At 69.4% G+C, this 56,052-nt stretch carries 57 protein-coding genes (2 of these 57 only partly in view); 20 read left to right on the forward strand and 37 right to left on the reverse strand.

The genetic code is table 11. The features are described 5' to 3' along the window. Positions 1 to 280 carry the final stretch of an O-methyltransferase gene (locus AB0H56_RS04330; protein ID WP_110036597.1) on the forward strand. 353 nt of this gene lie to the left of the window's left edge, so 280 of the gene's 633 nt are visible here — the last part of the coding sequence; its start codon lies off the left edge, out of view; the stop codon is at positions 278 to 280. Here AB0H56_RS04330 and glgC read toward each other — a convergent pair. Next, positions 277 to 1,494, reverse strand: a complete 1,218-nt coding sequence (glgC, locus tag AB0H56_RS04335) for a glucose-1-phosphate adenylyltransferase (RefSeq protein WP_110036596.1) — start codon at positions 1,492 to 1,494, stop codon at positions 277 to 279. The two genes, AB0H56_RS04330 and glgC, sit on opposite strands and share 4 nt — an antisense overlap. A gap of 110 nt (positions 1,495 to 1,604) precedes the next feature. Here glgC and glgA point away from each other — a divergent pair, with 110 nt between their 5' ends. Beyond that, positions 1,605 to 2,771, forward strand: coding sequence for a glycogen synthase (gene glgA / locus AB0H56_RS04340; RefSeq protein ID WP_357157863.1), 1,167 nt, complete (start codon positions 1,605 to 1,607; stop codon positions 2,769 to 2,771). A gap of 75 nt (positions 2,772 to 2,846) precedes the next feature. Here glgA and AB0H56_RS04345 read toward each other — a convergent pair whose 3' ends face one another. From AB0H56_RS04345 to AB0H56_RS04385, 9 genes are all read right to left on the reverse strand, one after another. Further along, entirely contained in the window at positions 2,847 to 3,686 is an 840-nt protein-coding gene (locus tag AB0H56_RS04345) for a putative RNA methyltransferase (RefSeq protein ID WP_357157866.1), read from the reverse strand. 14 nt (positions 3,687 to 3,700) lie between these two features. Continuing rightward, a complete protein-coding gene (locus tag AB0H56_RS04350) occupies positions 3,701 to 3,868 on the reverse strand; it encodes a DUF3117 domain-containing protein (protein WP_011211259.1) in 168 nt (55 codons plus the stop codon). Between the two features lie 80 nt (positions 3,869 to 3,948). Continuing rightward, positions 3,949 to 4,581 (reverse strand): DNA-3-methyladenine glycosylase I, encoded by a 633-nt coding sequence (locus tag AB0H56_RS04355; protein ID WP_357156925.1) that lies wholly within the window; start codon positions 4,579 to 4,581, stop codon positions 3,949 to 3,951. After that, positions 4,578 to 4,898, reverse strand: a complete 321-nt coding sequence (locus AB0H56_RS04360; protein ID WP_357156928.1) for a DivIVA domain-containing protein — start codon at positions 4,896 to 4,898, stop codon at positions 4,578 to 4,580. Before AB0H56_RS04360 ends, AB0H56_RS04355 begins: the two co-directional genes overlap by 4 nt. Before the next feature lie 38 nt (positions 4,899 to 4,936). Beyond that, positions 4,937 to 6,073, reverse strand: a complete 1,137-nt coding sequence (locus AB0H56_RS04365) for an Mrp/NBP35 family ATP-binding protein (protein ID WP_357156931.1) — start codon at positions 6,071 to 6,073, stop codon at positions 4,937 to 4,939. Positions 6,074 to 6,093: 20 nt separating this feature from the next. Further along, a complete protein-coding gene (locus AB0H56_RS04370; protein ID WP_357156933.1) occupies positions 6,094 to 6,951 on the reverse strand; it encodes a lytic murein transglycosylase in 858 nt (285 codons plus the stop codon). 65 nt (positions 6,952 to 7,016) lie between these two features. Next, positions 7,017 to 8,378, reverse strand: a complete 1,362-nt coding sequence (locus AB0H56_RS04375; RefSeq protein ID WP_357156936.1) for a lytic murein transglycosylase — start codon at positions 8,376 to 8,378, stop codon at positions 7,017 to 7,019. Positions 8,379 to 8,517: 139 nt separating this feature from the next. Then, positions 8,518 to 9,108 (reverse strand): DUF1003 domain-containing protein, encoded by a 591-nt coding sequence (locus tag AB0H56_RS04380; RefSeq protein ID WP_357156939.1) that lies wholly within the window; start codon positions 9,106 to 9,108, stop codon positions 8,518 to 8,520. Beyond that, positions 9,105 to 10,397 (reverse strand): CBS domain-containing protein, encoded by a 1,293-nt coding sequence (locus AB0H56_RS04385; protein ID WP_357156942.1) that lies wholly within the window; start codon positions 10,395 to 10,397, stop codon positions 9,105 to 9,107. Before AB0H56_RS04385 ends, AB0H56_RS04380 begins: the two co-directional genes overlap by 4 nt. Before the next feature lie 33 nt (positions 10,398 to 10,430). Here AB0H56_RS04385 and AB0H56_RS04390 point away from each other — a divergent pair, with 33 nt between their 5' ends. The 3 genes from AB0H56_RS04390 to AB0H56_RS04400 are packed head-to-tail and all read left to right on the forward strand — an operon-like array spanning position 10,431 to position 12,480. Continuing rightward, entirely contained in the window at positions 10,431 to 11,387 is a 957-nt protein-coding gene (locus tag AB0H56_RS04390) for a CoA ester lyase (protein WP_357156945.1), read from the forward strand. A 12-nt stretch (positions 11,388 to 11,399) separates the two neighbouring features. Further along, entirely contained in the window at positions 11,400 to 11,894 is a 495-nt protein-coding gene (locus AB0H56_RS04395; protein WP_110036587.1) for a general stress protein, read from the forward strand. Between the two features lie 4 nt (positions 11,895 to 11,898). After that, on the forward strand, positions 11,899 to 12,480 hold the full coding sequence (locus AB0H56_RS04400; protein WP_357156948.1) for a suppressor of fused domain protein: 582 nt from the start codon (positions 11,899 to 11,901) through the stop codon (positions 12,478 to 12,480). Here the strand turns inward: AB0H56_RS04400 and AB0H56_RS04405 are convergent. After that, positions 12,477 to 13,553, reverse strand: a complete 1,077-nt coding sequence (locus tag AB0H56_RS04405) for a magnesium and cobalt transport protein CorA (protein ID WP_357156951.1) — start codon at positions 13,551 to 13,553, stop codon at positions 12,477 to 12,479. The two genes, AB0H56_RS04400 and AB0H56_RS04405, sit on opposite strands and share 4 nt — an antisense overlap. A gap of 77 nt (positions 13,554 to 13,630) precedes the next feature. Here AB0H56_RS04405 and AB0H56_RS04410 point away from each other — a divergent pair, with 77 nt between their 5' ends. The 5 genes from AB0H56_RS04410 (at position 13,631) to AB0H56_RS04430 (ending at position 18,274) form a co-directional block, all read left to right on the forward strand. Next, entirely contained in the window at positions 13,631 to 14,485 is an 855-nt protein-coding gene (locus AB0H56_RS04410; protein WP_357156954.1) for a PHP domain-containing protein, read from the forward strand. Further along, on the forward strand, positions 14,482 to 14,748 hold the full coding sequence (locus tag AB0H56_RS04415) for a hypothetical protein (protein ID WP_357156957.1): 267 nt from the start codon (positions 14,482 to 14,484) through the stop codon (positions 14,746 to 14,748). The genes AB0H56_RS04410 and AB0H56_RS04415 overlap by 4 nt, the downstream gene beginning before the upstream one ends. Before the next feature lie 51 nt (positions 14,749 to 14,799). Next, positions 14,800 to 16,359: an FAD-binding protein gene (locus AB0H56_RS04420; protein WP_357156960.1), complete on the forward strand. Its 1,560-nt coding sequence runs from the start codon at positions 14,800 to 14,802 to the stop codon at positions 16,357 to 16,359. Between the two features lie 483 nt (positions 16,360 to 16,842). After that, complete coding sequence (locus AB0H56_RS04425) at positions 16,843 to 17,991, forward strand: NADP-dependent malic enzyme (RefSeq protein ID WP_357157869.1); 1,149 nt, start codon at positions 16,843 to 16,845, stop codon at positions 17,989 to 17,991. Between the two features lie 73 nt (positions 17,992 to 18,064). Continuing rightward, a complete protein-coding gene (locus AB0H56_RS04430; protein WP_357156963.1) occupies positions 18,065 to 18,274 on the forward strand; it encodes an Arc family DNA-binding protein in 210 nt (69 codons plus the stop codon). 130 nt (positions 18,275 to 18,404) lie between these two features. Here AB0H56_RS04430 and AB0H56_RS04435 read toward each other — a convergent pair whose 3' ends face one another. The 4 genes from AB0H56_RS04435 to AB0H56_RS04450 all read right to left on the reverse strand — a co-directional run bounded on the left by AB0H56_RS04435 (position 18,405) and on the right by AB0H56_RS04450 (position 21,922). Continuing rightward, positions 18,405 to 19,112 (reverse strand): ABC transporter permease, encoded by a 708-nt coding sequence (locus AB0H56_RS04435; protein ID WP_357156966.1) that lies wholly within the window; start codon positions 19,110 to 19,112, stop codon positions 18,405 to 18,407. Positions 19,113 to 19,215: 103 nt separating this feature from the next. Then, positions 19,216 to 19,884 (reverse strand): ABC transporter permease, encoded by a 669-nt coding sequence (locus AB0H56_RS04440; protein WP_357156969.1) that lies wholly within the window; start codon positions 19,882 to 19,884, stop codon positions 19,216 to 19,218. Then, positions 19,881 to 21,029, reverse strand: coding sequence for an ATP-binding cassette domain-containing protein (locus tag AB0H56_RS04445; protein ID WP_357156972.1), 1,149 nt, complete (start codon positions 21,027 to 21,029; stop codon positions 19,881 to 19,883). Before AB0H56_RS04445 ends, AB0H56_RS04440 begins: the two co-directional genes overlap by 4 nt. Before the next feature lie 8 nt (positions 21,030 to 21,037). Then, positions 21,038 to 21,922 (reverse strand): ABC transporter substrate-binding protein, encoded by an 885-nt coding sequence (locus tag AB0H56_RS04450; RefSeq protein WP_357157872.1) that lies wholly within the window; start codon positions 21,920 to 21,922, stop codon positions 21,038 to 21,040. Positions 21,923 to 22,169: 247 nt separating this feature from the next. On the opposite strand from AB0H56_RS04450, the gene AB0H56_RS04455 reads away from it, so the two are divergent. Continuing rightward, positions 22,170 to 23,027: a glycine betaine ABC transporter substrate-binding protein gene (locus AB0H56_RS04455; protein WP_357156975.1), complete on the forward strand. Its 858-nt coding sequence runs from the start codon at positions 22,170 to 22,172 to the stop codon at positions 23,025 to 23,027. 217 nt (positions 23,028 to 23,244) lie between these two features. Next, on the forward strand, positions 23,245 to 24,720 hold the full coding sequence (locus AB0H56_RS04460) for a DHA2 family efflux MFS transporter permease subunit (protein WP_357156978.1): 1,476 nt from the start codon (positions 23,245 to 23,247) through the stop codon (positions 24,718 to 24,720). Between the two features lie 10 nt (positions 24,721 to 24,730). Here AB0H56_RS04460 and AB0H56_RS04465 read toward each other — a convergent pair whose 3' ends face one another. Together AB0H56_RS04465 and AB0H56_RS04470 are read right to left on the reverse strand one after the other, a co-directional pair. Next, on the reverse strand, positions 24,731 to 25,354 hold the full coding sequence (locus AB0H56_RS04465; protein ID WP_357156981.1) for a Uma2 family endonuclease: 624 nt from the start codon (positions 25,352 to 25,354) through the stop codon (positions 24,731 to 24,733). 75 nt (positions 25,355 to 25,429) lie between these two features. Beyond that, positions 25,430 to 27,175 (reverse strand): molybdopterin-dependent oxidoreductase, encoded by a 1,746-nt coding sequence (locus tag AB0H56_RS04470; RefSeq protein ID WP_357156984.1) that lies wholly within the window; start codon positions 27,173 to 27,175, stop codon positions 25,430 to 25,432. Positions 27,176 to 27,293: 118 nt separating this feature from the next. Between AB0H56_RS04470 and AB0H56_RS04475 the strand changes: the two genes are divergently transcribed. Next, the gene (locus AB0H56_RS04475) at positions 27,294 to 27,746 is read left to right on the forward strand and encodes a hypothetical protein (protein WP_357156987.1); all 453 of its coding nucleotides are present in this window, start codon (positions 27,294 to 27,296) and stop codon (positions 27,744 to 27,746) included. Between the two features lie 245 nt (positions 27,747 to 27,991). Here the strand turns inward: AB0H56_RS04475 and AB0H56_RS04480 are convergent, their stop codons facing one another. The 8 genes from AB0H56_RS04480 to AB0H56_RS04515 form a co-directional block, all read right to left on the reverse strand. Then, positions 27,992 to 28,774 (reverse strand): ESX secretion-associated protein EspG, encoded by a 783-nt coding sequence (locus tag AB0H56_RS04480; protein WP_357156990.1) that lies wholly within the window; start codon positions 28,772 to 28,774, stop codon positions 27,992 to 27,994. Then, the gene (locus tag AB0H56_RS04485) at positions 28,771 to 30,174 is read right to left on the reverse strand and encodes a hypothetical protein (RefSeq protein ID WP_357156993.1); all 1,404 of its coding nucleotides are present in this window, start codon (positions 30,172 to 30,174) and stop codon (positions 28,771 to 28,773) included. Before AB0H56_RS04485 ends, AB0H56_RS04480 begins: the two co-directional genes overlap by 4 nt. After that, complete coding sequence (locus tag AB0H56_RS04490) at positions 30,174 to 30,566, reverse strand: hypothetical protein (protein WP_357156996.1); 393 nt, start codon at positions 30,564 to 30,566, stop codon at positions 30,174 to 30,176. Before AB0H56_RS04490 ends, AB0H56_RS04485 begins: the two co-directional genes overlap by 1 nt. Positions 30,567 to 30,583: 17 nt before the next feature. Further along, on the reverse strand, positions 30,584 to 31,129 hold the full coding sequence (locus tag AB0H56_RS04495; protein ID WP_357157875.1) for a DUF3558 domain-containing protein: 546 nt from the start codon (positions 31,127 to 31,129) through the stop codon (positions 30,584 to 30,586). 207 nt (positions 31,130 to 31,336) lie between these two features. Further along, positions 31,337 to 33,130 carry a long-chain fatty acid--CoA ligase gene (locus AB0H56_RS04500; RefSeq protein ID WP_357156999.1) on the reverse strand — a complete coding sequence of 598 codons (1,794 nt, stop codon included), beginning with the start codon at positions 33,128 to 33,130 and terminating at the stop codon, positions 31,337 to 31,339. A gap of 92 nt (positions 33,131 to 33,222) precedes the next feature. Continuing rightward, positions 33,223 to 34,176: an alpha/beta hydrolase gene (locus AB0H56_RS04505; RefSeq protein ID WP_357157002.1), complete on the reverse strand. Its 954-nt coding sequence runs from the start codon at positions 34,174 to 34,176 to the stop codon at positions 33,223 to 33,225. 15 nt (positions 34,177 to 34,191) lie between these two features. Next, a complete protein-coding gene (locus tag AB0H56_RS04510) occupies positions 34,192 to 35,025 on the reverse strand; it encodes an SDR family oxidoreductase (RefSeq protein WP_357157005.1) in 834 nt (277 codons plus the stop codon). Next, a complete protein-coding gene (locus tag AB0H56_RS04515; protein ID WP_357157008.1) occupies positions 35,022 to 36,563 on the reverse strand; it encodes an NAD(P)/FAD-dependent oxidoreductase in 1,542 nt (513 codons plus the stop codon). The genes AB0H56_RS04510 and AB0H56_RS04515 overlap by 4 nt, the downstream gene beginning before the upstream one ends. 68 nt (positions 36,564 to 36,631) lie before the next feature. On the opposite strand from AB0H56_RS04515, the gene AB0H56_RS04520 reads away from it, so the two are divergent. Then, entirely contained in the window at positions 36,632 to 37,267 is a 636-nt protein-coding gene (locus AB0H56_RS04520) for a TetR/AcrR family transcriptional regulator (protein WP_357157011.1), read from the forward strand. A 9-nt stretch (positions 37,268 to 37,276) separates the two neighbouring features. Here the strand turns inward: AB0H56_RS04520 and AB0H56_RS04525 are convergent, their stop codons facing one another. The 4 genes from AB0H56_RS04525 to AB0H56_RS04540 all read right to left on the reverse strand — a co-directional run bounded on the left by AB0H56_RS04525 (position 37,277) and on the right by AB0H56_RS04540 (position 40,388). Next, complete coding sequence (locus tag AB0H56_RS04525) at positions 37,277 to 37,765, reverse strand: hypothetical protein (RefSeq protein WP_357157013.1); 489 nt, start codon at positions 37,763 to 37,765, stop codon at positions 37,277 to 37,279. 37 nt (positions 37,766 to 37,802) lie between these two features. Further along, the gene (locus AB0H56_RS04530; RefSeq protein ID WP_357157016.1) at positions 37,803 to 38,426 is read right to left on the reverse strand and encodes a hypothetical protein; all 624 of its coding nucleotides are present in this window, start codon (positions 38,424 to 38,426) and stop codon (positions 37,803 to 37,805) included. A gap of 123 nt (positions 38,427 to 38,549) precedes the next feature. Beyond that, positions 38,550 to 39,659: a hypothetical protein gene (locus tag AB0H56_RS04535; RefSeq protein ID WP_357157019.1), complete on the reverse strand. Its 1,110-nt coding sequence runs from the start codon at positions 39,657 to 39,659 to the stop codon at positions 38,550 to 38,552. Between the two features lie 147 nt (positions 39,660 to 39,806). After that, entirely contained in the window at positions 39,807 to 40,388 is a 582-nt protein-coding gene (locus tag AB0H56_RS04540; protein ID WP_357157022.1) for an XRE family transcriptional regulator, read from the reverse strand. Positions 40,389 to 40,469: 81 nt separating this feature from the next. On the opposite strand from AB0H56_RS04540, the gene AB0H56_RS04545 reads away from it, so the two are divergent. Continuing rightward, on the forward strand, positions 40,470 to 41,549 hold the full coding sequence (locus AB0H56_RS04545) for an NAD(P)/FAD-dependent oxidoreductase (RefSeq protein ID WP_357157025.1): 1,080 nt from the start codon (positions 40,470 to 40,472) through the stop codon (positions 41,547 to 41,549). Positions 41,550 to 41,555: 6 nt separating this feature from the next. Here the strand turns inward: AB0H56_RS04545 and AB0H56_RS04550 are convergent, their stop codons facing one another. Next, positions 41,556 to 41,876, reverse strand: a complete 321-nt coding sequence (locus AB0H56_RS04550; protein ID WP_357157028.1) for an ADP-ribosylation/crystallin J1 — start codon at positions 41,874 to 41,876, stop codon at positions 41,556 to 41,558. A 183-nt stretch (positions 41,877 to 42,059) separates the two neighbouring features. Between AB0H56_RS04550 and AB0H56_RS04555 the strand changes: the two genes are divergently transcribed. Beyond that, positions 42,060 to 42,236 (forward strand): type II toxin-antitoxin system VapB family antitoxin, encoded by a 177-nt coding sequence (locus tag AB0H56_RS04555; RefSeq protein WP_357157031.1) that lies wholly within the window; start codon positions 42,060 to 42,062, stop codon positions 42,234 to 42,236. Positions 42,237 to 42,271: 35 nt separating this feature from the next. Here the strand turns inward: AB0H56_RS04555 and AB0H56_RS04560 are convergent, their stop codons facing one another. Next, entirely contained in the window at positions 42,272 to 43,126 is an 855-nt protein-coding gene (locus AB0H56_RS04560; protein WP_357157034.1) for a helix-turn-helix transcriptional regulator, read from the reverse strand. Positions 43,127 to 43,270: 144 nt separating this feature from the next. Here AB0H56_RS04560 and AB0H56_RS04565 point away from each other — a divergent pair, with 144 nt between their 5' ends. The 3 genes from AB0H56_RS04565 (at position 43,271) to AB0H56_RS04575 (ending at position 44,944) form a co-directional block, all read left to right on the forward strand. Next, entirely contained in the window at positions 43,271 to 43,690 is a 420-nt protein-coding gene (locus AB0H56_RS04565; protein WP_357157037.1) for a DUF6463 family protein, read from the forward strand. A 70-nt stretch (positions 43,691 to 43,760) separates the two neighbouring features. Then, positions 43,761 to 44,477, forward strand: a complete 717-nt coding sequence (locus tag AB0H56_RS04570; protein ID WP_357157040.1) for an SDR family NAD(P)-dependent oxidoreductase — start codon at positions 43,761 to 43,763, stop codon at positions 44,475 to 44,477. A gap of 74 nt (positions 44,478 to 44,551) precedes the next feature. After that, complete coding sequence (locus AB0H56_RS04575) at positions 44,552 to 44,944, forward strand: hypothetical protein (protein ID WP_357157043.1); 393 nt, start codon at positions 44,552 to 44,554, stop codon at positions 44,942 to 44,944. A gap of 35 nt (positions 44,945 to 44,979) precedes the next feature. Here AB0H56_RS04575 and AB0H56_RS04580 read toward each other — a convergent pair whose 3' ends face one another. Continuing rightward, positions 44,980 to 46,137, reverse strand: coding sequence for a hypothetical protein (locus AB0H56_RS04580; protein WP_357157046.1), 1,158 nt, complete (start codon positions 46,135 to 46,137; stop codon positions 44,980 to 44,982). A gap of 214 nt (positions 46,138 to 46,351) precedes the next feature. Between AB0H56_RS04580 and AB0H56_RS04585 the strand changes: the two genes are divergently transcribed. Then, complete coding sequence (locus tag AB0H56_RS04585; RefSeq protein ID WP_357157049.1) at positions 46,352 to 46,804, forward strand: hypothetical protein; 453 nt, start codon at positions 46,352 to 46,354, stop codon at positions 46,802 to 46,804. Between the two features lie 62 nt (positions 46,805 to 46,866). Here the strand turns inward: AB0H56_RS04585 and AB0H56_RS04590 are convergent, their stop codons facing one another. The 5 genes from AB0H56_RS04590 to AB0H56_RS04610 form a co-directional block, all read right to left on the reverse strand. After that, positions 46,867 to 47,304 carry a hypothetical protein gene (locus AB0H56_RS04590; protein WP_357157052.1) on the reverse strand — a complete coding sequence of 146 codons (438 nt, stop codon included), beginning with the start codon at positions 47,302 to 47,304 and terminating at the stop codon, positions 46,867 to 46,869. Then, positions 47,301 to 47,858, reverse strand: coding sequence for a hypothetical protein (locus tag AB0H56_RS04595; RefSeq protein ID WP_357157055.1), 558 nt, complete (start codon positions 47,856 to 47,858; stop codon positions 47,301 to 47,303). The genes AB0H56_RS04590 and AB0H56_RS04595 overlap by 4 nt, the downstream gene beginning before the upstream one ends. Before the next feature lie 583 nt (positions 47,859 to 48,441). Continuing rightward, positions 48,442 to 52,209, reverse strand: a complete 3,768-nt coding sequence (locus tag AB0H56_RS04600) for a multifunctional oxoglutarate decarboxylase/oxoglutarate dehydrogenase thiamine pyrophosphate-binding subunit/dihydrolipoyllysine-residue succinyltransferase subunit (RefSeq protein WP_357157058.1) — start codon at positions 52,207 to 52,209, stop codon at positions 48,442 to 48,444. A gap of 105 nt (positions 52,210 to 52,314) precedes the next feature. Then, positions 52,315 to 55,938 carry an ABC transporter ATP-binding protein gene (locus AB0H56_RS04605; RefSeq protein WP_357157061.1) on the reverse strand — a complete coding sequence of 1,208 codons (3,624 nt, stop codon included), beginning with the start codon at positions 55,936 to 55,938 and terminating at the stop codon, positions 52,315 to 52,317. 5 nt (positions 55,939 to 55,943) lie between these two features. Beyond that, positions 55,944 to 56,052 carry the end of an ABC transporter permease gene (locus AB0H56_RS04610; protein WP_357157064.1) on the reverse strand. 677 nt of this gene lie beyond the right edge of the window, so the window shows 109 of its 786 coding nt (coding positions 678-786); the start codon falls outside the window, past its right edge; it ends in the stop codon at positions 55,944 to 55,946.

Genomic DNA, 56,052 nt, shown 5'->3' on the forward strand with positions numbered 1-56,052 from the left:
GCTGCCCCGCCTCGCCGACGGCGCCTACGATCTCGTCTTCGTCGACGCCTCGCCCATGGAACACCCGCACTACGTGGAGCAGGGTGTGCGCCTGCTCCGCGAGGGCGGCGCGTTCATCCTGCACAACGCGCTGCTCGGCGGTCGCGTGCCCGATCAGGCCCAGCGCGACCCGGCCACCCAGGCCGTGCGCGCGGCGACCAGGGCGATCGCCGAGAACCCCGAACTCACCAGCGTGCTGATCCCGATCGGCGACGGCCTGCTCTGCGCCTCGCGGGGCTAACCGACCCAGATCCCCTTGCCGACGGTGACCACGCCGCCGTGGCTCACCGCGAAACGCTCCCGATCGCGTTCCAGGTCGACGCCGATGATCTCGCCCTCGCCGACCACCACGTTCTTGTCCAGGATCGCGTGGCGCACCACCGCGCCCTTGCCGATCCGCACACCGGGCATGAGCACGCTGCCTTCGACGGTGGCGCCGTCGTCGATCATCACGTTCGAGCTGAGCACCGAGTTGCGGACGGTGGCCGCCGACAGGATCGACCCGGCGCCGACGATCGACTCCTGGGCCAGCCCGCCGCGCGCGAACTTCGCCGGCGGCAGGTTCTCCGCGGCGCCACGAATCGGCCAGTGCTTGTTGTAGAGGTTGAACACCGGGTGCACCGACACCAGGTCCATGTGGGCGTCGTAGAAGGCGTCGATGGTGCCGACGTCGCGCCAGTAGCCCCGATCGCGTTCGGTGGCTCCGGGCACGTCGTTGTCGGCGAAGTCGTAGACGGCCGCCTTGCCCTCGGCGACCAGCGACGGGATGATGTCGCCGCCCATGTCGTGATCGGAATCGGAGTTCTCGGCGTCGGCCCGGATGGCGTCGACGAGCACGCGGGTGGTGAACACATAGTTGCCCATCGACGCGAACGTCATGTTCGGGTCGTCGGGGGTGCCGGGCGGGTGCGCGGGCTTCTCCAGGAACTGGGTGATCCGGCCGGACTCGTCGGAGTCGATGCAGCCGAACGCGCTCGCCTCACTGCGCGGCACCCGGATGCCGGCGACGGTGACCCCGGCGCCCGAGGCGATGTGGCTGGCCACCATCTGCTCGGGGTCCATCCGGTACACGTGGTCGGCGCCGAAGACCACGATGTAGTCGGGGTCCTCGTCGTAGATCAGGTTGAGCGACTGCATGATCGCGTCGGCGCTGCCGGTGTACCAGCGCGGGCCGAGGCGCTGCTGCGCTGGCACCGGGGTGATGTACTCGCCGGTGAATCCCGACAGCCGCCAGGTCTGGGAGATGTGGCGGTCCAGCGAATGCGACTTGTACTGGGTGAGCACGCACAGACGCAGATATCCGGCGTTGACGAGATTGCTGAGGACGAAATCGATCAGCCGGTACGCGCCGCCGAAGGGCACGGCGGGCTTGGCACGGTCTGCGGTGAGCGGAAACAGTCGTTTGCCCTCGCCACCGGCGAGCACGATCCCGAGTACGTGCGGCTGGCTCCTCACCCTGCTCAAAGTACAGGCTGGGCGGCACAACGGTGGCTCATGTCGACCCGAGGGTCTAATTTGGACCAGTGAGTTCTGGCACCGACAGCCCCCAGGCGGAGGCGGACCCGCTGCGAGTCGCGATGCTGACCCGGGAGTATCCGCCGGAGGTCTACGGCGGGGCGGGCGTCCATGTCACCGAACTCACTTCCCGGCTGCGGGATCTGGCCGAGGTGACGGTCCACTGCATGGGCGCGCCGCGCCACGGCGCCGTCGTGCACCGCCCCGATCCGGAGCTCTACGCCGCCAACGCCGCACTGCAGATGATGTCGGCGCAACTGCGGATGGCCGATGCGGTGGGCGCCGTCGACGTGGTGCACTCGCACACCTGGTATTCGGGGCTGGCCGGGCACCTCGCCGGCGCGCTCTACGGCATCCCGCACATCCTCACCGCGCACTCGCTGGAACCGCGCAGGCCGTGGAAGGCCGAGCAACTCGGCGGCGGGTACCGGCTCTCGTCCTGGTCGGAACGCAATGCCATGGAGTACGCCGACGCCGTCATCGCGGTGAGCGAGGGCATGCGCCGCGACGTGCTCGACGCCTACCCGGCCATCGATCCGGGCCGGGTCCACGTGGTGCACAACGGGATCGACGCGAGCGTGTGGCATCCCGGCCCGCCCGCCGGGGACGACCAGCCCGTGCTCGAACGACTCGGTGTGCGCGCCGACGCGCCGATCGTGTCGTTCGTCGGCCGGATCACCCGGCAGAAGGGCGTCGGCCATCTGCTCGCCGCCGCCGCGGATTTCGACCCGGACATCCAGCTCGTGCTGTGCGCGGGCGCCGCCGACACCAGGGAACTCGAGCTCGAGGTCGCCGCCGCCGTCGACGGATTGCAGGCCCGGCGGGGCAACGTGTTCTGGGTGCGGGAGATGCTCCCGACCGAGCAGGTGCGCCAGATCCTGACCGCGTCCACGGTGTTCGTGTGTCCCTCGGTGTACGAGCCGCTCGGCATCGTCAACCTCGAGGCGATGGCCTGTGAGACCGCGGTCGTCGCCTCGGATGTGGGCGGGATTCCCGAGGTCGTCGCCGACGGTGGGACCGGGCGGCTGGTGCACTACGACGCCGCCGACACCGCCGAATACGAGCGAGGGCTGGCCGCCGCGGTGAACGCGGTCGCCGGCGATCCGGCCCTGTCCGCGCGCTACGGCGAGGCGGGGCGTGCACGTGCCATCGCGGAGTTCGACTGGGCGCGGATCGCCGAGCAGACCGTCGAGGTGTACCGGAGTGTGCTGCGGTAGACCGGCGTCGCTGTCGGAGGCGTTGCGGTCTGTGCGGGGGCGGTGGTTGGTTGCCTCACGGCGGCCGCGGGGTCGTCAGGGGGCGGGGGTGTAGACCGAGACGTCGACCGAGGCGGTGACCTCCGTGGTGTCCGGGAGAGCGGCGATGCGTGGGTCGTCGGTGGGGGTGCCGTGGAAGGCCGACGGGCCCATCGCGATGACGTTGGTGACGTCGTGCCGGGACAGCTTCATCGGGAACTCGACCAGGGTGTGGTCGGTGCGGGTGAAGGCGCCTGCCAGGGAGCCGGCCAGGCGCCGTTCCTTGTCCGGGTCGACGCGGACCATGTCGAGCGGGCCCACCAGCTCGTTCAGGTGCCGCGCGGTGGGGGTGACCACGACGAAACGGCCGCTGGGGGCGAGCACGCGGGCCACCTCGGCGGGATTGCGCGGAGCGAAGACCGACAGCACGCCGGCCAGGGAGTTGTCCCGGATCGGCAGCCCGCGCCAGGCGTCCGCGAGCACGGAGGCCATGCGGGGGTGGGCACGGGCGGCCCGGCGCGCGGCGGGCTTCGACACGTCGAGCGCGATCCCACGTGCCTGCGGTACGGCGGACAGCACCTCGCCGAGGTAGTACCCGGTGCCCGCGCCGACCTCGAGGATCGCGCAGGCAGGCGATGCCTGGACGCCCGTGGACGTGGCGCCGAACGCGCGCGCGACGGCCGCGGCCACGGGGGCGAAGTGGCCCGCGCTCAGGAACGCCGCGCGGGCATCGAGCATGTCGGCGGTGTCGCCGGTCATCTTCGTCGACGCGCCGGTCAGCAGCCCGACATAGCCCTGGCGGGCGATGTCGAAGCTGTGCCGGGTGTCGCAGCGCAGCGCACGGTCGTGCGCGCGCAGTTCCGCTCCGCACTCCGGGCAGGCCAGGAGCGCGGCCAGCTCGGTGAGTGCCGTCAGCTGGTGACGCTCTTCAGTTCGTCACCGAGCGCCGCAGCCTCGTCCGGTGTGAGTTCGACGACCAGACGCCCGCCACCCTCGAGTGGAACCCGCATGACGATTCCACGACCTTCCTTGGTTGCCTCGAGGGGACCGTCCCCGGTACGGGGCTTCATGGCCGCCATCCTCTGCTCCCTCCAGATCTGCGCGGTCGAGTGCGCACCTGTTCTCTGACTCGCCGGGTGTTCGGCGGGCCACACCGGTCCTATTCTTCCCTATTGCCGACTCGGGCGGACACCTGAGTACGAAATGTGACCGCCGGGTCGGTTCCGTTCGCGGCGGAGCGCACCCAGCAAACCGCCAGGTGATCGTCCACCATTCCGGTCGCCTGCATCAGGGCGTACGCGGTGGTCGGACCGACGAAAGCGAAGCCGCGGCGCTTCAATTCCTTTGCCAGAGCTATGGATTCGGGGGTCGTCGCCGGGACGTCGGCATTCGTCGCCGGGCGCGGGCGCGGCGCGGGCGCGAACGACCACAGCAGCTCGTCCAGGCTCACCGGCAGGTCCCGAGCAACCTTCGCGTTGGCGATGGCCGCGTCGATCTTGGCCCGGTTGCGCACGATCCCCGCGTCGGCCATGAGCCGGGCGCGATCCTCGTCACCGAACTCGGCGACCTTCGCGATCTCGAAGCCGGCGAAGGCGGCGCGGAAGGCGGGCCGTTTGCGCAGGATGGTGATCCAGGCCAGGCCGGACTGGAACGCCTCGAGGCACAGCCGTTCGAACAGCGCGTCGTCGCCGTGCAGGGGCGTGCCCCACTCGGTGTCGTGATAGTCGCGGTAGAGCTGGGATCCGCTCGCCCAGGTGCAGCGGACGAGCCCGTCGTCGGCGAGCTCGGTCACGGTCGTTCCTGGCCGGGCGCCACCTGGGCCTGCCACTGCCGTACCTGCGCCAGCTCGAACTCGAGCTCGTCGATCCGCTCGGCCAGCCTGCCCAGCGCCCAGTCGACCTCACCGGCCTTGTAGCCGCGCACCACCTGCTGGAACCGCAGCGCGCGCACGTCGGCACCGGTGACGCCCTGGGCGGGCAGCACCGTGGCCGTCGTGCCCTCGGGTAACGGGCCCAGCTCCTCGGACCGCCCGAACACGGCACTGGCCACCAGGAACAGCATCGCCGCGACAAGTCCGACGATGAGCACGTAGAGCAGCAGCGTCAGCATGTGCACAGCCTAGGCAACCCCACCGACAACTCCCGGCTCTACAGATGGCGGGTGGTATCGATGCCGAGCGACATGCCCGCCAGGCCGCGCTTGCGGACCGCGAGCTTGTCGGCCACCCCGCGCAGAGCCTTGGCGGCCGGGTTGTCCGGCTCGCCGAGCACGATCGGGGTGCCCGCGTCGCCGCCCTCGCGCAGCGCCTGCTCGATCGGGATCTGGCCGAGCAGCGGCACCGTGGCGCCGACCGCGCGGGTCAGCCGATCGGCGACGACCTGGCCGCCGCCGGAGCCGTAGAGCTCCATCCGCGAGCCGTCGGGCAGGTCCAGCCAGGACATGTTCTCCACCACGCCCGCGATCCGCTGACGCGTCTGCAGGGCGATGGCGCCAGCGCGCTCGGCGACCTCGGCCGCCGCGATCTGCGGGGTGGTGACCACCAGGATCTCGGCGCCGGGGATCAGCTGCGCGATGGAGATCGCGACGTCGCCGGTGCCGGGCGGCAGGTCGAGCAGCAGCACGTCCAGATCGCCCCAGAACACGTCGGCCAGGAACTGCTGCAGCGCGCGGTGCAGCATCGGACCGCGCCACACCACGGGCGTGTTGCCCTGGGTGAACTGCGCGATCGAGATCATCTTCACGTCGTGGGCGATGGGCGGCATGATCATCCGCTCCACCTGGGTGGGCTTGGCGTCGGAGCCGAGCATGCGGGGGATGGAGTGGCCGTAGATGTCGGCGTCGAGCACACCGACCGACAGGCCGCGCTGGGCCAGCGCGACGGCCAGGTTCGCGGTGACGCTGGACTTGCCGACACCGCCCTTGCCGGAGGCGACCGCGTACACCCGGGTGAGCGAGCGGGGCTGGGCGAACGGGATCACCGGCTCGGCCGAGTCACCGCGCAGCGACTTGCGCAGCTCGGTGCGCTGCTCGTCGCTCATCACGTCGAGGTCGACGGTCACCGCGCCCGCGCCGGGCACGTCGGCGACGGCCTTGGTGACCCGCTGGACGATCTCGGTCCGCAGCGGGCATCCCGAGGTGGTCAGATACACCTCGACGTGCACGTCACCGCTCTCGGCGATGGCGATGGACTTGACCATGCCCAACTCGGTGATCGGCTTGCGGATCTCCGGGTCGTCGACCTTCGCGAGCGCCGCCCGCACATCCGCTTCCGTAATCACTGGCATATGCCCGATTTTATGCTGCCTCAGATTCGGGGCAGGTCTTGGGGCTTGGGGGCGAGGCCGCTCGAGTAGGAGCCGGACCAGGCCATGACGTTGGCCACGTAGGCCATCGAGTTGTTGTAGCGCAGGATCGCCTTGGACTGCTGGGAGAGGTCGCGCATGTTCAGGCCGCCGTCGCACAGGTAGCGGCCCGCGGTGAGCGCGGCGTCGAAAAGGTTCTGCGGATCGGAGATGCCGTCGTGGTTGCCGTCGGCGGCGTAGCGGTGCCACGTCTCGGGCAGGAACTGCATGGGGCCGATGGCGCGGTCGTAGCCGCCGAGCCCGTCGAGCTCACCGCCGTCGCTGTCGTAGATGACGTTGTTGCCGTAGAGGCTGCCGTCGAGCACCGGGCCGTAGACGGCCTTGATCGGATTGCCGTCGGCGTCGGCCTTGCCGTAGGCGTGCGTGGATTCCACCCGGCCGATTCCGGCAAGCAGCGACCAGGACATCCCGCAGTGCGGATTCTCCACGGCCAGTTGCTCTTCGGCGTTCTGGTAGGCCGCGACCGCGATGCCGGGGATGCCGAGCGGTCCGGCGGGCAGATCGCTGGCGGCCCGATCGTCCGGCAGCGCAACGGTTTTCACCACCGGGTTGGCGGCGGGGGAGAGGCGGGCCTCGGCGTGCTCGACCACGGCGGCATCGGCCTGCGGCGCGGCGACGAGGTCGGGCGCGGCCTCGGAATCGAGACCGGGCAGGTCGTGTTCGACGGCCGCGGTGGTCGCGGTGCTCGCGTCGGTCGCCGCCGCGGTGACGGCTACGAGTCCGGCGGGAACCAATCCGGTCAGGGCGATGAGCGAGCTACGTCGAACCGTTGTCGCAGGCTGTTTCCGATGACGACCCATGCCCCGAGATTACCGCACCCGAGACCTTTTTGTTACCCCCTTGTGATCTGAATTTCGGTTTGATCTCAGGGCGCGGGCGGGGCGGGCGGCAGCGGGATAACGATGTTGAACGGCAACGTGATTCCGGGCTGCGGGGTCGGCGTGGGAGCGGCGGGCTCGGGCGCCGGTTCCTCCGTCGCCTCGATGCCGGGTTCGGGCGTCTTCTCCGGCACCGGCGTGGCCTTCTCGACGGGCGCGGGCACCGGCTCGGCCGTGGCCGGGGTGCACACCGGCGCGCTCGCCTGCTGGTCGGTGGGCTGCTCGGGCTGGGCCGGATCCTTCGGCGCCGCGGCGCCGAACGTCTGCTCGGCGGGCTTGGCTGGGTCGGCCGGATTCGGCATCTGGGCGGGCACCGGCTCGCTCACGCAGTCCTGCGGCGGGGCGACGGGCGCCGGGCAGAAGATGCCGCACGGGATCGGCGGCAGGCCGGGCAGCGTGATCATCACCTGCGTCGGCGTGGTGACCTTCGGGGTGTTCGGCGGCAGCTGGTTGGTCGTCGACGGCGGCGCCGCGGTGACGGGCGCGTCGGTCGAGGCGGCCAGCACGTTCGGCGAGACCAGCGGAGCGCTGCCCGGCGGCACGATGTCGGGCGAGATCGTGACCTGGCTCGGCGCGCCACCGGTGCGGTACGCGGCCGACCAGCTCAGCACATTGGCCGCGTAGGACATCGAGTTGTTGTAGCGCAGCACGGCACGCAGTTCCTGCGCGGCGTCGCGCAGGTTCAGCCCGCCCGAGCAGAGGTACTTGCCCGCGCCGAGCGCGGCGTCGAAGACGTTGTGCGGGTCGGTGGCGCCGTCGCCGTTGCCGTCGGCGGAGTACAGCGCCCACGTGCTCGGGAGGAACTGCATCGGCCCGACGGCCCGGACGAAGCCGCCGTCGGCTTCCTTGATGACCTCGTTGCCCGGCAGGGTGCCGTCGAGCGCGGGGCCGAAGATCGGGGTGGTCGAGGTGCCCGCCGCGTCGGTGCGGCCGTTGCTGGCGTGCCCGGATTCGATACGCCCGATCCCGGCCAGCAGATTCCAGGTGAGCCCGCAGCCCGGTTGCGCCGTCTCGAGCGCCAGTTCGGCATTGCGATAGGCGGCGAGCACGATCTCCGGGATGCCGAGGGCGCCGCTGCCGGTGGGCAGCGAGATGCTCTGCAGCGGAACGGTTCCGGCGAAGGGGGCCAGGCTGTTCGCGGACGGGGTGAGCGCGCGCAGTTTGCGCGGGGCCTCCTGCGCGATCGGCAGCAGCCCGACGACCTCGGACGGATCGGTCTCCGGAGTGTCCGCGGTGCTGCTCGCGGCGGCGGCCAGCAGGGCTTCCGGTGCGGTGGGCGCCTTGCTCGGCGTCGCGGTCTGCACCGACGACCCGGACGCGACGAGTCCAGCGACGACAAGGGCCGACATCGTTATCGGAGCAGAGATTCGCATTGCGGCCACACCAACCCTCTTCGTCGAAGCAGCGGTCCGCAAGTCCCCCTCCGGCCCGCCCGGAACAACGTGACCCAGGTTACCTACCGGTCAGGTAGTTGTTGAGCATTTCCGGTTACTCGTCTGAACCACCTGGCGAAACCGGGGTGGGAGTGGGTGTTTGACCGGAGGTTTTCTTGCGGGCGGCCTTCCGTTTCTTTTCCGGCTTCGGCGCGCCGTCGGGCGTGGTAACCGCATCGATGCGGTCGAGGATCTCCCTGATGTCCTCCAGCTCGCGGCGCAGGTAGTCGCGGGTGGCGACATCGCCGACCGCCAGCCGCAGCGAAGCCAGCTCGCGGGCCAGGAATTCGGTGTCGGCCTTGGTCTGCGCGGCCCGGCTGCGGTCCTCCTCGAGCGAGACCTTGTCGCGGTTGTCCTGCCGGTTCTGCGCCAGCAGGATCAGCGGCGCCGCGTAGGCGGCCTGCGTGGAGAAGGCCAGATTGAGCAGGATGAACGGGTACGGATCCCAGCGCAGCGCCACCACGAACACGTTCAGAATGATCCAGACGATCACGATCACCGTCTGGATCGCGAGATACCGCCCGGTCCCGAGGAATCGGGCCACCTTCTCACTGCTGCGCGCGAACGCCTCGGAGTCCCAGTCGAAGCTGAACCGCGAACCGACCGGCGTCTCCAGCCGGGCGCGCGCCGGATTCTTCTCGCTCACGCCGTCGTCCCTTCACCCATGTGCGCGAGTGGTTCCTCTTCCTCGCGCCAGTCCTCGGGCAGCAGATGATCGAGGACGTCGTCGACGGTCACCGCGCCGAGCAGATGGTTCTCGGTGTCGACGACCGGTCCGCACACCAGGTTGTAGGTGGCGAAGTAGCGGGTCACCGCCGCGAGCGGCAGATCCGGCGACAGCGGCGTCAGATCGGCGTCGACGATCCCGCCGACCAGATGCGCCGGCGGCTCGCGCAGCAGTTGCTGGATGTGCACGCAGCCCAGATAGCGGCCGGTCGGGGTGGCTGTCGGCGGCCGCACGACGAAGACCATCGAGGCCAGCGCGGGTGTGAGATCGGGATCGCGAACCCGGGCCAGCGCCTCGGCGACGGTGGTCGACGGGCCGAGCACCACGGGCTTGGGCGTCATCAGACCGCCCGCGGTGTCGGGGGAGTGCGCGAGCAGGCGGCGGACCGGCTCGGATTCCTCCGGGTCCATCAGGGCCAGCAGCGATTCGGCCTCGCTCTCGGGCAGTTCGCCGAGCAGGTCGGCGGCGTCGTCGGGGTCCATCGCCTCGAGCACGTCGGCGGCGCGGCGCACCTCGAGGTGGCCGAGCAGGTCCACCTGGTCGTCGTCGGGCAGCTCCTGGACGACGTCGGCGAGGCGTTCGTCGTCGAGCGCCAGCGCGACCTCGACGCGCCGCTTCTCCGGCAGTTCGCGCAGCCGGTGCGCGACGTCGGCGGCGCGCAGGCCCTCGTACTGTTCGAGCAGGGTGGTGACGTCCTGGCCGGGCCTGCCCACCTCGGCGGGGGTCAGTCCGTCGACCTGCGACCAGTCGACCACGTGCACTGTGCGCCTGCGCCCGATCCGGCGGTGCCCGCGTACCGCGACCCGGCCGATCACCCAGTCCCTGGTCCTGGTCTGCTCGATGCCGAGATCGGCGACGAACACGTCGACGCCGGCCAGATCGGGCAGGCCGGGATCGTTCACCCGCACCTGGCTGTCGACGATCTGGGCCAGCGCGAGCATCTCGCCTGCCCGCTGCGCGAAGCGGCGCAGGCTCACGGTGCCGGTGTTGAGCGTGACGATGCCCGGCTCGATCGCGGTGACCCGCAGCATCGGCACGAAAATCCGCCGCCGGGTGACCAATTCGACGACGAGGCCGTGCACCCGCGGTTGCTGGCGCCCGTGCCGGACGGCCACGACGACGTCGCGGACCCGGCCGATAGACTCCCCGTCCGGGCCCAGCACCGTCAGACCGGCGAGCCGGGCAACGTACACCCTGGTGGTTGCCATAACCCTCAGGCTAGGCGAACAGAGGAGGAGCCCTTGCAGCCTCGCCGATCGGTGCTCGCCGTACCGGGCAGCAATCCCAAGATGATCGCCAAGGCCAAGGGCCTGCCGGTCGACGAGATATTCCTCGATCTCGAGGACGCGGTCGCACCCGGCGCCAAGGCCGCGGCGCGCGCGAACATCGTCGCGGCGCTGAACGAGCCGGGCTGGGGTTCACAGCTGCGGGTGGTCCGGGTCAACGACTGGTCCACCGAGTGGACCTACGCCGACGTGATCATGGTGGTCGAGGGCGCCGGCGCGGCACTGGACGCGATCCTGCTGCCCAAGGTCGTCGACGCGGCCCAGGTGCAGGCGCTGGATCTGCTGCTGACCCAGCTGGAGAAGGCCAGCGGGCTCGAGGTCGGGCGGATCGGGATCGAACCGCAGATCGAGAACGCCCTGGGACTGCGCAACATCGACGCCATCGCCACGGCGAGCCCGCGCGTGCAGGCGCTGGTGTTCGGCCCGGCCGATTTCATGGCCAGTATCAACATGCGCACGCTGGTGGTCGGCGAGCAGCCGGAGGGCTACGACGTCGGCGACGCCTACCACCACATCCTGATGACCATTCTGCTCGCCGCCCGCGCGCACGGCCTGCAGGCGATCGATGGTCCCTACCTGCAGATTCGGGATCTCGACGGCTTCCGCCGGGCGGCGGGACGCACGGCCGCACTGGGTTTCGACGGCAAGTGGGTCCTGCATCCTGGCCAGGTCGACGCCTGCAACGAGATCTTCAGCCCGCGCCAGGGCGACTACGACCGCGCCGAGCTGATCCTCGACGCCTACGCCTTCCACACCTCCGAGGCGGGCGGCGCGCGCGGAGCGGTGATGCTGGGCGATGAGATGATCGACGAAGCCAGCGCGAAGATGGCGCAGGTCATAGCAGACAAGGGCCGAGCAGCGGGAATGACGCGCACGACGCGTTTCACTCCACCACAGCCGGTCTCGGACTAGCAGAATGGGACTATGACGAATCCCTTGGGCAACCCGAACCGCGGACGGCAGGCGTTGCCGACGCCGCCGTCGGGCTGGCCGGTCGGCTCGTATCCGACCTACGCCGAGGCGCAGCGCGCGGTCGACTACCTGGCCGACGGGCAGTTCCCGGTGCAGGACGTGACCATCGTCGGCGTCGACCTGATGCAGGTGGAGCGGGTGCTGTACCGGCTCACCTGGGGCAAGGTCATCGGCGGCGGCGTGGTGTCGGGCGCCTGGCTCGGCCTGTTCCTCGGCCTGCTGCTGAGCCTGTTCACCACCACCGGTGGCGCGCTCGGCCCGCTCGTGGTCGGTCTGCTCGGCGGCATCGTGTTCGGCGTGATCACCACTTCGATCCCGTACGCGGCGACCCGCGGCCAGCGCGACTTCGCCTCGACGATGCAGTTGGTGGCGGGCCGCTACGACGTGCTGTGCGATCCGAAGACCGCCGAACGCGCCCGCGACATGCTCGCTCGATTGGCCCTGTGAGCCGATGGACGTGGTGAACACGGTCCGCACCGCGGTGCTGGACCACTTCGGGGTGGCCCGCGACCAGGTCGACTCGGCCTCGGTGACCTTCCTCGGCCTGGAACCGATCGAGATCCTGCGCATCCCCGGTACCGACGCCGTGCATTACGCGACGCTGGGCGGCTCGCGGCATCCGATGGGCGATCCGGCCGACCTGCTCGCCGACCCGGTCCGCGGCCCGCGCGCCGAACTGGTGCTTTCGCTGCTGGTCTCGGCGGGGCCGCAGGCCGGTGTCGCCCGCAGTCTCGGCGTGCTGGTCGCGACACCGTCGGTGGAAGGTGTTGTGCTGCAGGCGGACGCGCTCCTGGATCTGGGAGAACCGTTGTGGCGCAATGCCGCGTTCACGGCCGTGCTGCTCGGCGAGAGCGAGATCGCCGAGGTCGCGTTGCCCGAACCCGCCGAGCCGGTGCGGTATCTCAGCGTCACCCCGGTGACCGCGACCGAGGCCGCCTGGGTGCGGGTCCGCGGCGCGCAGGCGCTGCGCGAGGCCTGGGCCGAGGCGGGGATCGACGTGCGCGATCCCGCGCGTGGCGCGGTGAACCTCTAGATCCACTTGTTGCGGCGGAAACTGCGGAACAGCAGGCCGCACAGGATCACCATGATCGCCACCACCACCGGATAGCCGGCGGGCTGGTGCAGTTCCCACATGTAGTCGAAGTTCATGCCGTAGATGCCGGCGATCATGGTCGGCACCGCGGCCATGGCGGCGTACGCGGCGATCTTGCGCATGTCGGTGCTCTGCTGGACGCTGATCTTGGCCAGCGCGGCGTTCACCAGGCCGCTGAGCGATTCGTCGAAGTAGGTGATGTGCTCGGTGACGCTGGTGTGGTGATCGGCGACGTCGCGCAGGTAGCGGCGGATCTCCTTGGGCACCGGCATGTCCAGGTTCTGCACCAGCGACTGCAGCGGCGGGCCCAACGGCGCCACCGCCCTGCGCAATTCGACCACCTCGCGCTTGAGCTGATAGATCGACTCGATGCCGACCCGCGAGGCGGGCGTGAACACCGCCTCCTCCATCTCGTCGATGTCGGACTCCACCGAGTTGGCGACGTCGACGTAGGAGTCGACCACGTGGTCGGCCACCGCGTGCAGCACCGATACCGGCCCCAGGCGCAACTGCTCGGGCATGCCCTCGAGTTCTCGTCGCACGCCGGCCAGTCCGGTGTGCTCGCCGTGGCGGACGGTGATCGCGAAGTGCGGGCCGGTGAAGACCATGATGTCGCCGGTCTCGACGATCTCGCTGATGGCGTGGATGTCGTGCTCGACGTAGCTGACCGTGCGCATCACGAGGAACAGGGTGTTGTCGTAGCGCTCGAGCTTGGGCCGCTGCCTGCCCTGTACCGCGTCCTCGACGGCCAGCGGGTGCAGGCCGAAGATCTGGGCGATGTCGGCCATCTGGCCCTCGTCCGGATCGTGCAGACCCACCCAGACGAAACAGTCGTCGGACTCGCTCGCCTGCGCCAGCGCCTGCTGCGGGGTGAAGTGCCCGCGCAGGCGCTTGCCGTCGACGTAGACGCCGCAATCCACGATGGCCCGCGCGGTCGGCACCCGGATCTTGGGCAGCGGCGGCGAGGTCCGCTGCGGCCCGCGGAACGAGGGCATCTGCGGTAGAGAAGGCACGAGGGCGATGCTACGGCCATCGGCGGACTCGGCGGCAGCGCGTACGTCGGCCGAGACCGCACTGTAAGACTGAAGGTGTGCGCATTGATCTGCATACCCATTCGACCGCCTCCGACGGCACGGACAGCCCGGCCGAGCTGGTGCGCCGCGCCGCCGCGGCGGGCCTGGACGTCGTCGCCATCACCGACCACGACACGACCGCGGGCTGGGCCGAGGCCGAGGCGGCCCGCCCGCCCGGTCTGACGCTGGTGCGCGGCATGGAGATGTCGTGCCAGGGAATGGGCGAGGACGGCTGGCCGGTGCCGGTGCATCTGCTCGCCTATCTCTTCGACCCCACCGACCAGGGGTTCGCCGAGGAACGGGAGCGGCTGCGCGCCGAGCGGGTGGCGCGGGTGCGCGCGATGGCCGACAAGATGGTGGCCGACGGGCTGCCCATCGATCCCGACGCGGTGCTGGCCGGGGCCGGTCCGGCCGCGGGACGACCGCATCTGGCGCGGGCACTGGTGGAGGCGGGCGTGGTCCCGAGTGTCGACGCCGCGTTCCAGGAGCTGCTCGCCCCGCACGGCCCGTACTACGCGGAGAAGGCCGACACCCCGCTCACCAGGGCGGTGCGGTTGATCGCCGCCGCGGGCGGGGTCAGCGTGCTGGCCCATGTGCGGGCCCGCAAGCGCGGCAGGCTGCTCGCGCTCGACGAGATCCGCGAGCTGGCCACGCTCGGCCTCGGCGGCCTCGAGATCGACCACCCCGACCACAGCGACGCCGATCGCGCCGTGCTGACCGACCTCTCGGCCGAACTCGGCCTGCTGCGCACCGGCTCGTCGGACTACCACGGCAGCAACAAGACCATCGAGATCGGCGCCTGCCGGACCGATCCCGACCAGTTCGAGGCGCTGATCGGCAAGGCGAGCGGGGTGCCGGTGATCGCGCCGTGACGCTGGTGCGCGGGTTCAGCGGGCTCGTCGCGGGCGGGGTCGTGGTGCTGCTGTGCGTGGTGCTCGGCGCCGCGGTGATCGGCGCGCGCCGGGACTTTCCCGGGCCGGGCGCCGAATCGGTGACCTGGCACGTCATCGCGGCGGTGGCCGTGGTCGCGGCCCAGATCTTCGCCGATCGGCATCGCGGCGTGGCCGCGTTCACGGGCTCGGCCGTCGTGCTGGCGGTGACCGGCGTCCTGCTGTGGACACAGTGGTGGATTTGATGCGCGCGTAATGGTTGCGCCCGAGTGAACTGTGCTCGAATATTTGTCCTTGTGAGCAGCATCGAGACGGATGTTCTGATCCTCGGCGGTGGACCCGCGGGGCTCTGGGCCGCCGTCTCCGCCGCCGCGGCGGGCGCCCGGGTGGTGCTGGTGGACAAGAGCCGCTGCGGCTCCAGCGGACCGACCGTCTACGGCAGCACCGCCCTGTGGGACATCCCGCCGGGCCCGGCCAGGGCCGAGCGGGTGACGGCCACCCTGCGGCGCGGTGGCGGTCTCGGTGACCCCGCCTGGCTGGAACGCGTCATCGACGAGACCCATCGGCGGTTACGGACCTGGCCGGGCGCCCGGCATCGCGTGCCGGAGACCGTCGACGCCGATCCGTCGACGCTGTGCCTCGACGGCGCGAGCTATCTGCGCAGGCTGCGGCGTGGCGCGCTGGAGCTCGGCGTGCGCGTCCTCGATCATCACCCGGCGCTGCACCTGCTCGTCGACGGCGCGGGCACGGTCGTCGGCGCCGCGGGTGTCCAGCGGCACAACAAGTTCCGGCCGTGGACGATCCTGGCGGGCGCGGTGGTGCTGGCCACCGGCGGCTGCGCGTTCCTGTCCGGCGGGGCGGGCACAGAGGTGAACACCGGCGAGGGCCTGTTGATGGCGGTGGAGGCGGGCGCCGAGCTGTCGGGCATGGAATTCTCCGGCGCGTACGGGCTCGCTCCGGTGCTGTCGCGGGTGCACCCGAATCCGGCTGTCGCGCCCGGACTCGCGGTGCACTTCGCCGCGCTCTACGACGAGGACGGCGCGGAACTGCCCGGCGGGTACCAGGACTCGCTGGCCGCGCTCGCCGACGGGCGCCGGGTCTTCGCCGCGCTGCACGAGGTGCCCGACACGGTGCGGCACTGGCTCAGCAGGCACGGCGCCGTCGACGCGGCGGGCCGGGTGCCGGTACGCGCGGTGCTGACCGGCACCGTCGCGGGCTCCGGTGGCCTGGCGCTCGCCGGACCCGACTGCCGCAGCACCGTGCCGGGGCTCTTCGCCGCGGGCGCGGTCGCCGGCCGGGAGCTCGTGGCCGGGGCGGCAGGCGTGACGGGCGGTCTGCGCGGCGCGTGGTCCCTGGCCTCCGGCGCCTGGGCGGGTGCCGGCGCCGCCGCCTTCGCCGCGGCCGTCGGGCACCCCACCGTGGGTCAGCCGGTTCCCGGCGCCGGGCTGGGCCCGCACGCGCACCTCGATCCGCGCTCGGTGATCGGCCTGGTGCAGGAGCACACCCTCCCGCTGCGGCGCAGTTACCGGCGCAGCGCGGGCAGTCTGCGCGACAGCATCGCCGAGCTGGACGCGCTGTGGCCGGGCGCGCGCTACGAACTCGGCGGCATCGGCGTCGGGCAGGTCAAGGCCAGGCAGGCGGCCGCGTTGCTCGCGGTCGCGCGGTGGGCGGGCCACAGCGCGCTCGTGCGCACCGAGAGCCGCGGCCTGCACCGGCGCATCGACCACCCGGCAGCCAGCGCCGACTGGTCGGTGGGGCAGCGCTGCGGTGGCCTGGACACGGTGTGGGTGCGGCGGGTCGACGGACCCGACGCGCTGGGCGGCGAGCTCACCGCGAGCCGACCCGTCGCGGTGTGACTGTTCACCGGATGTTCCCCCTCGGCCGCGAGATTTCGCTAACGCCACGGCAATTCCGCGCCGCTACCCTCGATCCATGACGCGCGGCCGGGAGACACACGGGACCGGTTTGGCAAGTCCTCGTGCGGGCTGGCAGAATGTTGCGGATTCCCTGCCCAAGCCACCGCCGGGTACGGGGACCGAGGTGGGCCTCCGCCCCGCGACGCACCGTCGCGGCCGAGTGCCGACCCGTTTGTCCGCCCGGACCACCCGTCCGGCTCCGCTCGGCGGATCAGTGCCGCGCCACACGACCCGGTTTCACCCGTGTTCGCCCTGGCTGCGCACCCCTGAGTGCTCTGTGAATTCCGTAATCCCGATATACCCGGCGGTAACCGTCCCCCGGTTGAGTCCGACTCGAGCAGGAGTGAAATCGTGTCACCTGTGACTGACGCACCGAATGCCACCGCGGCGCCCAAGGCCGATGACGCAGCGAGCCTCGCTGCCATCACCAACGACGAGATCTTCGCGGGCCACCTCGGTGGCAAGCTTTCGGTCGAGCTCAGCGCCCCGCTCGAGACCCAGCGTGATCTGTCGATCGCCTACACCCCCGGTGTCGCCCAGGTCAGCCGGGCGATCGCGGAGGACGCGGCGCTCACCAAGACCTACACCTGGACCGACCGCCTCGTGGTCGTGGTCAGCGACGGCACCGCCGTGCTCGGCCTCGGCGACATCGGCCCGCGCGCCTCGCTGCCGGTGATGGAGGGCAAGGCCGCGCTGTTCAAGAAGTTCGCCGGCCTGAACTCGATCCCGCTGGTGCTCGACACCACCGACCCGGACGAGATCGTCGAGACCCTGATCCGGCTGCGTCCGAGCTTCGGCGCGGTCAACCTCGAGGACATCTCCGCGCCGCGCTGCTTCGAGATCGAGCAGCGCGTGATCGAGGCGCTGGACTGCCCCGTCATGCACGACGACCAGCACGGCACCGCCATCGTGGTGCTGGCCGCGCTCAAGGGCGCCGCCGCGCAGCAGGGCCGCGACATGTCCGCGCTCAAGGTCGTCGTCTCCGGCGCCGGTGCGGCCGGTGTGGCCTGCGCCAACATCCTGCTCGCCGCCGGCGTGCCCGACGTGGTCGTGCTCGACTCGAAGGGCATCGTCAGCGCCGGTCGCGACGGCCTCAACGGCGTGAAGGCCGACCTGGCCGCCCGCAGCAACCCGCGCGGGCTCACCGGTGGCGCCGCCGAGGCACTGGCCGGTGCCGATGTGTTCCTCGGTCTGTCCGCGGGCACCATCCCCGAGGAGCTCATCGCCTCGATGGCGCCGGAGTCGATCGTGTTCGCGATGTCGAACCCGGATCCGGAGATCCACCCCGAGGTGGCCGCGAAGTACGCCGCGATCGTCGCGACCGGCCGCAGCGACTTCCCGAACCAGATCAACAACGTGCTGGCCTTCCCCGGTGTGTTCAAGGGCGCGCTCGACGCGGGCGCGCGCCGGATCACCGAGGGCATGAAGGTCGCCGCCGCCGACGCCATCTTCGGCGTGGTCGCCGGCGAGCTGGCCGTGGACCGGATCATCCCGAGCCCGCTGGACCCGCGCGTGGCTCCGGCGGTCGCCGAGGCCGTGGCCGAGGCCGCGCGCGCCGAGGGCGTCGCCTAGTCCGCAGCGTTCCACCGACAGCGCCCCGTTCCCCGGAACGGGGCGCTGTCGCGTTGTCTGGGATCATCGGAGGATGACCACCTTCTCCGCGCAGCTCCCCGACGAGGTGTACGCGCAGCTCGCCGGTGCGGCCGAGGCCGACGGCCTGTCGGTGAACGCGGCGGTCGTGACGGCCGTGCAGGAGTGGCTCCAGTCGCGGGCGCAGCGGGTCCAGGAGCGCGCCAGGATGCAGCAGGTGCTGGCCGCCGATCCGCACCTGCGCGCGCTGCTCGGCGACGACTGACCCGCCGCACGTCCGCGCCGGGGCGTGCGCCGGAAGCGGCGGGGCGAGGCCGGAAACGCCGAGACACCCGCGTTCGGCCCTTCCCCGGAGACCGTCGACGCGTCGTCACCTGTGCGCCAGGACGCTCGCCCTACTCGGCGACGAGCGTCGTGTCCGTGCCGACGACCGTCCCACGGGCCAACCGCCCGGTGCCTGGCGCGCTGAACCAGACCGCCGCCGCCAGGATCGCGTCGAGCACCAACGCGAGCACCGCCACCAGCAGCGCGCCGACCAGCACCAGGTCGTAGCGGTAGAGCCCGATCCCGTCGAAGATGTAGCGCCCGAGCCCGCCGAGGTTGACGTAGGCGGCGATGGTCGCCGTGGCCACCACCTGCAGGGTGGCGCTGCGCAGTCCGCCCAGCATCACCGGCATGGCATTGGGCACTTCGACCCGGAACAGGATCTGGGATTCGGTCATCCCCATCGCGCGGGAGGCGTCGACCACGTCGGCGGGCACGTTCGCAATGCCCGCGTACGCGCCGGCCAGCAGCGGCGGGATGCCGACCGTGATCAGCGCGAGCAGCGGTGGGATCAGCCCGAGGCCCAGCCCGAGCACCAAGAAGGTGAGCAGGCCGAGGGTGGGCAGCGCCCGCATGGCATTGGCGAAACCGACCAGCACCGCGCTGCCGCGCCGGGTGTGCCCGATGACCAGGCCGAGCGGCACCGCGACGAGCGCCGACAGCGCGACCGCCAGAAAGCTGTACCAGAGATGTTGCAGCAGCCGGGTCTCGATCCCGGCCGAGCCGCCCCAGTTCGCGCCGTCGCTCAGGTACTGCCAGGCGTCGACGAACAGATTCATGCCGATTCCTCTCGCCGGACCGGGCTCGGGCGCCCCGCGCGGACGCGGTGTCGACGCGGCGAGCGCGGGGTGACACGGGCCGTCGGCACCGGACGCTCACGGCTCATGTCGCCGCCCGCGGGGTGCGCTCGCGGCGCGCGTCGGCGCGGGTCCACGGGGTCGCGAGGCGGCCGAGCAGGAACACCAGCCGATCGAAGATCAGCGCGAGCACCAGGGTGACGATGATGCCCGCGACGATCTGGTCGGGATAGTCCCGCTGGTATCCCTGCGTGAACAGCTTGCCGAGCCCGCCGACGCCGATCAGCGCGCCGACCGACACCATCGCGATATTGGTGACCACCACGACCCGCAGGCTGGAGACGAAAACCGGCAGCGCCAAGGGCATGTCGACGGTCAGCGTGCGGCGCAGGCGCCCGAATCCGATCGCGTCGGCGGCGTCGACGACATCGGCGGGCACGGAATCCAGCGCGGTCGGCACCGCGATCAGCAGCAGCGCGGTGGAGTACACCGTGAGCGCGATGATCACGTTCAGTGGATCGATCGCCGAGATACCCACCAGCGGTGGGATGATCACGAACAGGGCCAGCGAGGGGATGGTGTAGGCCAGGCTCGACACCGTCGTGGTGATCCGCCGGGCCCAGCCGTTGCCGCGGATCAGCGCGCCGCACGGGATCGCGATCAGCAGGCCGAGCAGCAGCGGTACCAGCGCTAGGACCAGGTGTTCGCGGGTGATCGCCATGACCTCGGCGAAGTTGTCGATCAGGTATCTCACGAGACGTCCTGGTCGAAGAACTCCCGGTTGCGTTCGGCGTCCTCGGAATCGCGCTGCTCGGCGAGCTGGGTGAGCACGTCGGTGGCGAGCAGGCCGCCGCGCACCGCCCCGGAATCGTCCACGGCGACACCGATACCCGAGGGCGAGGAGATCGCGGCGTCTAGGGCCTGGCGCAGGTCGCCGTCGGGCGTGAACAGCGACCCGCCCGCCGACACGCTGGCGGCCAGCGGCTTTCCGGCGCGCACCCCCTCCACGCCGGTGACGTCGACCCACCCGCCCGGCTTGCCGTCGGCGTCGACCACGAGCGCCCATTCCCCCTGCGCCAGCCGCAGTCCGGCGACCTCGCCTGCCGCGACGGTACGGATCGGCGCCAGCGGGACACCGTCCGCGGCGCGGAACGACAGCGCGCGGTACCCGCGATCCCGGCCGACGAACTCCGCGACGAAATCGGTGGCGGGCTGGGCGAGTACCTGTTCGGGCGCGTCGAACTGCTGCAGCACGCCGCCGCGCCCGAACACCGCGATCCGGTCGCCGAGGGTGATCGCCTCGTCGATGTCGTGGGTGACGAACACGATCGTCTTGTGCAGCTCGGCCTGCAGCCGCCGCATCTCGACCTGCAGTTCGGCGCGCACCACCGGGTCGACGGCGCTGAACGGCTCGTCCATCAGCAGCACCGGCGGGTCGGCGGCCAGGGCCCGCGCCACCCCGACGCGCTGCTGCTGACCGCCCGAGAGCTGTGCCGGATAGCGCTGCGCCAGACCACGATCCAGGCCGACGCGGTCGAGCACCTCGAGCGCCGCGGCGCGGGCGTCCCTGCGGGAGGCGCCGAGCAGCATCGGCACGGTCGCCACATTGTCGATCACCTTGCGGTTGGGCAACAGCCCACCGCTCTGGATCACGTAGCCGATCCCGAGGCGCAGCCGCACCGGGTCGACGCCGGCGATGTCGCGGCCGTCGAGGGTGATGGTGCCCGCGCTGGGCTCGACCATCCGGTTGATCATCCGCATCGAGGTGGTCTTGCCGCAGCCGGACGGGCCGACGAACACGGTGAACGACCCCGACTCGATCCGCAGATCCAGGCCGCGAACCGCCCGGGTGCCATCGGGATAGGTCTTCTCGATTCCGCGGAATTCGATGTCGGACAACGGGTCTCCTAGCCGATGGGGGAGTTCAGCCCCTGCGCGGTGATCCAGGCGAGTGCGGCGGCCTTGGGTTCGATCTTGCTGTCACCGGAGACCGCGGTGTTGAGCGAGATCAGTTCGGTGGTGGTGAGCTTGGCCGAGACGGCGTCGAGCACGGCCACCGCCTTGTCGGTCTTCTTGGCGGCGTTGAACAGCGGCACCACGTTCTGGGCGGCGAAGTTGCTCTTCGGATCGGCGAGCACCACCAGGTTGTTCTGCGCGATCGCGGGCGAGGTGGTGAAGATGTCGGCCGCGGTCACCTGGCCGTCGACCAGCGCGCGCACCGTCGCGGGGCCGCCGCCGTCGGCGATCGGCACGAAGTTGGCGTCGGTGATGTCGAGCCCGTAGTTCTTCTTCAGGCCGGGCAGGCCGCCGGGGCGCTGCGCGAACTCGGCGGGCGCGCCGAACTTCACCTCGGCCGAGTGCGGGGCGAGGTCGGCGATGCTGGTGAGCTTCCAGCGGTCGGCCGTCGCGCGGGTGACGACCACCGCGTCGGAATCCTGGCCCGGCGCCGGGGTCGCGATGGCCAGCTCGCTGCCGAGCGCCGCGGTCAGTGCCGCGTTCACCTCGGGCTCGGCGGTGGCGGTGGCGTCCTTGTCCAGGTACTGCAGCAGGTTGCCGGTGTACTCGGGGATCAGCGAGATCGCGCACTGGCGCAGCGCGGGAATGTAGGCCTCGCGGCTGCCGATGTTGAACTTCGTGTCGACCTTGAAGCCGTTGATGCGCAACACCTCGGTGTAGATGTTGGCCACGGTCTCGGACTCGGGGAAATTGGCCGAGCCGATGATCAGGGCGTCGCTGGCGCAGTCGCCCTTGGCCGCGAGCGGGTCGGAGTTGCCGCAGGAGGCGACGATCATGGCGGCGGCCAGTGCGACGGCGGCGGCGAGCACCCGGCCCGCTCGGACGGCGAGGCGGCGTGCCGGTCGGCGTTGTCCAGGGGTGGAGGAGGCGAACGCGGTTTTCACTGGTGTCCTTCCGGCAAAGGCGGGCAGTGCGCTGTGCACGCGGCCACGGGGCCGCGGGTACATTCTGGTTGTTCATACTGCCCCGCGTCGCGCCGAATTGCGTGGGTTGACGGCAAATACAGGAAGGTGGTGTCGGCGGATGGGGTCGCGAGCGGTGCGGAGGACGGTCACCGCGATACTGGTCGCCACCTGGTCTTTCGCCGTTGTTTCCTGCGCCGCCGACGAGTCGCGGACGCCGGTCGCGGTGGGCGCCGACGCCACCACCGAATCGGTTCTGCTCGCCGAGATCTATGCCCAGGCGCTGGCCAGGACCGGCACACCGACCACGGTCGTGCGCGACTCTCCGGCGCCACTGGCCGATCTCGACGCGGGCCGGATCGCGGTCCTGCCCGCTCGCAACGGCGCTCTGCTCGACCGCTGGAATCCCGGCGCCCCCGCCCGCACCCCCGAGGCCGTCGGCGGCGCGGTCAATGCCGCCCTGCCGCAGGGACTGTCGGTCTCCGACCCCGCCGACGGCACCGACCTGCGCCCCCGGCTGCTGGTCACCCCCGAGCTCGGCGTCACCACCGTGGCCGCCCTGACGCCGCGCTGCGCCGAACTCACCGCCGGGTACGCCGCGGTCCCCGGTCTCGCCGCCACCGCGCCACCCCAGCTCGCCGACTGCGCGTTTGCCGCGAGCAGGCCCTACCCCGACCCGGCGGCACTGCGAAAGGCGCTGCGCGACGGTGAAATCCAGGTGGGCATCGTCAACGGCCCACCCGCCGACGCGGATTCCGCCGACCTGGTGGTCCTCGACGATCCGAAATACGCCCTGCGCGCCCAGAACCTCCTGGCCGTCTACCGCTCCGGCATCTTCGACCGCGCCGAATCGAAGAAGCTCAACTACGTCGCCGGTGAACTCACCACCGAGGACCTCGTCGACCTCATCCACCAGGTCGACACCGGCACCGCCCCGGCCGCCGCTGCCCGCACCTGGCTCGACGCCCACGGACTCTGACAGGTCCGAACACCCCCGCGCCCGCTGCCGACGCCGGGTTCGGACCAGCCTGTCGGACCGCCGCGTCCCGGCGGGCGCATACTCGACAAGTGCACTTGACCGATATCGCGGGCAACGCAGAGGGCGGCGTGATCTCACGGTGCGTCCGCGGCCGCGTGCCCGGAACCACCCCGGTCGACGACGCCTCCGCGTCGGCCCGCGAGAAGGAACCGCTTCGATGACCACTCAACGAAATCCGTGGCTGGCGCTGTTCGCGCTCGTGGTCGGGTTCTTCATGATCCTGCTGGACATGACGATCGTCGCGGTCGCCAACCCGGCGATCATGGCGGACCTGAACAGCGACATCTCCAACGTCATCTGGGTGACCAGCGCCTACCTGCTCACCTACGCGGTGCCGCTGCTGGTCACCGGCAGGCTCGGCGACAAGTACGGGCCGAAGAACATCTATCTGATCGGCTTGGCGATCTTCACCGGCGCCTCACTGTGGTGCGGCCTGTCGGGCAGCATCGGCATGCTGATCGCCGCGCGCGCCGCGCAGGGCATCGGCGCCGCGCTGATGACGCCGCAGACCATGGCCGTGATCACCCGCACCTTCCCGCCGGACAAGCGCGGCGCCGCCATGGGCCTGTGGGGCGGCGTGGCGGGCCTGGCCACGCTGGTCGGCCCGATCCTGGGCGGGGTGCTGGTCGACAATCTCGGCTGGGAGTGGATCTTCATCGTCAACGTGCCGGTCGGGATCATCGCGTTCGGGCTGGCCGTGTGGCTGGTGCCCGCGCTGCCGACCAACGACCACAAGTTCGACCTCGTCGGCGTGGTGCTCAGCGGCGTCGGCATGACGGCGCTGGTGTTCGGCATCCAGGAGGGCAACACGCACGACTGGTCGCCGCGGATCTGGCTGCTGATCGGGTTCGGCGTGGTGATGCTGGTGGCGTTCGTGATCAACCAGGCCAGGAACCGGGGCGAGCCGCTGGTGCCGATGAGCCTGTTCCGGGATCGCAACTTCTCGCTGTCGAACCTGGCGATCGCCGCGATGGGCGCCGCGGTCACCTCGCAGATGGTGCCCGCCTACTTCTACCTGCAGGGCGTGCGCGGGATGTCGCCGACCACGTCGGCGCTGGTGTTCGCGCCGATGGCGGTCGTCACCGGCGTCAGCGCGCCGCTGATCGGCAAGTTCTCCGACCGGCTGCCGCCGCGCCTGGTGCCGACCATCGGCTTCACGCTGTTCGCGGGCTCGATCTTCGCCTTCGCCGCCCTGATGGAACCGGATTCCTCGATCGTCTGGTTCCTGCTGGTCGCGGCCGTGGCCGGGTTCGCCAACGCCTGCATCTGGGCCCCGCTGGCCTCGACAGCCACCCACAATCTGCCGATCGCGCAGGCGGGCGCGGGCGCGGGCGTCTACAACACGACCCGCCAGGTCGGCTCGGTCCTCGGCAGCGCCGCCATCAGCGCCCTGATCGCGGCCCGTCTCACCGCCAACGGGCTCGGCGGGGACGCCCCGGTCGGCGAGGGTATGGGCACCGGCCCGCTCCCACCCCACGTCCTCGACGAGTTCAGTACCGCGCTGTCCCAGTCGATGCTGCTCCCCGCCGCCATCCTTGTCATCGGCATCATCGCCTCGGCCCTGTTCGTCGGCCACGCCAAGTCCGGCGCGGGCAGAGCCGCCGAACGCGCCAAGGCCGACACCGCCGCCTGAGCGGGCGAAGTCAGCGGACGAGGTCGGTCAACCGCTTCCAGTCGATCTCGCAGCGCACGGGAGCTTCGATCGTCACCGGCCCGTCCGACGGTCGAAGCTCCAGATGCGGGGTGTACTGGCCGAGTACGTGATCGAGCACGAAGATCTTGATCAAGCTGATGCTGTTGTCGGATACCCACACGAGCCAGTACCAGGGAATTCCGGCGAGCGCGTACTCGGTCTTCTTGTCGGCGATATCGACCATCTCGCTGCCCGAGGAGACCACTTCGATCGCGATCTTCACCATCGATGCGGGCAGCGGGCGCAGGTCATTGGGAGCGCAGTCGATCAGTGCGACGTCAGGCCGCCTGATCATCGTCCGCGGCGCCTCCCACAGCACGACATCGAAATCGGTGTCGACATCGAGGCAGCCGCCGTACTGGCTGATGTGCGCCTCGGCGGCGGATTCGACGAGATCGGCCAGCCGTCGCGCGGCCTTCTGGTGGGCGCGTTGCAACGACTCGGCCCGGACGATATCTCCGTTCACCACCTCGACCTGGCGGCAGTAGTCCTCCGGCAGTTTGCGCCAGATCTCCAGCGTCACCGGTTCCGGCTGCAGGTTGTCGCTGGTTGCCCAATCGAAGATGGCGGACACGTGCGCTCCTCGGTTGTGCTGTGTGGTGCACGAACATGCACCATCTTGCCAGCAGGTGCCTGCTGCTCACACCGGCTATTGCACCTGGATGGTGAGAGTGGGGTAGCCGGTGGCGCCGTCGGGGACGACGTCCTGTTCGACGGCGGTCTGCGGTTGGCCGGTGGTGTCGGTGGTGCGGGCGCGCAGGGTGTGCGGGCCGGGGGTGGCGTCCCAGTCATAGGCCCACTGGCGCCAGGTGTCGATGGAGACCTCGGTGGACAGGCGCGCGGGCCGCCAGTCGCCATTGTCGATCTGGACCTCGACGCCGGTGACACCGCGGTGCTGGGCCCACGCCACACCGGCGATCACGGTGCGGCCCTGGGGGATCCGGCCACGACCACGCGGGGTGTCGATACGGGTTCCGGTCTTGATCGGGCCGTGTGCCGACCAGCCGCGGCGGGTCCAGTAGGCGGTGGCGCGGTCGAACCGGGTCACCTCGAGCTCGGTGACCCACTTGGTGGCCGACACATAGCCGTAGAGCCCGGGCACCACCAGTCGCGCCGGATAACCGTGCCGGACGGGCAGCGGTTCGCCGTTCATCCCGATCGCGAGCAGGGCGTCGCGGCCGTCGGTGAGCGCGGTGAGCGGGGTGCCCGCGGTCCAGCCGTCCTGGCTGCGGGACAGGACCATATCGGCTTCCGGCAGCGGACCCGCTTCGGCGAGCAGCTCGTCGAGCCGGTAGCCGAGCCAGCGAGCATTCCCGATCAGGTCGCCGTTGACGGGATTGGAGACGCAGGCCAGCGTCACCGTCTTCTCCACCGGGGTACGCCGCGCGAGATCGTCCCAGGTGAGCACGATTTCCCGCTCGACGAGACCGTGGATCCGCAGCGACCACGAGTCCGTGGACACCTGGGGAAGGCTCAGTGCGGTGTCGATCCGGTAGAACTCGCTGTTGGGCGTCAGGTACGGGGTCAGGCCCGGCAGGCGCAGGTCCGCACCCGGCGGTAGATCGGGAAGTGGGGCGGCGGCGCTCGGTAGCTCGACGGAGGCCCGCTCGGCCGACACGTCGGTGCGCGCGCCGCCGAGCAGCCGTCCCGCCGTGCCAGCGCCGAGTGCGAGCACGCCGGTGGCCGCGATTCCGCCGAGTACTCGCCGCCGCCCGGTGCCGTTCGGCGCGACCGGAGCCGAGCCCGCCTGCTCGGCGTCCCGCGCCGTCGCGCTCGGGCGACCTCGCCCCTGATCCGGGCTCGGCGATCGGCCTGCCGCGTCATCGGTATCGGTTCGGCCGATGTCGTCGGCGCTCGCGCCTGCCCGCGCCCGACCCGAACGGTCCCGTGCCGCGTCGGTGCCGTGATCCTGTGCCGTCTCGCCCGTGCCTGCCTCGGGCGATGCGGCGTACTCCGGACCGGCGGCCTGTGCGCGCGCCGTGTCGATCCGATGTGTGAGTGCGCGGAGCGCGAGAACCCCTGCGGCGGTGCCGAACACGGCGGGCAGCGCACCGGCGAACCCGCCGATCCGGCCCGCCCCGATGGCCGCGGCGAGCACCCCGAAGACGACGAAGAGGCCGGATCCGATCGGCCGGTCACCGCGTTCGAGCATGCCAGCCAGCGCGGCTACGCCAACCGCGACCACCCCCATGCAGACGAACAGCACGGCCTTGTCGTTGGTCCCGAACGTCTGGATCGCCCATTCCCGGAGCCCGTCGGGGGTGTGGTCGACGACGGTCGCCCCGAGCGCGTACGCGGGCGCGCTCTCCGTGCCGGCGAAGGCCGCGACCAATTCCGCCACTCCGAGCACCATCGCGGCGGCCACGATCCCGGCCACCGCCCGCAACAACGCCATGCGCCGAGCCTACGTCGCCGCCACGGTCACCGATTCGTGACAGCCGAACGGCTGCGGAAACGGCCGACCGAAAACTACACTACGTAGTAGAACTGTTCCCGCTCGGCTGGAGAAACCGATGACCGAGACAACAACGGATTCCACCCTCCGCCTCACGACCGGCGTGTTCGCGGTCGCCCTGCTCGTCCACGGCGCCGATCATCTGCGGCGCGGCATGGACGTCACCTCCGCCCTGGTGAACACCCTCGGCACCCTGCAACTGCTCTTCGCCCTGCTCACGGTGTTCCTGGTGGTCCGTCGCCGCCCGGAGGCCCCACTCGCGGCGACAGTCGTCGGCTTCGCCAGCGCGGTCGGCTTCACCCTCGTCCACCTGCTGCCCGACTGGTTCGGCCCCCTCAGCGACAGCTTCATCGCCGCCCCGCCCGAAGCGCGCGTCACCGGGTTCTCCTGGTTCGCCGCCCTGTTCGAGATCGCCGCCGACCTCGCCATCGGCATCGCCGGACTCCGCGCACTGCGCGCGGCAAGGCGGCGCCAGGCATTCGAGCTGAGCGCCGGAGTCGCTCCCCGCTGACGCGGGCGTGGATCACCGCCGCGAACCTCCTCGCGGCGCTCGCGGCTGGTGCGCTCGACGCCCGCGGTGAAATCGCCCCTCGCCTCGTTCAGCGACCCCGTCTCCCCGGGGCCGACCACAGAGCGCACCGTCCACGGCAACGCCGGAACCGCAGAGACGCTCGCCCTCCGGTCAGCAGGACGCGGCGCCGTCCTTCAGATCGAGTCGCTGTCCGAAACATCCTGTAGGAGAGCGTGTTTCGATTTTCAGTAGGCTCCCGCGTGGTCGGCGCGTCGAGTCATGGTGTCGATCCGCGTCTGCAGGCGGCGGGTGATCTCGGCGGGCGGGCCGGGGATGACGGTGAAGCTGTCGGCGTCGTGGTACTGCATGAGGTAGCGGCCGTCGTCCGGGTAGTCCAGCCAGAGGAAGGCTGAGCCGTCGTCGGTGGGGCGGGCGTCGAGCGCGAAGCCCGGGTACACCGTGATCTCGCCGGTGCCGCTGCGGGGGCGGCGGAAGAACTTCTGCAGCTGTTCGATCGGCGAGAGCCGGGTGGGGTTCCTGGCGTAGACGGGCGCGTCGAGATCGGTGCGACGCCCTTCGAAACGCGGCAGGCTCCCGCCGGCGACCTGGGGCAACGTGGCGACGATCTGCGCCGCGACGGCACTCGCGGGCAAGCTCGTGAGTGTGATGTCGCCACCGTCCTCGCGCGTGGCCCCCGGCGACTGGACGGCGAGAGTCGCCGCGGCACCGCTGATTCCGGCGTAGATGCGGACGGCCTCGGTCTGGCCGGGACCGGTGAAGCCCTCGATCTCGACGCGGACCCGCGGTTCGAGCAGGACCTCGAACACTCGGTGCAGGTCCCGGTCGTAGATCTCGCGCATCCGCAGGGCGATGGCTCTGCGGCGCTCGGCCAGAACGTCGAGCGATTCGGCGAACTCGGGCCTGCGGCGCAGGGGATACGGGACGCGATCGCGACCGTTGCCCTCCAGGACGAGTGCGAATTCGGCGGGGGACAGCCGCCAACCGGCCGACAGCGGTGGCTGGTTCACGCGCCGATCACTCCGCCCGGCGGCAACGTCGGCGGCAAGGTGCCGATCAGCTCGCTCTCCCGATCCTGGATCAGGTAGTCGGGCGAGGTGTGCTCGTCATCGTCTTCCTGCTTGCCGCCGCCGCGACCGGCGCCGCCCATCATGCCGGGCATCCCCGACATGCCACGCGCCCCCGCGGTGCCCGTTCCCGCGCGGACACCGGCGGCCTGTGCAGCGCCGCCGCCGGCCGTTCCCGGACGCGAGGTTCCGGCGCCCGGTACCCCGGCCGCGCCACCGCCGGGCGAACCGCCACCCGAGCCACCGCCGGGTGACCCGCCGCCGGGCGAGCCGGTGCCCGGCGTGCCGTCGCCGAGCTTGGACCCGGTCGGGTCGGCCGTCGACGCCGGTGCCGTCGACCCGTCGTCGGTGGTCGTCGGCGTGGTGTCGGTGTCGTCGTCGGTCGTGTCGTCGTCGGTGCTGTCGTCCTGGGTGGTGTCGTCGGTATTGGTGGGATCGTTGGTGTTCGCCGGATCCTGTTGCGTCCCAGCGGGATCTGTTGACGGGTTGTTGGTGTTGGGGTTGCCGCCACCGTTGTTGGGGTTGCCGCCGTTGTCGGGGTTCCCGTCACCCCCGGGGTCGGTCATGCCGTTCTTCGGCGCCGGCAGCACGGGGGTCTGACCGTCGACGGTCGTCGCACCCGGCTGATAGGTGCCGATCATGAACAGCTGCGCGGAGGCCTCGGCTTCGTTGGCGCGATGGCTTCCCATCTTGAGCACACCGTTGCCCGGAACGTGGCCGAGCCAATCCTCGGCGAGGGATACATCTTCGGGCTCCGGGATGGTGATCTTCGCCTGCCCCAGCAGACCCTGCATCCAGTCGATACCGTTGGCGACCATCTGGAAGCTGGTGGACAACTGCGTCGCCTCGGTCGTGTAGGTCCGGATCGCCTCGATGGCCGCGTTACCGGACTGGCCGGACCACTTCTCCGCGACTACCGCATCGAACTTGCTCCGATAGGTGGTCACGGCGGTTTCCAGGCCGGTGGTGAGCCTGCGCCAGCCGTCGGCCCCCGCGTTGACCTGATCAGCGTCGACAGCTCCGTCGGCACCTGCGTTGAGCGCGTCCCAGATCTGCTGATGCGTCCACTCGCTGAAGGCTTCGGGTTTCGCGATGGCGGTCTTGGCCCTGGTCAGCGCGGCACCGTTCGCGAGGCGCGACCACTCGTCGCTGATGATGCCGCGGTCACCCTCCCACGCCTGTTTGCCCTGATCCACGAGCTTCCCGCGCTCCGTGGCGGCATCGTGGGATTCCATCTGGTTGAAGATGCTGCCCGTGCCGATCGTGGCGACGGTGGTGCTGATCGCCTCGAGTGGTGAGACGACCACCGCTCCGAGAAAGCTGCCCACGTCTTCCCAACCCATCAGATCGCCGCCCCGGTCGTGCCGAGCGCACCCGCGGTCTGCTGGTCGACTGCCTGCAGCTTGCCGATGGCCGCCAGGAAGGTGTCGCGCTGATCGCGAGCGATGGCGATGTGCTGCTCTATGCGCGCGACGGCGGAGTCGTCGGCACCGTCGGGGCCGCCGGTGACGGCCTTCTTCTCGAACTTTCCGCGGAGATCTTTCGCGGAAGGGAGGCCGCCCCACCCGGAGAGTCGATTCAGACGGCGTGCGTCGTCCCGCTGTTGTTCGAGGTCAGTGATGTATTGATTGGCGACATCGGCGATGGCCTTGCCGAGATCTTCTTCGATCTTGAACTCGCCATTGATCGCCTGTTGCTTCATCTGGCGCCAATATGCCGCTTGATCCTCAGTCATCGGTGATCCTCCCCTGGTTACTTCGGCAAGTGCGGTTCGAGCGCAACGGCATACTTCTCGGACATCTCGCACAGGTCCCCCACGCGGGGGCCTTCATCGCTTGTCCACGAGGCACTCACTTCGAACATGCCTTGCTCTGCCTCGAACGACACATAGCAGAGATCGGGAGTGTTGTTCTCCTTGGAAACAAGCCCGTCACGGCCATTGATCGACGTGTCACGAATTACCGTGACGCCGTCCTTCTTCCGTGCTGCCTCGAGTGTGAACCTGGTCGATGCAATGCCTACCGACCGGCGACCCGATCCGTATCGGTCATCGAGAGGCTTCCAGGTACAGATGCGCCAGGCAGACGCCCCTGTCGGCGGATCGGTCACGACGTGCAGCGTGGCCGGATCGAGCCCTGCCCCCCGCATAGCCTCATCACTCATCGCCCCCCGGCACGGGTTGAACAGGTTGTCGCTGTCCGCGTTACGCGAACTGGTCGTCCCCGACCCACCCTCCCCGGTCCCCGTACACCCAGCGAGAACAGCCGCCCCGATCATCCCGCCGACCACGACCCGCATCACCGCAACGCTGCGCACAGCTCTCCCTACCTGCCAACTCCGGCGGAAACCCCACCGCTATCTGTTTGGACGCGCCACCGGCCCGATCGGTTCCCTCGAGTCCCGCCCCGCGCGCAACACCCTACCGGCGGGCGCGAACGGGTCCCGAACGGCCGGAGGGCCGGTCGCGTACGCACGCGACCGGCCCTCCGGGAGTTCAGCAGACGATCAGCTGTAGATCTTGTCCACCTCGGACGCGTACTGCTTCATCACGACGGCGCGCTTGAGCGACATCTTCGGGGTGAGCTCGCCACCCTCCTGGGTCCAGTCGACCGGGAGGATGCGGATCTTCTTGATGGCCTCGGCCTTGGAGACCTTCTTGTTGGTCTCGTCGATCGCGGCCTGCACCTCGGCGACCAGCGCCGGGTTCTCGATCAGGGTCTCGATCGCGGTGTCGGCGGCGACGCCGTTGCGCTCCTTCCAACCCGGCAGTGCCTCCGGGTCGAGGGTGATGAGCGCGCCGATGAACGGCTGACCGTCACCGACCACCATGACCTGGCTGATCAGCGGGTGCGCGCGCAGGGAGTCCTCGAGCACGGCGGGAGAGACGTTCTTGCCGCCCGCGGTGACCAGGATCTCCTTCTTGCGGCCGGTGATGGTGATGAAGCCGTCGGCGTCGATCGCGCCGAGGTCGCCGGTCTTGAACCAGCCGTCCTCGAACGCCTCGGCGGTGGCCTCGTCGTTGCCCCAGTAGCCGCCGAACACGACCGAGCCCTTGAGCAGCAGCTCGCCGTCGTCGGCGATCTTGGCGGCGTGGCCCTGGATCGGGCGGCCCACCGAACCCACCCGGATGTGCTGGGGGGTGTTCACGCTGAACGCGGCGGTGGTCTCGGTCAGGCCGTAGCCCTCGTAGATGGTGACGCCGACGCCACGGAAGAAGTGGCCCAGGCGCGCGCCGAGGGGGCCGCCACCGGAGACAGCGGCCAGGCACTGCCCACCGAGAGCGGCGCGCAGCTTGCTGTAGACCAGCTTGTCGAACACGAAGTGCTTGAGCTTCAGGATCAGATCCGGTCCGCCCTTTTCGAGCGCCTCGCTGTAGGCGATGGCGGTCTCGGCGGCCGCGTCGAAGATCTTGCCCTTGCCGCCGTCGTGCGCCTTCTGCTTGGCGGAGTTGAACACCTTCTCGAACACGCGGGGCACCGAGAGGATGAAGTCCGGCTTGAACTCACCGAACTGCTCGACCAGGGTCGTCCAGTCGGAGGAGTGGCGGATGGTCACCTTGGAATCGAAGGCGATCAGCGCCACCGCGCGGGCGAACACGTGCGCCAGCGGCAGGAACAGCAGGGTCTTCTGGCCCTCGGTGACGAACGCCGACAGCTCGATGCCGCCCGAGCGCGACTCGGCCCACAGGTTGGCGTGGGTGAGCTGCACGCCCTTGGGCTTGCCGGTGGTGCCCGAGGTGTAGATCAGGGTGGCCGGGGAGGCCGCGCCGACCTGCTTGCGGCGATCGTGCACGACCGAGTCGTCCAGGTCGGCGCCGCGCTTGGTGATCTCCTCGATCGCGCCCTTGTCGATCTGCAGGGTCTCGGTGAGCGCGGGCAGCGAGCCGGCCTCGATCTCCTCGATGGTGGCGCGGTGCTTGTCGTTCTCGACGACCAGCAGCTTGGTCTCGGAGTCCTGCAGGATCCACTTGGCCTGCTCGGCGGCCGAGCTGTCGTAGATCGCGACGGTGACGCCACCGGCGGCCCAGATCGCGAAGTCGAGCAGCGTCCACTCGTACCGCGTCGCCGCCATGATCGCGACCCGGTCGCCCAGCTCGACGCCGCTGGCGATGAGGCCCTTGGCGACGCCGGTGACGGCCTTCGCGAACTCCTTCGCCGTGACGTCGTTCCAGCCGCCGCTGCCGTTCGGGACGTTGAACAAGACCGTGTTCGGTGACTCCTCGCCGAAGCGGAAGACGTTGTCGGAATTGTTCGCGTTGTCCGGGATGGTGTAGGAAGCCGGAACTTCGAACTCTCGCATCAGTGCCCTTCCAGTGGGTTCTACTCGCCAGTAATCTACGACACGTTCGCGCGGGTCGCGATATCGCCGCCCGAAATGACCTTCACCAGGCCTTATCGTAAATCGTCGATCGATACCGGCTGTATTGCTTCTCGCAGGAATTCCGCGAGTTCGCTGAGTGCCAGCGCGGCCTCGGTGACCAGCGCGGCTTGCAGTTGCGCGACATGCCACAGGCCGCGGGTTTCGGTGAAGCGCACGTGCACGCCGGCGCCACGCAGCGCCGCGACGAGTCGCCGGCACTGATCGTGTAAAAGTTCGCTCACATCGACCTGGACGTAGGTGGGAGGCAGCCCGATCAGGTTCCCCGTGAGCGGGGCGTAGCCCGGTTCGGTCGCGGCGGCGTCGCCGAGGTAGTGCGCGGCGCACGCCTGCGACCAGGCCCGGTTGATCACCAGATCGCGCGACTTGGCCGGCACCTGTGTCGGGTCGACCCAGGGCGCGATGAGCCCCAGTGCGGCCGGGGTCATGGCATGTCGTTCGATCAGGCGCTGGGCCAGCGCGAGCGCGAGTCCGCCGCCCGCCGAGTCACCGGCCAGGCTGATCTGCTCGGGCCGGTAGCCGACGTTGTGCACCAGATCCAGGAACGCGGCCTCGGCGTCGTCGAGGCCGGCCGGGAACGGATGCTCCGGCGCCAGCCGGTAGTCCAGCGAGTACACCGCGCAGGCGGTCTCCCTGGCCAGCCGGGCCACCAGCGACCGGTGCGTGGTCAGCGAGCCGACCACATAGCCGCCGCCGTGCAGGTACAGCACCGCGCCCGCGGCGCGCTCCGGCGGTACGGCCCCGGTACGCGAACCGGGGATGGCCGTCTCGGCGATCACGCGCTCGGCCGGGCGGCCGCCCAGCTGCAGGTGTTGCACGACGGAACCGTCGGGCACCAGCTGCATCAGGGAGGCCGCGTCGAGCAGGGCGCGCTGCACGGCCAACGGCAGCCGCGCGTTCAGCGTGACCCGGAAGATCGGGTCGAGCAGCACGCGGGCGACCGGCAGCGGAATCTTGAACTCGCGCATGGCGTTTCCCGAATCTCAGTGCGGCATGAAGCGGCCGTTGACCACGGCCGAGATCCGGTTGTAGCCCGAGGCGAGGAAGCGCACGCTCACGTCGAGCACCTTGGCCTCCCAGCCGATCAGCACGCGCGCGTGACCCTTGCGCACCCCCTCGGTGATGGTCTGCGCGGCCATCTCCGGGCTGTGGATCGCCAGGTACTTGTCGAACAGCGAGGCGGTGTTGGCGCCGTCGATGCCCTCGGCGTAGGTGGCGTTGCGGGCCACCGCGGTCTTGATGCCGCCCGGGTGCACGCAGGTCACCTTGACCGGCGCCTTCGAGATCTTCATCTCCTGGTACAGCGCCTCGGTGAAGCCGCGCACGGCGAACTTGGCCGAGTTGTAGGCCGCCTGGCCGGGCACGGTGACCAGGCCGAACAGGCTCGACACGTTGACGACGTGGCCGTCACCGGACTCGATCAGCATCGGCAGGAACGCCTTGGTGCCGTTGACGACACCCCAGAAGTCGACATCCATGATGCGTTCGATGTCTTTGAAATCGGTCTTGACCACGTCACCGTGGTAGGCGATGCCCGCGTTGTTGTAGATCTGGTGCACGACACCGAAATGCGCCTTCACCGAGTCGGCGTAGAGCAGGAACGCCTCGCGCTCGGCGACATTGAGCCGATCCGCCTTCACCTGCGCGCCGAGCCTCTCGACGATGCGCACGGTCTCGGCCAGGCCCTCGGCGTCGATGTCGGACAGCGCCAGCTTGGCGCCACGGCGAGCCAGGTTCTCGGCCAGCGCGCGACCGATGCCGGAGCCCGCGCCCGTGATCACACAGACCTTGTTCGTGAAGTAAGCATCTTTGCTCACTGTGCTGCCACCACTTTCAGTTCGGTGTCGGAGTCGGTCGAGGAGGTCGTGTTGTAGGCCGCGACGTCGAAATTCTTGGTCAGCCTACGGAACTGGAAGGTGAAGTCCGGCCACAGCGTGGTGTTGTTGCCGTGCTTGTCCAGGTACCAGCTGGCGCAGCCGCCGTTCATCCAGACGCTGCTCGCCATCTTCTCCTGCAGCTCGCGGTTGTACACGCGCACCGCCTCGGGGCTGACCTCGACGGTCTGCAGGCGCTTCGCCTCGATGGTGGCCAGCGCGTCGGCGACGTAGTTGATCTGCGACTCGATCATGTACACCATCGAGGTGTGGCCGAGGCCGACGTTCGGGCCGAGCAGGAAGAACATGTTCGGGAAGTTCTCGATGGCCGAGCCCTTGTAGCCACGCTGGCCGACCTCGTCGAACTGCTCGGACAGGGTCTGGCCGGTGCGGCCGACGATCGTCTCGAACGCGGGGGAGTCGGTGACGTGGAAGCCGGTCGCCACGATCAGCGCGTCGATCTCGCGCTCCGTGCCGTCCTTCGTCACGATCGAACCGGCCTTGACCTCGGCGATCCCGTCGGTGACCACCTCGACGTTGTCGCGGTCGATCGCCGGGTAGTACTCGTTCGAGATCAGCATGCGCTTGCAGCCGATGCGGTAGTTCGGGGTCACCTTGGCGCGCTTGACCGGGTCGCGGACCTCGGCGAGCAGCTTGCCGCGCGAGATGGCCTCGAAGATCTTCATCAGCGCGGGGTACTTGGCCAGGCCGACGACCTGGGTCTCGCGGGCGGCGTAGATGGCCGCGCGGGACAGGCGCTGCACGCCGGGGAGGTACTTGAACGCCAGGCGCTCCGGCAGCAGGTACGGGCGGTCCATGCGGGGCAGCAGCCACGGCGCGGTGCGCTGGTACAGGTCGAGGTGGGCGACCTCGCCCGCGATGGCGGGCACGATCTGGATGGCCGAGGCGCCGGTGCCGATCACCGCGACGCGCTTGCCTGCGAGTTCGACATCGTGGTCCCAGCGGGCCGAGTGGAAGATGTCGCCCGCGAAGTCGTTGATGCCCTTGATGTCGGGCAGCGAGGGCTCGCACAGCGCGCCCACCGCGGACACGACGGTGTGGGCGGTGAAGTCGCCCTTGCTGGTGGTGATGTCCCAGCGGTTGGTCTCGGCGTTCCAGCGCATGCCGAGCACGTCGCAGTCGAACAGGTGCTTGTCGAGCACGTCGTTCTGCTCGGCGACCTTGCGGATGTAGGCCTGGATCTCGCCCTGCTTGGAGAACGAGCGCGACCAGTCCGGGTTCAGCGCGAAGGAGTACGAGTACAGGTGCGAGGGCACGTCGCAGGCGGCGCCGGGGTAGGTGTTGTCCCGCCAGGTGCCGCCGACATCGCTGCCGCGCTCGAGGACGAGGAAATCATCGCGACCCTGCTGATGCAGGCGGATGGCCATACCGAGGCCCGCGAACCCGCTGCCGACGATGATCGTCTCGAAGTGGCGCGCGGCGCGGTTTTCGACAGCTTTGTCTGTAACCTTGCGACTCATGTAACCCAGACTACGTCGCTATTGAGACGGAGTCAACAGCTATTGAGCAGGGTTCAGTAGTGGCTAGGATGGTCGATGTGAGTATCAGGAGTTCGGGAGCGACCAAGCGGGTCCGGCTCAGCCCCGAGGAGCGGCGGCTGCAGCTGATCCACCTCGGCGCCGAGATGCTGGCCGAACGGCCGCTCGAAGAGGTCTCGGTCGACGACATCGCCAAGCAGGCGGGCATCTCGCGTGGGCTGCTGTTCCACTATTTCGCGTCCAAGCAGGAGTTCCACGAGGCGATCGCCCGCCACGTGAGCACCGAGTTCTTCCACGCCGTCATGCCCAACCGCGAACTGTCGCTGTTCGACATGCTGCGCGATTCGATCGAGCGTTTCGTCGACTACGCCACCGAGCACTCGGCGTCCTATCGCTCGGTGCTGCGCGGCCCCGCCAGCGTCACCCCCGACATGGTCGGCTACGTCAACGAAACCCGCGCCGCCATCGCCGATCTCATCGTCAGCGAACTCCCGCTGCCCCCCGACGACCCCGACCTCGCCCGCCTCACCCTCGCCATCCGCGGCTGGATCGCCTTCGTCGAGGAGACCATCCTCACCTGGATGACCGAAAAGCCCATCACCCGTGAGCAATTGGTCGACCTGCTGGTCGAATCGCTCCCGGCGCTCGCCCTGAGCCCGGCTCTCATCGCCGCTCTGCAGGGCTGAGTTCCGCGGCTACTGCCCGCGGAACTCTATGTGCACGATGCGGAGTTCGGGTGTGCGCTCGTCGACGACGACTGCCCGAATCATCGAATCGCCTTCCTTTGATACGAAGATGTCCTGGGCCTCCTTGACGTGCGGAGAAGTCGAAAGCGGTGGCCCCGCGATAGTTTCATCGTTGTACACCGGGAAGCCTTCGTTGAATAGTGTGGAGAAGTTGGACTCGTTCAGCATCCTAGTCAAGCCGTCGGGTGAGACCTCAACTGCAAGTTTGTAATTCGGATCGCGGTGATAGTCGTCCCGGGCGAGCAGAACTTTTGCGTCTGGTGGTAGATGCCAGTCGCCGAAATCGAGGGCCGCCTGTGTCAAAGCGGCGCCCTGTGGTGCGTCTGCTCCGTCGGCAGGTGTCCGATGGTCGACCCAGCTGCAACCGGTTGTGCCGACGACTGCTGCAATTGCGATAGCCGCGAACCCGGATCGGATTGTTCTTGCGCGATGTGCCATCGCCGTCCTTCCGTGAGGTCATGCGTGTCTGACGGTACTACCTGCTCGGAGGAAGGTTCAGGCTCCCCTCCTGGGGAAGTTCTCCCTCAAATGTGTATATCGTTGATGAGCCGAATTGGTTGAATTCCTTGGCCAGCCCGGCTGTGTGGAGCGAACCAAGCTGTGCATCGGTGACAGTGACCCCGGCAATTACGGTACTTTTGTCACCATCCCAGTTGTACCTGTCGAACATGTGCACCATGTATTGCATTGCTATATGAGGTTGGCTGGCGTTCGATTGTGAGATGGTGACGATCCCGGTTACAGATACCTCGACGGCGGCCATGCCGAGGAACCAGTCCTGGCTTTCGTCCTGTGGGATCGCGTAATCGACCCAATCGGAGGTGAACTCCATCGATTTGTTGTGATTGGCCGGGTTGTTGGCGAGTCTCGTTATTGCGGTAGTGACGACTTTGTCGACGTGGGCTTTCACGCTGGGAACATCCTGCATGACCAATGTGGGGTTGATCCACATGTCATCACCGCGGTTTCCGAGATAGTGGCGCATCCCCCGAGCTGCATTGTGCAGCCCAGCAAAATCGGCGGCCAACTGCGCATCCCATGCGAAACGGAAGTACATCAGGTCGTCGAGCCTGCTGAGAATGCGTTGTGAGCCGTGCACTCCGGCTCCAGGATCTGTGGCTGGTGGTGGAGGCATCGGAGGGATTTGTGGTGCCATCTGAGTCCTAGGTCTCGTGGAGATATCACTTGCTTTAGAGGTGTCCGATCCTGATAGTCGGCGGTCTCAGGCCCGGATGTCGTTGCCGTCCTCCCACCACACGGTGTTCCCGATGCCGTACCTTCTCGAACCCGGGGCTGCCTCCACCTTCTCGGGAACTTCGAAATCGCCTACGTTGTAGACAGGGGCGGTACGTCCCTGCGAATAGTCCAAGGCGGCCGACAGTCTGTCGATCACACTGGTGATCGCGTCACTGCGAGCATCGGCGGCCACCTTCAATTCATCTGCCTCCATGCTGATCTGGGTCTTGAGTCCAGCGGGCATCGGGTTGTTGATCTGTCTGGCCCAGGCACCGAGCGGGAACGACGCGTCCTGGTAGGCAACGCTACTTAGAATCCGACCCGTGAGATCCATAACCTGGTTATAGACGAGCCGCGCCAAACATAAGGCGCCGTTCTCCACGATCTTCGCCGTACTCTCCAGGTCGGTGCTGCGCACGCTCATCGTTTGCCCGAGTGTGCTCGATGTGGCGGCAAACGACTGAGCCGCCTCGCCGGACCAGTCCGACGTCAGCCAGTTCGATCCGTTGCTGACGTTCTGGGCGGCGACATAATCATTGGTGCCCAGCATGGCGATTCGTCTGCCGATGGTCTCGAGTGATTCCCAGTCGCCGAGCAGCGGCGTGAGGTACTCCTCGGTGGGCTTGACGCCCAGCGCGACGCTCAGCGGCTCGTCGTAGGGCGACAGCTGCGCGATGGTCGAGGTCACCAGCTGTTTCAGGGTGAACTGGTCGTCGGCGACCTCGGGCAGGCTGGGTAGTTGCATGCCGCCGTACCGGGTCGTGCCGGTCGGTCCGGACGTGCCCGCGGCGGAGTCGGTGGTCGCCGCGAGTGCCGCGGCGGTGCCGTCGTCCGTCGACTGGTAGGAGCTCGCCGCGGTGGACAGACCGGTGCCGAGGGTGTCCATCGTGGTCGTATCGGCTTGCAGCGCCGAGGAATGCGCGCCGCGGAACTTCTCCAGCGGCGCCGCGAGAGTCGCGAGCAGTCCCGACGCGCCGGTCGGCAGGGCGATCGCGGAGTTGAAGCGGGCGGCGTTCGACGAGGCGTTCGCCGCGATGTCCTGCAGGTCGAGCTTGAATCCGGCGAGCCGGGATGTGTCGACCGCTACGTTGTTCACAGTGCCTCCGAGGCTGATCGGCCCGCCGGGCGACGCGGTGGCGCGCCGGATACGGGCCTGCGAAGGCAGGTTCGAATAATGGTGTATCGCACTGACATTGGCCCACCCCCATGGATCTCAGAGCGATACTAGCCCAGGATCGGTGATTCAGTCGGAGCCTTTGGGGCGGGCGCGCAGGTGGGCTCGTTCGCCCTGTTTGCCGAAGAGGCTGAGGAATTCGACGGGGTTGTCGTCGGCGGTGCCGAACCAGTGCGGGACGTGGGTGTCGAATTCGGCGGCCTCGCCGGGGGTGAGGACGATGTCGTTGTCACCGAGGACCAGGCGCAGGCGGCCGTTGAGGACGTAGAGCCATTCGTAGCCCTCGTGCACCTTCGGCTCGGGGGTGGTGCGGGCGTTGGGGGCGATGATCATTTTGAAGGCCTGGATGCCGCCCGCGCGTTTGGTGAGCGGGAGCATGGTCATCCCGAATCGGGTGACCGGGCGCAGGTGGATGCGGGGGTCGCCGGTCTGCGGGGCGTCGACGAGTTCGTCGAGGGTCACGCCGTGCGCCTTGGCCAGGGGCAGCAGCAGTTCGAGGGTGGGTTTGCGGTCGCCGGACTCCAGGCGCGACAGGGTGCTCACCGAGATGCCGGTCTCGGCCGCCAGGTCGGCCAGGGTGGTCTGCCGCTGTTTGCGCAGCGTGCGCAGCCGGGGGCCGACCGCGTCGAGTGCCTGTTCGAGGTCGTCCATGCTGGACAGTTTGCCATATCGGCAAAGGAAGTTGCCATTGCGCGGGTTGGGGGCGCAGGGTGGATCGCGAAGGAGGTCGAGATGACTGAGTTGAACGAAACCTACGATGTGGTGGTGCTCGGCGGCGGGGCGGCCGGACTGAACGGGGCTCTCATGCTCGCCCGCTCCCGCCGCTCGGTCGCCGTGATCGATGCCGGGTCGCCGCGCAACGCACCGGCCGACGGGGTGCACGGATTGCTGGCGCGCGAGGGGATGCCGCCGCTGGAACTGCTCGAGAGGGGACGTGCCGAGGTGCGCGGCTATGGCGGGCATGTGGTGTCGGGGCGCGTCGTCACGGTCGAGCACCTCGCGGAAACGGTTGGTGGCGAGACTGATTCGGACTCCGGGTCGGTCGCGGGCGGGACCGGGCGCGGGGCCGACGGTGTGCCGACCATCGACTCGGTCCGCGCCTCTGCGCCGGAGTTCCGGGTGACGCTGGACGACGGCCGCACGGTGACCGCGCGCCGCATCCTCGTCACCACCGGCCTCGCCGACGAACTCCCCGACGTCACCGGCCTGCGCGAACAATGGGGCCACGGCGTCCTGCACTGCCCGTACTGCCACGGCTGGGAGGTGCGCGACCAGCGCATCGCCATCCTGGCGGGCGGCCCGATGTCGGTGCACCAGGCGCTGCTGTTCAGTCAGCTCAGCGACGACATCGTGTTCCTCACCCACACCGCGCCCGCGCTGTCGGCCGATGACGCGGAAAAGCTGGTGGCCCGGGGTATCTCGATCGTCGACGGCGAGGTGATCGAGGTGCTGTCCACCGAGGGCGCGTTGTCCGGTGTCCGGCTCGCCGACGGCACCACGATCGCCCGCGATGCCCTCGTGGTCGCTCCACGCATGAATACCCGCGCCACCTTCCTCACCGACCTCGGCCTCACCCCCGAGCCGCACCCGTCCGGTATGGGCGACCACATCCCCGCCGACCCGGCCGGCCGCACCGCGGTCCCCGGCGTCTGGATCGCCGGCAACGCCACCGACCCATCGGCACAGGTCGGCGCGGCGGCTGCGGCGGGCGCCATGGCCGGTGCGCAGATCAACGCCGAACTGGTGATGGCCGAGACCGCGCGGGCGGTCGCCGCCCTCCGCGACGGACAGGGAGCAGGCGTCTCCTCCTGAGCCTGATCAGCCGGGCACCGGCGCGTCCTCCGGGAACCGCCGCACCACCTCGATCGTGCCGACGATGTTCCGGTTGAACTGCGCGAGATCCTCGGCGGGAATCCAATATTCGAGGATCTCGCGCCCACCGGCCTGCTGGACCTCGTAGTTGTCGAGAAAGTCCGTGCGCACCTCGAACCGCGTCACATACCCGGCCCCGGACGCCGCGACATTCCAGTCCCGCGCGATCAAGACCGCGTACGCCTCATTGAGCACCGGATAGAAGATGGGCTGATCGGGCAACCGCGAAGGCCAAGTCCGCCAGCCGGATTCGGCGACCAGCGCCAACTCCGTCGGCCCCGTCGGCCGCCATAGTGTCGTCGTCCGCGGTGCGCTCATGGTTCCTCCCTCATCGAAGCACGCACCATATCCCGCGCCCGCAACGAGATCACCCGATATTCAGCTGGGCGTGATTCGTCGCTGGCGGAATTCGGGAAGGGCGCGCGCGATCGTCACGAAGTCGGCGTCGTTGTGGACGACGGTGGCGTCGTGGCGCTTTTGAATATCGGGGAACCGGAATATGGAGGCACGATGGCGACGACGGTGGAGATCCCGGACGAGTTACTCGCCGAGGCCCTGCGCCTGACCGGGCTACCGACCAAAAAGGCGGTCATCAATCTCGCGATGTCCGAACTCGTCCAGGGCTAATGTCAATGATTCGTAATATGAGGCGAGTGGATCGGCTAGGTCGGATCGAAGGATTCCAGGCCGGTGACGCGGAGGAGGTCGAGGGCTGTCGCGGTGGGGGTGTTCGGGGGTGCTGAGTAGATGATGATGGTCTGGTCGGTGTCGGGGACGTGCATGGCGTCGCAGTCGAGGGTGAGGGTGCCCAGGTCGGGGTGGGCGATGGTTTTGGTGAGGCTGTGCATTACGCTGGAGCGGCCCGCGCGCCAGTGGGACTCGAATTCCTCGCTGCCGGTGCGTAGTTCGGTGATCAGGCGGGTCAGGTCGGGGTCGTCCGGATAGTTCGCCTTGACCGCGCGCAGGCAGCCGACGCAGGCGGCGGCATTGCTGGCGGCCTCCTCGGGGGTCATGACGACGCGGCCCATGCCCGTGCCGAGGAAGCGCTGCCACATGATGTTGCGCCGCGCAGGCGGAATGGCCGAGAAATCACCGAGTAGCGCCGCCGACAAGGGATTCCAGGCCAGGATGTCGGATTTCGCGGAGAGGACCAGGACCGGCAGATCGGCCAGCCGGTCCAGCAGTCGCTGCACGCTCGGGCGGATCACCAGCGGAATCCGCCCTGCCAGCGGGGGTTCGGACCCGGCGAGCCGATAGACCAGATCCCGATCGACATCGGTGAGCCGCAGCGCCCTGGTCAGCGCGCCCAGAACCTGATCCGACGGCTTGGGCCCGCGCCCCTGCTCCAGGCGCACGATGTAGTCGACGCTCACGCCCGCCAGGCTCGCGACCTCCTCGCGCCGCAACCCGGGCACCTGTCTGCGCGCGCCGGCGGGCAGCCCCGCGTCGGCGGGGGTGAGCCGGGACCGCGCGCCGCGCAGCACCGTCGCCAATTCCGCTCTGTCCACGTCCTCCATGGTGCCGCAGGTTCGCGTGCCCGGGGTGGTACCGCCGATCCCACTCCCTGTGGCGCAGTCCATACCCGCACATCCATACGCATTCGTATACATGAGCGGTACGCTGCGAGTTATACGCTTCCGTATAGATGTGAGGGGCTCATGATGGAGCAGGGCAGACAGCGGATGATCCGGTGGGCTGGCTGGATTCTGGCGATCATCGGCGGTGGACATCTCACGCTCGGGTTGCTGATCAGCGCGTCCTCCTTCGACGAGTGGCTGACCCTCGAGCTCTGGGGTCACTGGTGGGAGGACACCCGCGCCGCCAACAGCTTCTGGGCCAACCCCGCCGGCTTCGGCTGGCCGCTGCTGCTGGTCGGCGCGCTCATCGTGTGGATGGACCGGCGCGGCATCGTGCCGCCCGAGTTCCTCGCGTGGGCCGTGCTCGGCTGGGGCGTGGTGTGCGCCGTCATCGTCGAGCCGACGCCGGGCCCGGTGGTGGTGATCGCGGCGCTCCTGCTGCTGCGCGGCATTCGCGTCGCCGCCGCGCGGGACGGCTCCGAACCGGCGGTTCTCGCGCGCTAGGCCCTGGTACCGCCCGTCCTATGCCACACCGGCACTGGAGCGGAGCCGCGCTCAGCGCGAACCTGGGTGCATGACACAGACGATCGCCCTGGTGACCGGGGGCAACAAGGGACTCGGCCGGGAAACCGTGCGCCGGCTCGCGGGCTCGGGCTGGCGGGTATTTCTCGCCGCTCGCGACAAGGGCCGGGGCGAGGCGGCGGCCGCCGATTTCGCCGCGGCCGGGCTCGATGTCCGCTTCGTCGCGCTGGACGTGACCTCCGACGGCTCCGTCGCCGCCGCCGCGGCCAGCGTGCGCGCCGAGGGGGGCCGCCTCGATGTCCTGATCAACAACGCGGGTATCGGGGGCCCGCGCACGGCACCGAGCGGCACCGGGCCCGACGACCTGCGCGAGGTGTTCGAGACCAACGTCTTCGGCCCGATCCGGGTGACCAACGCGTTCCTGCCGCTGCTCCGGTTGTCGGAGCAGCCGCGGATCGTGATGGTCTCCAGCGGCATCGGCTCGATCGCGACCATCACCGATCCGAAGTGGGCCGGCCTGCTGCCACCGGCCCTCGGCTATCCGAGCACCAAAGCGGCGCTGAACATGCTCACCGTCATGTACGCGAGCGAGCTCGACACCATGAAGGTCAATGCCGTCGATCCCGGCTACACCGCGACCGACCTCAACGGGCACAGTGGATTCCAGACCGTCACCGAGGGCACCGATGCGATCGTGGCGATGGCGACCGTCGACCGTGACGGGCCGAGCGGCGGCTTCTTCGACCGCGCGGGCGCCGCACCGTGGTGAAGGCAGGCTTCCTGCTCGCGGCGCTGCTCGCGAGCGTGGGCATCGCCGTATCGCTGATGAGAATGGAGGACACAGTGGCAGAACAGAATCCGAACACGGTGCTATCGATCGGCCTGCACCCCAGCGCCGTCGACTACTCCCGCTATCCAGGGCTCGACGAGGCGACCCTGACCGCCCGCATCGCCGCGGGCGAAACCGCCTTGCGGGCAGCCGGGTTCGACCTCGTCAGCTGTCAGCTGCCCGCCGACCCCGACGCGGCGGAGACACAGCTGCGTGCGTGTGTGGCGGGCGGGGGATTCCGTGTCGCGATGATCGGCGCCGGCGTGCGGATGGCACCCGAGCACACGCTGCTGTTCGAGCGGCTGATCAACGTCACCGCCGAGCTGGTGCCGGGAATCCGATTCTGCTTCAACACCTCTCCGGAGACGACGATCGATGCGTTGCGTCGCTGGGTGCGGCCGAGCTGAGCCTCCCGGCACGGCGGCGTCCGGGCCGTATGCCGTTACTTGTGTCCGCCACCGTGGCTGTGGCCGCACGTGTCGGTGCGCCGACCGTCGGTGGCCGTCTGCCCGGCGCCGTGGCCTTCCAGCGCCGCGAACGGGCCGCATTCGTGCGGGGCGATCCAGACGTGCACCATCGGATTGCCCGACCCGGGATTGATCGAGTTCGGCGGGCAGTTGCCCTGCGCGTCGGTGACTCCCGCGACCTGCGGGCCGTTGTCGCCGGCCTTCCAGCACAGGTTGTCGTGGACGTGCCACTGCATCAGTGAACCGGCGTAGTCGGTGAGCGCGGGGTCGTCGATCTTCTTGCCCTTCGCGATGTACATGGCCGAGACCAGGGTGCGGTTCTGCCCGTTGACCCGGTAGACCAGTGACTCCGGGCGGGTGGCGTCGAGGAAGCTGTCGTCGCGGATGTAGCCGGTGTTGATGTAGTGCTCGTAGCCGGTGGCGGCGTCGCCGATCGAGCGGAAGCCGAGCGCGCCGATGGTGCTGACATCGGCGAACGCGGGCAGCTTGTCGAGGGTGGTCCGGATCAGGGCGGTCGCGCGCTGCTGCTGCTCGGCGGTGACGCCGGGGACGCCGGCGACGTCGATCGGCTGCGTGGGGTCGAAAGGCCGTGGCCAGGCGTCGCCCGTGTCGGCATGATCGTCGCCCCCGGCATGCGAGTGACCGCCGTCCGCCGCGTGCTCGTCGCCGCCGTGACTGTGCACGTGCCCGACGCCGTTGAGCATCGCCGCCAGTGCGAGCACACCGACCGCGCCCGCCGCGATCCCGGACCGCAGGGGTGGCAGGGTGGCGCCGGGACGCAGCAGCGCGACGCCCGCGGCGATCACCGCCAGCGCGCCGAGGGCGGCGCAGGCGGTGTCGGCGACACCGGGCGCCTCCGCGGTCAGGGCGGTGACCAGCGAGACGTCGGCGAAACGGGTGAATGCCCAGACCGCCACCGCGAACGCGTTCACCGCGACCAGCGCCCACGCGATGGCCTTGCGCTCGCTCAGCAGCACCGCCAGCCCGGTGGCGCACTGGATCGCCGCGAGCACGACCATCAGGCGCGCCAGTGTGGCGTGGTCGGTGTGCATTCCGGCGGCGAGGAAGTGCACCGCCCCCGCGCCGACCGACGAGATCCCGCCGAGCAACAGGAATCCGTTACGTCCGCTCACTTGTGCCTCCAGATCCGAGAGTCCCGGCGGAGGTTACTCGCCGACCGTGTGAGAAGTGTGCCGCACGGTTGAGAGAACTCTGTGACCCAGGTCTCCACGACCCCGTTGCCGCATTGAGACCATTACGGTGGTTAACGATCTCCGGGCGAGTCGCGAAATCCGGAGCATGAGTCTGAAAAGCACACAAGGACAACGGGTTTCGGTTCAGGTCGGGGTGGCCGCCGCAGCGGCCGTTGCCGCGCTCGTCGGGTTCAGCAGTCCAGCGGCGGCCTTGCCGTCCGACCAAGTCGTCCAGTTCAACCCGACCCTCGCCAGGACACCGGGCATCGGCTGCGCGGCCATCATCAACGCGGAGACGGTGCCCCAGCCCCAGGCGGGGCAGCTCGGGGTGCGGGTGAAGATCGTCCAGACCGGCCAGAGTTGTGAGGGCTATCGCGTCTCGGTCCGGTGGAAGAACCTCGACACCGGCGTCGCCAACGGCCAGTCCCACAAGGTCGACGGCAACGGCGTCGTCGAACACGCCCCCGACGGCGTGATCACCGGCATGGGCATGGCCCCCGGCCCCGGCCGCGTCGAAGCGACGATCGTCGCCACCTCCGACACCTACCCCAACCACCATGACCTGGAACAACTCTCGGGCAAGGCCTGGATGACCCTGAACGCGTAGCAAAGATCGCGGGGGTGGATCCGGACCGGATCCACCCCCGCCACAGCGTGTCTCGAGACCTCTCAGCATCCCGCCCGGAGGAAGAGCTGCCTCTTCTCGCCGGAATCGTGGATGACGACCCACCTGGTCGGGCTCTGGTTCAGCTCAACCAGGTGTTCGTTCCCGGCATCCTGCGCCAGCGACTGCGCCTCGCCGATGTCACTCCACGTCTGACGCCAGTACTTGGGCACCCCCGGTGCGAACTCGTTCAGCTGCGACCGCTGCTTGAATTCCGGAACCGCACTCGCGGATATCTCGACCACCGCGTCCAGCAGCGAGTCACCGAACGTCGTGTTCTCGTGAAACCAGATCACCTTCGCTTCCTCCGGAAACACGAACTCCCCGCACGAAGCCAGGTTCTGCAAGTCGTCGAAGTCACCTCCGGAACAGCCGACGACCAGCCATGCCAGCAGGCACGTGGGAGCGCCCGAGACGATGCGCTGACGCAAGACCCGGCTCACAGCGATCCACTCCAGTGGAGCATGGCGGATTGGTGCTCCCACCACACGTTGTTGTCGAGCCCGTATCGCCGCGTCCCCACGTCGGCAGCCACCTTGTCCGGGATCTCGAACTCGTTCGGGTTGTACGTCGGGCTCGCCCGACCGGGCGAGTAATCCATCGCTTGGGAGATCCGCTCCACCGCTGTGGTTATCGCATTCCTTCTCGTCTTCGCGGATGTCTTCATCGCGTCGACGGCGGCAGCGATTTCTGTTCGGAACGACTCGCGCATCGGTCCGTTGATCATCAATGCCCAATGCGACAACGGCAGCGTGATGTCCAGAAAGGTCATCGGCTGCGTGAGGGCGCTGCTGAGCCCCACCGCCTGGTTGTAGACCAGGCGCTCGAGGTAGGCGCCGCCGTTTCGGACGATCTTCGACACCGCGTCCAGGTCGTCACTGCGCGTCGACATCGCTTGCCTGAGAGTGGTCGCGCTCGACGCGAAAGCCTCGGCCGCCGTCCCGGACCAGGTGGACTGCAGCCAGCTGAGTCCACCGGAGAGGTTCTGAGCCGACACGAAGTCGTTGATACCGAGTTGGCAGACCCGATTTCCGTGTGGTTGCAGTATCTCCCAGTCCGCGGCATCTCCCAGTCCGCGGCGAGCGGGGTCAGGTAGTCCGCGGCAGGTTTGATGCCGATCGCCTCGCGCAGGTTGTCGTCATAGGGCGACAGGGCCTCGATGCTGCTGGTCACCAACTGGCGAACCGTGAGCTGGGCATCCTCGGTCGCCGTGAGTGTCGGCAGTTGAGTCCGGCGAATCTGTTCACCGTCCCGGGGCCGCCGGGGACGCTCGCCGCCGCGCCGTCACTCACTGCGGAAATCGCGTTCGCCGTGGTTGTATCCGATGTCAGGTACTGGGTCCCGGCGGTGGCCAGACCCGAGCCGAATGCGGCCAGGGTTGTCACATCTTGTCCGTGGCATGTCGACAGGGTGCTGTTCAACGTCTCGAATGACGACGAAAACTACTTTCCCCCAAGATGATTCATGCCAGCCCACCTTACCGCGACTTCTCGGCGCGGCCTACCCGAAAGCCGGCGGAAACGGCCGACGCCGGGTGGATCGTGTGATCCACCCGGCGTCGGGCGTTGTGCGGGAAGAGATTACGCGGTCGGCTCGAAGGCTTCGGCGATGATCTCGGCCTGTTCCACGGCGTGCACCTTCGACGAACCCGAGGAGGGGGCCGACATGGCGCGGCGGGAGATGCGGCGCAGCTTGCCCAGGCGGTCGGGGAGGACATCGGGGAGGTTGAGGCCGAAGAACGGCCAGGCGCCCTGGTTGGCGGGCTCCTCCTGGACCCACGCGATGTCGGTCGCGTTGGGGTACTTGGCCAGTGCCTCGTTGAGGCGGTACGTCGGGATCGGGTACAGCTGTTCGATCCGGACGATCGCCACGTCCTCGCGCTTGTGCTTGGCCTTCTCCGCGGCCAGCTCGTAGTAGAGCTTGCCCGAGGTCAGCAGGATGCGCTTGACCTTGGCGGTGTCGCCGATGCCCTGCTCGTAGGTGGGCTCGTCGAACACCGAGCGGAACTTCGACTCGGTGAAGTCCTTGATGTCGGACACCACGGCTTTGTTGCGCAGCATCGACTTCGGGGTGAAGACGATCAGCGGACGACGGATACCGTCGAGCGCGTGCCTGCGCAGCAGGTGGAAGTAGTTGGCCGGGGTGGACGGCACCGCGACGGTCATCGAGCCCTCGGCGCACAGCTGCAGGAACCGCTCGATCCGGCCGGAGGTGTGGTCGGGACCCTGACCCTCGTGGCCGTGCGGCAGCAGCAGCACCACGTCGGAGAGCTGGCCCCACTTGGCCTCGCCCGAGGAGATGAACTCGTCGATGATCGACTGCGCGCCGTTGACGAAGTCACCGAACTGGGCCTCCCAGAGGACCAGCGCGTTCGGGTTGCCCAGGGAGTAGCCGTACTCGAAGCCGACCGCGGCGTACTCGCTCAGCGCGGAGTCGTGCACCGCGAACCAACCGGGCTTCTCCGAGCCGATGTTGTGCAGCGGGGTGTACTCGTTGGCGTTGAGGCGGTCGATGATCACCGCGTGCCGCTGGGTGAAGGTGCCGCGGCGCGAGTCCTGACCGGTCAGGCGCACGTCGTGGCCCTGGTCGATCAGCGTGCCGAAGGCCAGCAGCTCGGCGAAGGCCCAGTCGACCTTGCCCTCGTAGGCCATCTCGCGGCGCTTCTCCAGCACCGGCTTGACGCGCGGGTGCACGTTGAAGCCGTCCGGCGGGGTGTTGAAGGCGTCGCCGATGCGCTGCAGGACCGACTTGTCGACCGCGGTCTGCACGGTGGCGGGGACCTTCTGGTCGTCCTCGACGGACTCCGACGGCTCCGGAACGTACTTCTCCAGCTCGCGGACCTCGTTGAACACGCGCTCCAGCTGACCCTGGTAGTCGCGCAGCGCGTCCTCGGCCTCCTTCATGGAGATGTCGCCACGACCGATCAGCGATTCGGTGTAGGCCTTACGCACCGACCGCTTGGTGTCGATGACGTCGTACATCTCCGGCTGGGTCATCGAGGGGTCGTCGCCCTCGTTGTGGCCGCGGCGGCGGTAGCAGACGAGGTCGATGACGACGTCCTTGCGGAACTTCTGCCGGAAGTCGACCGCCAGGCGCGCGACCCAGTCGCAGGCCTCCGGGTCGTCACCGTTGACGTGGAAGATCGGCGCGCCGATGAACTTCGCGATGTCGGTGGAGTACTCGGTGGAGCGGCTGTTCTCCGGCGCCGTGGTGAAGCCGATCTGGTTGTTCACCACGATGTGGATCGTGCCGCCGACGCGGTAACCGCGCAGGCCGCTCAGGTTCAGCGTCTCCGCGACCACACCCTGGCCCGCGAACGCGGCGTCACCGTGCAGCATCAGCGGCATGACCGAGAAGCCCTCGGGGCCGTCGCCCTTGTCGAGCAGATCCTGCTTGGCGCGCACCAGACCCTCGAGCACCGGGTCGACCGCCTCGAGGTGCGAGGGGTTGGCGGTGAGCGAGACGGCGATCTCGTTGTCGCCGAACATCTGCAGGTACTGGCCCTCGGCGCCGAGGTGGTACTTCACGTCACCGGAGCCGTGCGTGGCCGCCGGGTTCATGTTGCCCTCGAACTCGGTGAAGATCTTCGAGTAGGGCTTGCCGACGATGTTGGCCAGCACATTGAGGCGACCGCGGTGCGGCATGCCGATGACGACCTCGTCGAGGTTGTGCTCGGCGCACTGGTCGATGGTGGCGTCCATCATCGGGATGACGGCTTCGGCGCCCTCGAGCGAGAACCGCTTCTGACCGACGTACTTGGTCTGCAGGAAGGTCTCGAACGCCTCGGCCGCGTTGAGCCGGTTCAGGATGTACTTCTGCTGGGCGACCGTCGGCTTGACGTGCTTCTGCTCGACCCGGTCCTGGATCCACTGCAGCTGCTCGACGTCGAGGATGTGGGTGTACTCCACACCGACGTGGCGGCAGTAGGCGTCGCGCAGGATCGACAGCACGTCGCGCAGCTTCATGCGCTCCTGGCCGTGGAAGCCCGCGACGTTGAAGGTGCGGTCGAGGTCCCACAGCGTCAGGCCGTGCTGGGTGACATCGAGGTCGGGGTGGCTGCGGAACTTGTCCTTGACCAGGCGCAGCGGATCGGTGTCGGCCATCAGGTGACCGCGGTTGCGGTAGGCCGCGATCATCTCGAGCACGCGGGCGCTCTTGTCGACACCGCGCTCGGCGATGTCCTTGCGCCAGCGCACCGGCTCGTACGGCACGCCGAGACCGTGGAAGATCTCGTCGTAGAACTCGTCGGAGATCAGCAGGTTGTGGATGGTGCGCAGGAAGTCGCCCGACTCGGCGCCCTGGATGATGCGGTGGTCGTAGGTCGAGGTGAGCGTCATCAGCTTGCCGACGCCGATGTCGGCGAGGCGCTCGTCGCTCATGCCCTGGAACTCGGCCGGGTACTCCATCGCGCCCGCGCCGATGATCGCGCCCTGGCCGGGCATCAGGCGCGGCACCGAGTGGACGGTGCCGATGGTGCCGGGGTTGGTCAGCGAGATCGTCACGCCGGCGAAGTCGTCGGCGCCGAGCTTGCCCTCGCGGGCGCGGCGCACGATGTCCTCGTAGGCGGAGTGGAACTGGCCGAAGCTCATGTCCTCGGTGCCCTTGATGGCGGCGACGACGAGGGAGCGGTTGCCGTCCTTGCCCGCGAGGTCGATGGCCAGGCCCAGGTTGGTGTGCGCGGGGGTGACCGCGTTGGGCTTGCCGTCGACCTCGGCGAAGTGGCGGTTCATGTTCGGGAACGCCTTGACCGCCTGCACGATCGCGTAGCCGAGCAGGTGGGTGAACGAGATCTTGCCGCCGCGGGTGCGGGCCAGGTGGTTGTTGATCACCAGGCGGTTGTCGATCATCAGCTTGGCCGGGATCGCGCGCACCGAGGTGGCGGTGGGGATGGTCAGCGAGGCCGACATGTTCTTCGCGATGGCGGCGGCGGGGCCGCGCAGCACCTTGGACTCGTCGGCGGTGGCGACGGCGGCGGCCTTGGGCGCGGTGGCCGGTGCGTTGGACACCGGTGCAGGCGTGGTCTGCGGGGTGCGCGTGGTCGCGGGCGCGGGCTTGGCGGCCGGGGCCGGCGCGGGAGCCGGGGCCGGCGCGGGAGCCGGGGCAACCTTCGGCTGCGCGGTCACCTTGGGCGCCGCGGGGGCCGCGGCCGCGGGGGCCGGGGCGGCGGCCGGAGGCTGGCTGTTACCGGATTCGGCGCTCGCCTCCGGGGTGTAATCCGCGAGGAACTCGTGCCAACTCGCGTCGACCGAGGACGGGTCCTGTTTGAACTTCTGATACATCTCGTCGACTAGCCACTGGTTCTGTCCGAACTGGGAAGTTGAGCTGCTCACAGCTGGTGTTCGCCTCATTTCGTTCTTCGCGCTGCGACGTTTGTGACGTGCCCGGCAGGGGTATCAGCGGATGGCTGCCGATGCGCCCTCACCGAGCATATGCCCAGGGGCATAGTGGCGCTGCTACTGACCCGATCTCCGCGTAGCAGCCCGGTCACCGGGCGAGAATATTCCCTCCTGTTTCCGCGCCGCCGACCAGAGTCGCGCGTAACGTCCGCCGGCGGCGAGGAGTTCCTGATGCGTCCCGAATTCCACGATCCGGCCCTGCTCGACGACGCCGATCAGCTCGGCGCGCGCCGCCGTGGCGAGCCGGTGCGCGACCACGATCGTGGTCCGGCCGCGCGCCAGCGATCGGCTCGCTACCAGCACCGACGCCTCGGCATCCGGGTCGAGGGTGGAGGTCGCCTCGTCGAGTAACAGCAGGTCGGGGTCGACGAGTTCGGCGCGGGCCAGCGCGATCAGCTGACGTTGCCCGGCCGATAATCCGCGCCCCCGTTCGCCGACTGGTTGGTTTGTTTTTTGCGGTAATCCAGCGATCATCTCGGCCGCGCCCACGTTCTGCGCGGCCGCGTCGATCTGCGCCGGTGTGGCGAAAGGTTGCCCGAATGCGATGTTGCTGGCGACGTCGCCGGTGAACAAGTGAGCTTCCTGCGGCACAATTCCCAGCCGCCGCCGGTAGTCGGTGAGCGGAAATTTACGAATATCGACCCCGTCGACCCTGATCGACCCGGCCGCCGGATCGTCGGGCAGGTCGTAGAGACGGGCCAGCAGCTTCACGATCGTCGACTTGCCCGCCCCGGTCTCGCCGACGAGCGCCAGCGTCGCACCGGCGGGGACGGTGAACGAGACGCCGTCGAGCGCCGGACTCGCCGCGCCCGGGTAGCGGAAGACGACGTCGTCGAAGACGACCGCGCCGTCGAACCGGTCGACCGGCACCGCGTCGGGCGCGTCCGGCGCGATCGAGGACTCCGTCCGCAGCAGCTCACCGATGCGGCGCAGGCCGACCCTGGCCTGCTGGTAGCCGTCGAAGACCTGGGAGAGCTCCTGGATCGGACCGAACAGCAGACCCAGGTACAGCACGAAGGCGACGAGCGTGCCCGCGGTCGTCCGGCCGTCGGCCACGGCATTGGCCCCGAGATAGACCACCACCGCCAGCGCCAGGTCGGCCCAGGCGAGCCCGAAGGAGAAATAGGCCGCGATCGCGCGCTGGGCACGGATGCGGGCATCGCGGTAGCGGTGCGAGTACTCGGTGAAGCGCCGCGCCGCGGTCGGCTCGTTGCGGGCGGCCTGCACCGCGCGCAGGCCCGCGATGTTCTCCTGGAAGTCGGCGTTGACCGCGGAGACCCGCTCCCGCGAAACCGAGTAGGCCACCGAGGACACCCGGCGGAAGGCCAGCGTGGCCAGCAGCATCGGCGGCACGGTCGCCAGCACGACCAGCGCGAGCCCGGCATCGATGAAGACCAGCCCGACGGCGACGCCGACCAGGGTGATCAGACCGACCAGACCCGTCGCGACCCCGGTCTGCAGGAAGGTCGACAGGGCGTCGACGTCGGTGGTCATCCTGGTCATGATCCGGCCGGACAGCTCGCGCTCGTAGAAATCCAGACCGAGCCGCTGCAGGTGCGCGTAGCTGCGGACCCGCAGCCCGAACAGCACCCGTTCGCCGGTGCGCGCGGTGAGCACGGTGACCGCGGCGCCCACCGCCAGCCCGGCCAGCACCAGCCCGATGCCGAGCGCGCCCGCTACCGCCAGCGCGGTGCCGTCGCCCGCGGTGACGCCGGTGTCGATGGCGTAGCGGACCAGCGGTGGGAAGGCGACGCCGATGAGCGCGTCGACCGCGAGCAGCAGCACCACCGCCCACACCAGGCCGCGGACCGGGCGCAGCAGCGCGCGCAGGCCGAAGTCGGGTTGCGGTGCGCGCAGGTCACCGGGCAGGCCGGGCTGCTCGGTGGCGGGCGGCAGCGCGTCGACGGCGGCGCGGAGTTCGGGGGTCTCGCTCAGATCGGTGGAGGCCGCCGCCATCGACCTGGGGCGGCCGGCCTCGGCCGGGCGCTTGGTGAGCGACGGCGCGGCGGGCACGGCCGAGCCGGCGGGCGCGGGCAGCCGGATGACGCGGTCGGCTTGGGCCAGCGTCGATTCGCGGTGGGCCAGGATCACGGTCGTCCGGCCGCCGGGGTCGGGCAGCCTGCGGAAGATCTCGGCCTCGGTGACGGCGTCGACGGCGGAGGTGGCGTCGTCGAGGACGAGCACGCGCGGCCTGGTCAGCAGCACCCTGGCCAGGGCGATCCGCTGACGCTGCCCGCCGGACAGGGTGAGCCCGCGCTCACCGACGACGGTGTCGTATCCGTCGGGCAGCGCGGTGATGAACTCGTCGGCGGCCGCGGCGGCCGCGGCCGCCGCGATCTCGGCGTCGGTGGCCTCCGGCCTGCCGAGCGCGATATTGGCGGCGATGGTGTCGGAGAACAGGAACGGGTCGTCGAAGACCACGCCGAGTGCGCCGCGCAGGTCGTCGGCGCGCAGGTCGGCCAGGTCGACGCGGGTGCCGTCGGCGCCGACGAGACCGATCCGCCCCGCGTCGGGCGCGTAGAAGCGCGGGAGCAGCAGCGAGAGCGTCGACTTGCCGGAGCCCGCCGGTCCGATGACGGCGACGGTTTCCCCCGGCCGCACGGTCAGGTCGAGATCGCGCAGGACGGGTTGGTCCGGGTCGAAGCCGAAACTCACCGCGTCGAATTCGATGCCGAGCGGGCCCGCGGGGAGCTCGACCGGCTGGTCGGGATCGACGAGTTCGGGAGCGGCATCGACCACCTGGAAGACGCGGTCGACCGCGGCCTTGGTGAGCTGACCCATGATCACCACCGAGGTGATCGTGCGCGCGGAGGACGTCATGGTGGCGAGGTAGGCGGTGAAGGCGAGGAAGGTGCCGACACCGATCGCGCCGTTCCTGGCCAGCACGCCGCCGACGATGATCACCGCGACCAGTCCGGCCTGCGGCAGCGCCGAGACGACCGGGGCGAACCCGGCGTTGATCCGCGCCGCGCGCAGGCGCTCGGCGAACAGGCGGCGGCTGTGGTCCTCGAGCACGTCGACCATCCGGGCCTCCTGCCCGAAGCCCTTCACCACCCGCACCCCGGTGACGGTCTGTTCGACATGTTCGGCCAGGTCGGCCGCGCGCTGCTGGGCGGACCAGGTCGCCGCGTACAGCCGCGGCCGCATCCGCAGCACCACCACGGCCATCGCCGGCGCGACGAGCAGCGCGGCCAGCGCCAGCGGCGGGCTCAGCCACACCATCACCACCGCCGACAGCACGAACTGCAGCACCGCCAGCCCCGACCACGGCACCATCGCCAGCAGGCCCTGCACCAATTGCAGGTCGGTGATCGAGCGCGAGACGACCTGCCCGGTGCGGATGGCGTCCTGTCCGGCGCCGTCGAGGCGCTGCAGCGCGGCCAGCAGCGCGACCCGCAGGCTGTGCTGGACCTCCAGGGACAGCTTGCCCGCCCACAGCCTGCGCGCGAAGGAGACGAAGAACCGGCCGACGGCGAGCAACGCCAACAGCGCGGCGGCGGTGCCGATCACGCCGGTGTCCCCGGCGACGGCCGCGTCGACAGCGCGTTTGGTGGCCAGCGGCGCCGCGATCGACACCGCGGCACCGGCGAGCACCGAGGCGAGGATGCCGGCGAGCAGGCGCGGATACGCCAGGCTCAGCCGCCAGAGCCGGCGGATCCAGCCGGGTTCGGTGGCGACCACCGGCACTACAGGTCGCGGCTGCGCAGGTCCCACCAGCCCGCGGCGCCGACCCCGGCGGTCCACAACAGCAGCACCACCAGCGCGGCGGGAGTCGGCGCGAAGACCTCCGCCTCG

This window comes from Nocardia sp. NPDC050717, assembly GCF_040654275.1.
In the GTDB taxonomy this organism is placed as follows: domain Bacteria; phylum Actinomycetota; class Actinomycetes; order Mycobacteriales; family Mycobacteriaceae; genus Nocardia.

Bases quoted from the DNA above. Each gene is read 5' to 3' on its own strand.
- AB0H56_RS04430 (WP_357156963.1), top strand. From the start codon at position 18,065: ATGACCACCTTCTCCGCGCAGCTCCCCGACGAGGTGTACGCGCAGCTC.
- AB0H56_RS04455 (WP_357156975.1), top strand. From the start codon at position 22,170: ATGGGGTCGCGAGCGGTGCGGAGGACGGTCACCGCGATACTGGTCGCC.
- AB0H56_RS04490 (WP_357156996.1), bottom strand. From the start codon at position 30,566: ATGACTGAGGATCAAGCGGCATATTGGCGCCAGATGAAGCAACAGGCG.
- AB0H56_RS04540 (WP_357157022.1), bottom strand. From the start codon at position 40,388: ATGGACGACCTCGAACAGGCACTCGACGCGGTCGGCCCCCGGCTGCGC.
- AB0H56_RS04515 (WP_357157008.1), bottom strand. From the start codon at position 36,563: ATGAGTCGCAAGGTTACAGACAAAGCTGTCGAAAACCGCGCCGCGCGC.
- AB0H56_RS04570 (WP_357157040.1), top strand. From the start codon at position 43,761: ATGACACAGACGATCGCCCTGGTGACCGGGGGCAACAAGGGACTCGGC.
- AB0H56_RS04520 (WP_357157011.1), top strand. From the start codon at position 36,632: ATGGTCGATGTGAGTATCAGGAGTTCGGGAGCGACCAAGCGGGTCCGG.
- AB0H56_RS04400 (WP_357156948.1), top strand. From the start codon at position 11,899: ATGGACGTGGTGAACACGGTCCGCACCGCGGTGCTGGACCACTTCGGG.
- AB0H56_RS04525 (WP_357157013.1), bottom strand. From the start codon at position 37,765: ATGGCACATCGCGCAAGAACAATCCGATCCGGGTTCGCGGCTATCGCA.
- AB0H56_RS04435 (WP_357156966.1), bottom strand. From the start codon at position 19,112: ATGAATCTGTTCGTCGACGCCTGGCAGTACCTGAGCGACGGCGCGAAC.
- AB0H56_RS04470 (WP_357156984.1), bottom strand. From the start codon at position 27,175: ATGGCGTTGTTGCGGGCGGTGGCCGGGATCGTGGCCGCCGCGATGGTG.
- AB0H56_RS04350 (WP_011211259.1), bottom strand. From the start codon at position 3,868: ATGGCGGCCATGAAGCCCCGTACCGGGGACGGTCCCCTCGAGGCAACC.
- AB0H56_RS04460 (WP_357156978.1), top strand. From the start codon at position 23,245: ATGACCACTCAACGAAATCCGTGGCTGGCGCTGTTCGCGCTCGTGGTC.
- AB0H56_RS04375 (WP_357156936.1), bottom strand. From the start codon at position 8,378: ATGTCGGCCCTTGTCGTCGCTGGACTCGTCGCGTCCGGGTCGTCGGTG.
- AB0H56_RS04485 (WP_357156993.1), bottom strand. From the start codon at position 30,174: ATGGGTTGGGAAGACGTGGGCAGCTTTCTCGGAGCGGTGGTCGTCTCA.
- AB0H56_RS04475 (WP_357156987.1), top strand. From the start codon at position 27,294: ATGACCGAGACAACAACGGATTCCACCCTCCGCCTCACGACCGGCGTG.
- AB0H56_RS04500 (WP_357156999.1), bottom strand. From the start codon at position 33,130: ATGCGAGAGTTCGAAGTTCCGGCTTCCTACACCATCCCGGACAACGCG.
- AB0H56_RS04545 (WP_357157025.1), top strand. From the start codon at position 40,470: ATGACTGAGTTGAACGAAACCTACGATGTGGTGGTGCTCGGCGGCGGG.
- AB0H56_RS04365 (WP_357156931.1), bottom strand. From the start codon at position 6,073: ATGCCAGTGATTACGGAAGCGGATGTGCGGGCGGCGCTCGCGAAGGTC.
- AB0H56_RS04565 (WP_357157037.1), top strand. From the start codon at position 43,271: ATGGAGCAGGGCAGACAGCGGATGATCCGGTGGGCTGGCTGGATTCTG.
- AB0H56_RS04560 (WP_357157034.1), bottom strand. From the start codon at position 43,126: ATGGAGGACGTGGACAGAGCGGAATTGGCGACGGTGCTGCGCGGCGCG.
- AB0H56_RS04450 (WP_357157872.1), bottom strand. From the start codon at position 21,922: ATGATCGTCGCCTCCTGCGGCAACTCCGACCCGCTCGCGGCCAAGGGC.
- AB0H56_RS04600 (WP_357157058.1), bottom strand. From the start codon at position 52,209: ATGAGGCGAACACCAGCTGTGAGCAGCTCAACTTCCCAGTTCGGACAG.
- AB0H56_RS04385 (WP_357156942.1), bottom strand. From the start codon at position 10,397: ATGGCAACCACCAGGGTGTACGTTGCCCGGCTCGCCGGTCTGACGGTG.
- AB0H56_RS04395 (WP_110036587.1), top strand. From the start codon at position 11,400: ATGACGAATCCCTTGGGCAACCCGAACCGCGGACGGCAGGCGTTGCCG.
- AB0H56_RS04360 (WP_357156928.1), bottom strand. From the start codon at position 4,898: ATGCTGACGCTGCTGCTCTACGTGCTCATCGTCGGACTTGTCGCGGCG.
- AB0H56_RS04495 (WP_357157875.1), bottom strand. From the start codon at position 31,129: ATGCGGGTCGTGGTCGGCGGGATGATCGGGGCGGCTGTTCTCGCTGGG.
- AB0H56_RS04505 (WP_357157002.1), bottom strand. From the start codon at position 34,176: ATGCGCGAGTTCAAGATTCCGCTGCCGGTCGCCCGCGTGCTGCTCGAC.
- AB0H56_RS04370 (WP_357156933.1), bottom strand. From the start codon at position 6,951: ATGGGTCGTCATCGGAAACAGCCTGCGACAACGGTTCGACGTAGCTCG.